This is a genomic window from Pseudomonas marginalis (assembly GCF_900105325.1).
GTDB lineage: Bacteria > Pseudomonadota > Gammaproteobacteria > Pseudomonadales > Pseudomonadaceae > Aquipseudomonas > Aquipseudomonas marginalis.
Window position 1 is genome coordinate 961,369 of record NZ_FNSU01000001.1, and the last position, 54,545, is coordinate 1,015,913.

Genomic DNA, 54,545 nt, shown 5'->3' on the forward strand with positions numbered 1-54,545 from the left:
CGGTGCCGGCATTGATGACCGCTTATGCCGACAGCTTTGCCGAAGTGCTGGTGTGGCGCTTTGTCGAGGGCATGCTGATCCCGGTGCTGTTCGCCACCAGTGTGGCCTACATCGGCGACCGCTGGAGCGGCGGCACGGTCACGGAGGTGACGAGTCTCTACGTCGCGGGCACCGTGTTGGGCGGGTTCGCCGGGCGCTTCGTCACCGGAGTCATGACCGAGTATGTGGGCTGGCGTGAGGCCTTTGAAGTGCTCGCGGTGCTGAGCTTGATGGTCGGCGGATTCATCCAGTTTCTGTTGCCGGCCAACCGCCCGCGGACCGTGCAGGTTAAAGCCTCCTCGTCAGGTGTATTTCGCAGGCCGCTGTTGGCGGCATACGCCGTAGGTTTCTGCGTGTTGTTTTCGCAAGTCGCGGCGTTTACCTACGCAGGTTTGTACTTGGGCCTGCCGCCGTTCAACCTTGGGCCTGCGGCGTTGGGGACGCTGTATATGGTGTTCCTGTTGGCGTTGATCGTGATTCCCATCGCCGGACGCCTCAGCAAAGCCCGGCCCCATGCCCAACTGCTGGGTGTCGCCGCCGTGCTGGGCGTCAGTGGTTCGGCGTTGACCCTGATGCCGTCCCTGTGGTGCATCGTCGTCGGCCTGGCGCTCAGTTCCACCGGTGTGTTCCTCGCCCAGGCGGCCGCCAATGGGTTTATCACGGCCACCGCGGGCGATAACAAGACGGGTGCTGTCGGGGTGTATCTCACCTGTTATTACCTGGGCGGCAGTGGCGGCGCCATTGTCCCGGCGCTGATCTGGGAGCGCTGGGGCTGGGTCGGGTGCGTGGTGCTGATCATCGGTTTCCAGCTGCTGACCTTGTTGATCGCCTTGACCGGCTGGAAGCCCCTTAAACCTGAGCTGATTCCTGCACCATGAACGACACCGTCGCTGTGCCTTCGCCCGAATCATCGACGCGCCGTCGCGCCTTGTTCGCCGGTTGCAGCGCCCATGCCGTGCATGATGGGCTCACTGATGTGATCTACGTTTTGCTGCCTGTCTGGCAGGCTCAGTTCGGCTTGTCCTACGCCCAGATCGGCCTTCTGCGGGGTGCCTATTCCGGGATGATGGCTGTGTTCCAATTGCTGGCCAGCCGCGCCGCCAGACGCTGGGGCCGCACACCGATGCTGGTGGGCTGCACGGCGTTGGCGGGTGTCGCCTACCTGTTGGTGGGCCAGGCGACAGGGCTGAGCGTGTTGCTGGTGGCGCTGCTGCTCGGCGGCCTGGGCGCCAGCACCCAGCACCCATTGGCCTCGTCGATGATCACCGACGCTTACGAGGACGGCGGTGGGATCAAGCAGGCGCTGTCCCAGTACAACTTCTCCGGCGATATCGGCAAAACCCTGATTCCTGGTCTGGTCGGGCTGCTGCTCACCGTCATCAGTTGGCGGGCCAGTGCCACGTTGCTGGGCCTGCTTGGCCTGGCGGCGGCGGGGCTGTTGTGGTGGCTGATTCCTGCTCAAGCATCCGAATCCACCGCCACAAAAAAAGCCGAGTTCCTCAGGGGTAGCGGCTCCGCCACGGGCCTGCGCGCGCTGATCCTCACCGGCACCCTCGACAGCGCCGTGCGCATGGGATTTCTTACTTTCCTGCCGTTCCTGCTGCAAGCCAAAGGCGCCGGTACTGCTGGCATCGGCCTCGCCCTGACCTTGCTGTTCATCGGTGGTGCCTTCGGCAAACTGTTCTGCGGCTACCTCGGCGCACGCATCGGCATGATGAAGACCGTGTGGATCACGGAAACCAGCACTGCAGTGCTGATCGTCGCGGCGGTGTACCTGCCGCTCAGCGGGTTGATGGTGATGCTGCCGCTGTTGGGGCTGGTACTGAATGGCACCTCCTCGGTGCTGTACGGCGCCGTGCCCGACCTTGCCGGCGCGGGCAAGCGCGAGCAGGCGTTTGCGCTGTTCTACACCGGCACGATTGGCGGTGGCGCGTTGGCGCCGGTGGTGTTTGGTGCAGTGGGGGATGTGCTGGGCGTGCCGGTGGCGGTGATGGTGTTGGCGGGGATGTTGGGTGTGACGTTGCCGTTGGCGTGGGTGGTGCAGAGGGGGGAGGAAAAGTGAGGTGTCAGAACGTAGAGTTGAACCTTGCGGCATTGCCTACACAACGATCAGACTCGTCCGAGTTGTGCGTCTTGGGCGACCTCTTTAAGGTTCGTCAGCCGCTGCCCATCAGCGGTCGGGTTTAGTAGCCCGATACGATCAACGGCGTACAGCTGCTCTTATGGTGGCTGCACGCAGGGCGTCTTCGGGCGCGCCGGTTTCGTTGATTCGCCGGTCTACTAACCTGCGTACAGCCGCCACCCATTGTTTAGTAGCTCTGGTATGCGGTCCCTAACGAGGATCAACAGATGTGTACTGACTCATGCAATCCATCCGTAAAACTGTTCAGCGTCCGTCCCGAAATCGACACTCAAGCGCTGCTCGCCAACGCCTACGAAACCATCGCCGGTGCCGGTGCCATGACCCACGAGTTCGTCGAAAGCCTGCCCTCTCAACAGCGCTACCTGGCCCTGGCCATTCAGCAAATGATTGAACTGGGCCTGCTGCTGGTCGAGGCTGTTCAGGACCGCGTGGACCGAGCCGCATAGGTCACCCGTACGGTGTAAACGGCTTGCCTTCCCAGGCCGCCCATACCACGGGGGAGGGGAGCCAGGATTTACAGTGTCGCCGCCAGCGAAAACGGAATGCGCAACGCACCGATAGGCCCTTCACGCGTACCGCACATTTCATCGTGAACGCAGTGTTGCACCAGTACGCAAGGAAACGGCGGAACCCGCTGCAACAGGTCGCGTAAATGCGTGGTGGACCCGATGCGCATCGGCCTGCCGTGATCGTCCAGTAACGTCGCCTCGACGTGCTCCAGCCTGACGCGAGCGATATAGAAACCGCCCTCCAGGGACAGCAACTCCAGCTCACGTATTTCGCCTTTCCCGGCCAGATCGGCCAGCATTTGCATATTCATGATTGACCCTCGCTTGGGGCTCATTGGCGACGAAAGAACAAGGTGACCTGACCCCACTCGACACCGAACTTGGACATGCTCGAGCGGTTGATCAAGGTGTCCTCGTCCATCAGGTACATCCAATCGTCAAAGCTGACTTCGTACACCGAGCCATCCACCGGCAGATTGAGCCGGTAGCGCGAACGCAGCGCATTACCCGCCACTTCGCCGATCGCCTCGCCCACCACATCCCCGGCTCGTCCGCGCCAGCGCCCTGGGCCGTCCGGCGTCAGTGTCCACACCCGATGCTGACGCGTGCCATCGCTGTACAAGAAACGCTCATCCAGAATCAACGCGTCGCCCTCGCGCCGGCTGGCGATATCGACCTCAAAGCGCTTGGCCACTTCCCCCGAACGCTTCTGGAAGATGCCCCAGGCTTTCACGGGTTTACTGAAGAAGCGCTCCAGGTCCAGTTTCGGTTGCTGGTCGGCGTAGTGGTCGACCTCAACGTTGCTGCAACTGGCCAAGCTCACGACCAGCAACAGTGAAAACAGTAGACGTGTCATGGCCTGGCTCTTCGAAGGTGCGGGGCGAAGTGCCGCCGCTCGAAGCATGATACTTGTACAAGAAGTAAAATTTGTACAGCTTTGTGCGCACTCTATTTTTGAATCTCAAATCCCACCCATAAAAAAACCGGCCACCAAGGACCGGTTTTTTATGCATCCCCCGCCAAAACCCTGCCGGCGTGGAATCTATGTCTGAGTGGAGCGGGTGAAGGGAATCGAACCCTCGTTATCAGCTTGGGAAGCTGGAGTAATGCCATTATACGACACCCGCTCAGAGCGGCTGACTTTGTACCAGATGTGCGCCGGGATTTGAAGTTTTTCTTCGGAATTTGTGCAGCTTGCCGTGGCGAGCAGGTCCGTTCGCCACGGCAAGCCTTCATTTCAGATGGCGAATGCATGCTGCGTCTGGCCCTGGTGATAACGCAATCGGCTGGCCTGCCGTTCCGGTTTCAAAAAGCCCACCACCGCGTCCCGGCTGTCCCGGCAGGCGGCCTTGTGCTCCATATCCAGGAAATGCCCCGTCGCCTGGATGGTGCTGAAGCTGCTCTTCGTCACGTACTGCCCGAACTGCCTGGCGTCTTCGGCGCTGGTGTATTCGTCCCATTCGCCGTTCAGAAACAGCACCGGCACATCGATCTGCCGCGCGGCCTTGAGGTAGCACAGGCGGTCGTTGTGCAGTACCTGGCTGATGTGAAAATGCATCTGCCCGTATTCGTGCTCGGCCAGGCTGCTCACATGCTTGTAGTTGAAACGCTTGAACAGCGACGGCAGGTGTTTGCCGATGGTGCTGTTGATCAAGTGCCCGACGCGGTCGCGGTCGAGGTTGCCGAGGTAGTCGACGCCACGCTCGAGGTAGTCGCGCATTGGGGCGTTGATCACTGGCGAGAACGAGCTGATCACCGCCTTTTCCACGCGCCGTGGCCGCTGGGCGAGGGCCACCAGGGTGGCGGCGCCGCCCCAGGAGAAGGACAGCACGTGCTCGGCGGCGAAGTGGTCGATCAGCTCCAGGAGGATCTGGCCTTCGACTTCCTTCGTCAGCATTTGCTCATGACGGTTATGGATTTTGGAGCGACCGGCGTAGGGCTGGTCGTACAAAACCACATTGAATTGCGGGTACAGGCTTTTCACGGTTTGGGCGAAGGAGGCCGTGGTGGCTAGCGAGCCGTTGACCAGGATGATGGTCTTTTCAGCAGCATCCGCGCGGTAGAACTCCGTGTAAACCCGATACTGACCCTGTATATCCAACACAGCGATTTCTGGCCTCATGTCGTAAGACTCCTGGCAAGCGGGTAGGGCGCGCAGATCACTCTGCACGAGCTTTGTGACAGGTAGGCATACGCCTGGAAGATGAGAGCCCATGTCGGTCCGATGACGGCTGGCCGACGGCTGTTGTTAGGGCGGGCTGTTTGCCTGGGAGGCCCGTGGATCAAGCGCGGGCGGGGCAAGGTGTTTCTTGGAGGTTATAGGCGACTCGTCAGTCATAATTTGGCTGACGGTTTGATTCAAGCAGTAGACCGGGGATGCCGCAAGTCACACAAATGGGTTTTTGCCATCACCGGCCGAACGGTCGTCAGACCTGTCGGATTTCTTCCTCGGACAGCGCCCGGTACTTGCCGGGCGCCAGGGCCGCATCCAAGCCCAATGGGCCCATTCGCTCACGGTGCAGGCCGATCACTTTGTTGTTGAAGTGCCCGAACATGCGCTTCACCTGGTGATAGCGGCCTTCGGTGATGCTCAGTCGTGCCAGGCGTGGCCCCAGCAGCTCCAGCTCGGCCGGTTGCGTGGTCAGGTCTTCAAAGGCGAAATAAAGGCCCGCTGCAAAGGTTGCCGCGTATTCGGGGCCGATGTCCTGCTCCGTCTCTACCCGATAGACCTTGGGCAACTTGGTCTGCGGTTGCGTCAGGCGCCGCGACCACTGGCCGTCGTTGGTGATCAGCATCAGGCCGGTGGTGTTGAAATCCAGGCGGCCGGCGATATGCAGCTCGCCTTTGTCCGGCTCATCCAGCAGGTCCAGGACAGTCGGGTGTTGTGGGTCCGAGGTCGCGCTGACGCAGCCCTTGGGTTTGTGCAGCATGAAATAGCGCGCCGCTTTACCCACCTGCAGCACGTCATCGTCCACGCACACGCGGCTGAATTCGCGCACTTCATGATGCGGGTCGTTGACTGCCACGCCATCCACCGTCACCCGCCGCTCCACCAGCAACACGCGCACTTGTTGGCGATTGAAACGCGGCAGGTTGCTGAGGAAACGGTCAACGCGCATTGCGAAGCTGCTCATCCGCCTGAGCACAGCGCGGGCACAGGCAGGCTGTGTTGCGCAATGCATCGGGCAGCGCTTCAAGCACCGCCGGGTCGATGGTGACGCTGTAGCACCAGCACGGCTGGTCGGCGGTGCGTGGGTCGGCCAGGGTGCAATCGTTGCGGGCACCGCAGGCGGGGCAAAGGGTTGGCGTGGTCATGGTCGCTGGGGCAGGGTCTCGGAAGTCCCTGCACGATACAGCGCCGGTCAGTCCCGTTCCAGCACCACGACCCGTTGGCCGGCGCCAATGCCGCTGCCCGGCTGCACCGGGATTTCCCGCACCACCCCGGCAAAGGGCGCCAGCACCGGGATCTCCATTTTCATCGACTCCAGAATCACCAGCACATCCCCGGCGGCAACCCGCGCACCCACGGCCACCGGCACCTGCCAGAGGTTGCCGGCGATAGGGCTGTCGATGCTGTATTCATTGGCCTTGAGCAGCGTGTCTTGCGCCGCTGGCGCCGCGAGCTCTTCGCTGTCGAAATGCGCCTGGCCGCTGGCGATCCAGCGTTCGCGCTCGGCATTGAAGGCCTGTTGCTGTTGTTCACGAAAAGCACTGATCCCCGAGGCTTCCCGCGCAAGAAATGCCTGGTAATCCGCCAGGTTCAGGGTGCTCTCCTCGATATCCAGCTCGAAGCGTCCCAGGGGGAAATCCCGACGAATCCGTACCAGCTCATCCGCGCTCACGGGATAGAACCGAATCTGATCGAAGAAGCGCAGCAGCCACGGCTTGCCGTCAAACGCCGCCACTTCGCGATAGCGGTTCCACATCTGCAAGGTGCGCCCGACAAACTGATAACCGCCGGGCCCTTCCATGCCGTACACGCACAAATACGCGCCGCCGATGCCCACCGAATTTTCGGCGGTCCAGGTGCGGGCCGGGTTGTATTTGGTGGTCACCAGCCGATGACGCGGGTCCAGCGGCGTGGCCACCGGCGCGCCGAGGTAGACGTCGCCCAGGCCCATTACCAGGTAGCTGGCGTCGAACACGGTGTGGCGCACCTCATCAAGGTTGGCCAGGTCGTTGATGCGACGGATGAACTCCAGGTTGCTCGGGCACCACGGGGCGTCCTTGCGCACGGTGGTCATGTATTTTTCGATGGCCAGCTGGCATGCCGGGTCGTCCCAGGACAGCGGCAGGTGCACGATGCGCGAGGGCACTTGCAGGTTTTGCCGGGTGCACACGGCGGTCCACTCGTGGCTGATCAGTGCCAGCAGGTCGGCCAGGGGCAGTTGTTCGGGCTGGTAGTGGATCTGCAGCGAGCGGATCCCGGGCGTCAGGTCGATCACGCCCTTCAATGCTCGGGTTTCCAGGGCCTGCATCAGGGCATGGGCGCGAAAGCGCAGCACCAGGTCCAGTTCCGGCGCGCCGATTTCCAGCAGCAGGTGGGTGTCGCCGGCGAGGCGCGCGACCAGGCGGGTGTCGGCGTGGCCGATGTCCAGGATGATGGGGGATGCCAATTGCTCGATGCCGGCGACGGACCGAGTTGGTCCCATCGCGAGCAAGCTCTGCTCCCACAGGGTTTCGGCATTCTTTTGATCCCAGTTCAGGGCAAGGTCGCGGGCGGTCTTGAGGTCCACCGGTTCAAAGCGAATCTTGTCACCGGCCTTGAGCTGGCCGAGTTGCCAAAGGTCTGCCTCGATCACCGTCACCGGGCACACGAAACCGCCCAGGCTTGGCCCATCCGGCCCGAGGATCACTGGCATGTCCCCGGTGAAATCCACCGCGCCGATGGCATAGGGGTTGTCATGGATGTTCGATGGATGCAACCCCGCTTCACCGCCATCGGTACGCGCCCACAATGGCTTCGGCCCGATCAGCCGAACACCGGTGCGGCTGGAGTTGAAATGCACTTCCCACTGCGTGGCGAAGAACGTGTCGATATACGCCGGCAGGAAGTATTCCGGCGCGCCGTGGGGGCCATAAATCACCCGCAGTGTGCGGACCTCCGGCAGCGGTTCAGCGACTGATTGTTGCCCGGCGTTCCGGTCTTCCAACGGCAACAGATGCAACACATCGCCCGCCCGCAAGGCGCGCCCGCCATGCCCGCCAAACTGGCCGAGGGTGAAGGTGCTTTTGCTGCCCAGGTAGTTCGGCACTTGCAGCCCGCCACGCAGGCACAGGTAACTGCGCGCCCCGGCGCCGGCGAGGGTGCCCAGGCTCAGGACCGACCCGGCCTCAATCAATAGCGCGGTGTTCATCGGCACGGCTCGATCATTCAACCGCAGCGGGATTTCAGCACCGGTCACGGCGACCACCGCCGCGCAATTGAAGCGTAGCAGCGGCCCGCTCAGGGTGATTTCCAGCGCCGCTGCTCCCTCGTCGTTGCCCAGCAGGCGATTGCCCAGGCGCAGCGAGCGGCTGTCCATCGGCCCCGACGGCGGCACACCCACGGCCCAGTAGCCGAGGCGGCCGGGATAGTCCTGCACACTGGTTTGCGTGCCCGCGCTGATCACTTCAAACGTGTCGGCCACGTAGACCAGGTCTTCCAGGCACCGCGTCCACGGCCGGCCATTGGCAAAGGGCGCGGCCAGCAGGATTTGGCGCAGGTAATCGCGGTTGGTTTCCACGCCGTACAACCGACTGTCACTCAACGCCCGGTGCAGATCCAGGCGCGCCTGTTCGCGGGTGGGCGCCCACGTGATGAGCTTGGCGATCATCGGGTCGAAGTACGGCGGGATCTCGCAACCGGCTTCCACCCAGGTGTCGATCCGCAGGCCTTCGGCCAGCGGGAAATCCACACAGGTCAGCAAGCCGGGACTCGGCTGGAAATCGCGGCCCGGGTCTTCGGCATACAAGCGCGCCTGGATCGCGTGGCCCCGGGGGGTTAACTCGAGTGTGTTCAGCGGCGGCATTTCCCCGGCCGCCAGTTGCACCATCCAGCGCACCAGGTCCACGCCCCATACCTGTTCGGTGACGCCGTGTTCCACCTGCAAGCGCGTGTTCACTTCGAGGAAGTAGAAGCGCCCGTCAGCACTGTCATAGATAAATTCCACGGTGCCGGCGCTGCGGTAGTTCACGGCCTTGGCCAAGGTGATGGCGGCGGCGCACAGGGCCTCGGCCATGCCTTCGGGCAGGTTCGGCGCCGGGGTTTCTTCGAGGACTTTCTGGTTGCGCCGTTGCACCGAGCAGTCGCGCACGCCGAGGGCGATCACTTCACCGGCGCCGTCGCCGAACACCTGCACTTCCAGATGGCGCGCGTGCTCGATGTACTTCTCGATAAACACGCCGGCATCGCTGAAATTGTTCTGCCCCAGGCGTTTGACGGCCTCGAAGGACTCGCTCAACTCCACGCTGCTGCGGCACACGCGCATGCCGATACCGCCGCCACCGGCGGTGCTTTTGAGCATCACCGGGTAGCCCACGACGTCGGCGGCCAGCAACGCGCAGGCGAGGCTGTCGAGCAGTTCGGTGCCTTCCAGCAGCGCAAGCCCGTGTTGCTTGGCCAGGGCGCGGGCGGTGTGCTTGAGGCCAAATACCCGCAGTTGTTGCGGCGTCGGCCCGACAAAGGCGATGCCCGCGTTTTCACAGGCTTCGGCAAACGCTGCGTTCTCCGACAGGAAACCGTAGCCGGGGTGGATCGCCTTGGCCCCACAGGCCTTGGCGGTGGCGAGGATTTTGTCCACCGCCAGGTACGTACCGGCCGCTGCGCCTTCACCGAGGCTGTAGGCCTCGTCGGCTTGCTGGATATGCAGGCTCGCCGCATCGGCCTCGGCGTACACGGCGATGCCCTTGACCTGCAGCTCGCGCAAGGTGCGCAGGATGCGGCAGGCGATGGCGCCACGGTTGGCGATCAACAGTTTTTCGAACATGGCAAAACCCTACGGGCCGTCCCGCAAAGTGGGGGAGCACTGCGGTCGTCCGCAGTGCGTGCAGTCAGTGTGGATCCCACATTGGCGCGCTATTGTTTGCGGATGCACTGCCCGGCTCGGGATTGGCACAGGGCAAACAGCCAACGGCGCAGGCGCTTGAGTTTCAGTTCCATACCAGCAGCTCCGCAGGGGTGGGGTTGTAGGCGTTGCATGGGTTGTTCAACTGCGGGCAGTTGGAGATCAGCACGATCACATCCATCTCCGCCCGCAGGTCGACGTACTTGCCGGGGGCGGAAATGCCGTCTTCGAAGGTCAGCCCGCCGTCGGCCGTCACCGGCACATTCATGAAGAAATTGATGTTCGGCCCGATGTCGCCTTTGCCCAGGCGGCCGTCGTGGGCACAGGCGCGCAGGTAGTTGTCGCGGCAGCTGTGCATGTAGCGTTTTTCCAGGGCGTAGCGCACGGTGTTGCTCTCTTGGGCGCAGGCGCCGCCGAGGGTATCGTGGCGCCCGCAGGTGTCATCGACGATGGTCAGCATCGGCTGGCCGAGGTTGGAATACAGCACGCTGCCGGTGCCCAGGTACACGCTGTTCTGCCGGCGCAACGTGCGCTGCACGTCGTAGCGTTCACGCGGGTTTTTCACGCTGTAGAACAACGTGTCGACGGCCTGGTTGCCCTCCAGGTCGAGGATGCGCAGGGTCTGCCCGGCCTTGACCTCCATCAGCCACGGTTCGCCGGCGGGGATGGTTGCGCGGTACACGGCCGCGTCCGGTTGTTTCAGTGCGATAGACATGGCAGCTCCTCAGGCGAACAGGCGGTCGGTGTTGATAAAGCCGCGCTCGTTTTCCGGGCGCGAGGTGCGGCAGTGTTCGGCGACGCTTTTGTCGGCGTTCATCCAGCTCAGTTTCAGCGGTTGCGGCGCGTAGTGCGGGTTCGGGTCCATGGGGTGTTGCAGCGCGGTGAGCACCACCAGGGTGTCCATCGGCGCGTAGAGCTCGATGTAGTCGCCAGCCTTGGAATGGCCCGCTACAAAGTGCAGGCCACCGTCGCCATCCACCGCGACTTTGCTGAACAGGTTGAGGGTCATCAGCAGGTCGGACAGGCCCAGCCCCCACTTGCCCAACTCCACAAGCAGGTTGTCGGTGCCGTTGCGGAAGAAGCCGTTGCGCAGTTCCTGATAGCGGCCCTGGCCGTACTTCTCGGCGACTTCGGCGGCGCACAGCACACCGCCGATGCTGTCGCTCCAGCCGCAGGTGTCGGCGGTGATCGCGGCCAGTACGCGGCCCATGTCCGAGTACAGGCAATGGCCGGTGGTGAGCTTGGCGGTGTGTTGGCATTTGAGGCTGTCGGGCAGGTTCAGGCGCTCGGTTTTTTCGTTGGCGTTGAGCAGGGTCAGGCTGACGTTGGCGCCGCCGCGCAGGTCGGTCAGGCGCAGCAGTTGGCCGCGCTTGAGCACGAACGAGCGGTGGCCGCCGCCGGGCAGCATTTCTTCGGCGAAGGGTGGGAACAGTTGGGTGGAATCGGTCATTTGGACGTGGCTCCAAGTTCGGCGGCGAGCGCCTTGCGGCGTTCGCTGTTCAAAGGGATGTCGTAGGTGATGCGCGCGCCATAGGCGCCGGGGGCGTGGGGATCGACGCGAACCTTGTCGAACACCAGCAGGCGCGTGCCGAGGCTGAAGCCTTCGCTCAGGTCATGGGTGACCATGAACACCGTCAGCCGGGTTTCGCGCCACAGTTCCAGCAGCAGCTGGTGCATGTCCTTGCGAATGCCCGGGTCGAGGGCGCCGAAGGGTTCGTCCAGCAGCAACACGCGGGGTTTCATGATCAGGGCCTGGGCGATGGCCAGGCGTTGTTGCATGCCGCCGGAGAGCTGCGCGGGGTACTTGTCCAGGGCGTGGCCGAGGCCGACCTTGTGCAGCAGCGCGGCAGCCTGTTCGCGGGCGTCCTTCCTGGCTTTACCGAACAGCCGGCCCAGCAGGCGAGAATGTGGCAGTTCCAGGCCGAGGGCGACGTTGTCGAGCACAGTCAGATGTGGGAACACCGAATAGCGCTGGAACACCACGCCACGGCTGGCATCCGGCTCGGCGGCGAGGGCCTGGCCGTCCAGCAGGATCTGGCCCTTGCTCGCGGTTTCCTGGCCCAGCAGCAGGCGCAGGAAGGTCGACTTGCCACACCCGGACGTACCCACCAGCGTGCAAAACTCACCCTCGGCGACGTGCAGGTTGAGGCCTTCGAGCACCACCTGATCGCCATAGCGCTGCCACACATTATTGACGCTGATAAAGCTCATGCCCGCGCTCCTTCGTACCAGGGGAACGCACGCCGGGTCAGGGCCTTGAGGCCCCAGTCCATCAGCCACGCCAGCAGCGTGATCCACACCACGTAAGGCAGGATCACGTCCATCGCCAGGTAGCGTCGTACCAGGAAGATCCGGTAGCCCAAACCGTCGGTGGAGGCGATGGCTTCGGCGGCGATCAAAAACAACCACGCCGAGCCGAGCATCAGCCGCAGCGAGATCAACAGGCGCGGCAGCAATTGCGGCAATACCACACGCAGCATCAGGGTCCAGGTGGAGGCGCCGAGGGTCTGCGCCTTCACCAGCAGCTCGACCGGAATTTCCCGCGCGCGCTGTTCCAGGTCGCGGGCCAGGCAGGGGGTGACGCCGATGACGATCAGCATCACCTTGGACAATTCCCCCAGCCCGAACACGATGAACAGAATCGGCAGGATCGCCAGCGGCGGCACCATCGACAGCACCGTCAGCAACGGTGACAACGGCGCGCCAAACAGCGGCAGCGTGCCGGCGGCGATCCCCAGGCACAGGCCGGCGAGGGCGCTGATCCCCAGACCGATGGCGAGGCGCCGCAGGCTGGCAGCGCTGTCCTGCCACAGCACGTATTCGCCGGTGCGGGTGTCGGCGTTGAAGGCCAGGCGCTTTACCGCGTCAAGCATTTGCCCGGCACCGGGCAGCAGCTTGTCGTTGGGGTTGTCCGCCAGGCGCTCGGCCGAGCCCACGAAGTAGGCGAACAGCAGCAGGGCGAACGGCAGCAGCACCAGCAACAGGCGGCTGGAACGGTCCGGGTGACGGTTGATCAGGCGCATGGCCGGGTCCTCTTACAGCTTGCCGTCGGCGGCCATCTGTACGTAGCTGGGGTCGAACTGCAGCTTGAGGTTGGCCTTGTCGCCGCTGGTCACACCGTTGGCGAAGCGCATGCCCACGGCGCTGCTGTCCTTGGCGCCTTCACCCAGCAGGCCGTGTTTAAACGAGAACTCGGCGACTTTGCCCATGGTGGCGGGCAACTGTGGGCTGGTGGCGAAGGCCAGGGCTTCCTGGGGCGTGGCGAACAACTGAGTGGTGTCCAGTTGCGACTGGAAGCCCGCAAGGTCAGTGCCCGAGGCCTTGGCCATATGTTCGAGGGCTGCGGTGCTGGCGGGGCCCTTGGCGTTCATCAGCGCGACCACTTCGAACCAGGCGCCGGTCAGCGCTTTGCCCAGCTTGGGGTTGTCTTTGAGGACCTGGGTGTTGACCACCATCATGTCCATGATTTCGCCGGGTACTTTGCTCGAGTCGAACACTTGGCTCACCCCAGGCTTGGCCTTGATCTCCGAGAGCATCGGGTTCCAGGTGGTGACGGCCTGGACCTGGTCGGTGTTGAAGGCCGCCGCGATGTCGGCATCGGAGGTGTTGACCACCTTCAGGTCTTTTTCCGTCAAGTCCGCCGACTCCAGCGCGCGGGCCAGCAGGTAGTGAGACACCGAGAGTTCCACCAGGTTGACGTTCATGCCCTTGAGGTCGGCCACGGTCTTGCCGGTGCCCTTGATTACCACGCCGTCGTTGCCGTTGGAGAAGTCGCTGACCACCAGCGCGGTGCTGTCCACGCCACCGGCGGCGGGGATGGTCAGGGCGTCCATGTTGGTCATGGTGCAGCCGTCGAACTGGCCGGCGGTGTACTGGTTGATGGATTCGACGTAGTCATTGAGCTGCACCATGTCGATGGTGATGCCGTACTTCTTCGCCCACTTGTCGAGGATGCCTTGGCTGCCGGCGTACTCCCATGGCATCCAGCCGGCGTAGATCGTCCAGCACACGCTGAAGTGGTTTTTCGTGGCGGCTTGGGCCTGGACGCTCAGCACGGCGGCAAAGACGGCGGCGAGCAGGGCGGGTAAACGGATTGAGGGCATGGGGCTTCTCCAGTTGATCAAGGGCGAGCAGGAGCAACGCGGCACCGTGAACGGTGGCTTGTCTCCCGGGCTTTTATCCCGCCGTGTAACCTCAACTGGAGGTCGCCAACTCTCGGACCAGCCACTCGCTTTCGGCGAGCCGGAACCCTAGTCGGCCATTGCAAATTGTGGTGCCGCGAACCTGTTATCAATCCTGCACGCAAGAGACAAAGCGAGAGTCGTGCCAAGTGGCTTCGATGCCCGGCGGTTCAGCCGGGCGAGCGGGAGAGGAGGGTGTAGACGAGGGCGGTGTGCGCCACGCAGGTGCGCCGGCGCACTGTGATGAGGCGCTTACAGCTGGAACTTGCTGACCAGCATAGTGAACGAGGTGGCCAGGCGCGACAGGTCCTGGCTGGAGGCGTTGGTCTGGTGGGCACCGGCGGCGGTCTGGGTCGACAGGTCCTGAATGTTGAGCAGGTTGCGATCCACTTCGCGGGCCACCTGGGCCTGTTCCTCGGACGCCGAGGCGATCACCAGGTTGCGCTCGTTGATACTGGCCACGCTGGCGGTGATGCGCTCCAGCGCCTGACCGGCGTTTTGCGCCAGGGTCTGGGTGTTGTTGGCCCAGTTCAGGCTCTTGTTCATGGCGGCCACGGCGCCATCGGCGCCTGCCTGCACTTCACCGATCATTTTCTCGATGTCGACCGTGGAGGTCTGGGTGCGATGGGCCAGCGCGCGCACCTCATCGGCCACCACCGCAAAACCGCGACCTTGCTCACCGGCACGGGCGGCTTCGATGGCGGCATTGAGGGCCAGCAGGTTGGTCTGGTCGGCAATGCCGCGGATCACATCAATCACCTTGCCGATTTCGCGCACCTGGTTGGCGAGGTCAGCGACCGATTGGGTCGAATCGTTGATCTCCACCACCATCGACGACATGCCCGACACTGCCTGCTCCACCTGCTGGCGGCCGTCCTCGGCTTCGGCGGTGGCCTGGCGCGACGCCTCGGAGGTCGACACGGCGTTGCTCGCCACTTCGTCGACCGCTGCGGTCATCTGGTTGACGGCGGTGGCCGCTTGCTGGATTTCGTCGTTCTGGCGGGTCAGGCCACGGGTGCTTTCATCGGTGACGGCACTCAGCTCTTCGGCTGCCGACGCGAGCTGGTCGGAGGCATTGGCGATTTCCATCAGCGTGCTTTTCAGGCCGCCCTGCATATCGGACAACGCCATCAGCAGTTGCCCGGCTTCGTCGGTGCGGTCGGTCGTGATGGCTTGGGTCAGGTCACCCTTGGCAATGCGCTGTGCGTTCTCAACCGCTTGTGCGATAGGACGGGTGATCAGGCGCGTGATCAGCACACCGATGATAATCGCAATGATGAAGGCCAGGACAATGCCGCTGATCATCCAGGTCAATGCGCTGCTGCGAAGGTCCTCGGCGGCGAGGGCGCCTTCCTTGATCTGGCGGTTATTGGACTCGATCATCACACGGATCAACTCGCGCGCCTGGCGGAACAGTTCATTGTTGGTGCTGTTGAGCTGGGCACGGGCCTGCTCGACCTGGCCACTGTCGAGCATCGACATGATGCGTTCGGAGCTGCTGGTGTAAGTTGGCCAGATCTGGTCGAGCTTGTCGCCTGCTGCCCGTTCGTCGTCTTCCAGGGGCGTGGCGCGGTAGGTGGCGTAGGCGCTCTGGCTGCGTTTGAGTTCGTTGGCGATGTCCTGCCGTACACGGTCGCGGTCTTGTTGGGATACGTCGCCGTTGCTCGCATCCATCAAACGGTACAAACCACGGTTGTGGGCGACCAGGCTGTTGAGGGTGGCGGCCGTGGTGCTGACGGACACCAGGTTATTGGAGAACGTCAGTTCCAATGCATTGGCGAGGCGGACCACGCTTTTGATACCCAGCAGGCCGACCCCGAGGGTGACCAGTGCACACAATAGAAATGAAAGCAGCAGTTTGGTTGAGATTTTCATGGCTCGGATCCGGCGAAAGTGGCGAAGGGCGCACGTTAGAGCCTCCCTGGCTTATGCGATGTCATAGTGACATCATCGCAATCGGGAAAGTTTCGAGCCAGAAAAATTTACTGAATCGATAAACCTGGGGGTTGTTAAGTGCTATACCGCAGTGCGTCTGACGGGATGTGGCTGCCCTTGGCATTGATGTATCAAGTTGTTACCAAAACGCACCAGATTCGGTTTTTGATGTCAGATGTTTCGTCATTCAGTGAAAGCTGAATGCCGCCCCCCAGCGTCGCTGGAGGTGCTCTTCCGCGGTCCAGGAGGCCGCCATGTATCGACGACTGCTGCTCAGCGCTTTACTCGGTCTGACCCTTTGCGCTTGTGTGCCCTACTACGATGGAGGCCAGAGCTACTACCGTTCCGAGGTCTACACCTCACCGGCGCCGGCTTATTACTATGGCGGCGGCACGGCGTATCAATATCGCCGTGATTACTACCCGTCGCCGCGTTACTACGCTCCGGCACCGCGTTACTACTCGGCACCGCGTTATTACCAGCCGGCGCCTCGCTATTACCCGTCAGGGCCAAGGGCCGGTTACCGGCCTTACCCGAACCAGGGCTGGGGGGATCGTTGGAACAATGGCGGGCATGGACGCGGTGGTGATCATGACCGTGGAGGTGGCCGTGGCGGTCACCGTTGACCGGCCTGTATGACAAGCGGCGCATGAAGCGCCGCTTTTTTATGGGCGCAAAACCTCAGTAATCGGACAAGTCCGCCAGCGGGTGCCGGCCTTCCCACGCCTTGGTGAAGTGCGCCTGCACCACGGCGTCCGGGACCGTATTGATGTCTGGCCAATGCCAATGGGGCTTCTGGTCCTTGTCGATCAACCGCGCGCGCACCCCCTCGCTGAATTCCGGATGGCGGCAGCAGTTCAGGCTCAGGGTGTATTCCATCTGGAACACCTCGGCCAGGGACAGGTGGCGGGCCCGCTGGATCTGTTCCCACACCAGGTGCGCGGTCAGCGGGCAGCCTTCGCTCAATGTCTTGCCGGCGCGATTGAACAGTGGGTCCGCGTGGTCACGCAGCGGGCTCAAGGCGCGCCAGGCGCTGCGCACATCGCCGACGTCCAGCCATTCGTCGATCTGTGCCCGGCGCGGCAGCCATTGCGCCTCGGGTTGCTGGGCCACGGCTTCCTGGGCCATGGCCTTGAGCAGGCTGTTGAGCTGTATCGCGGTCTGCTTCTGCCAGTTCAGTTGCAGCAGGCCATCGAGCAACTCGTCTTGTTGATCGTCACGCAGGAAACGGTCGGCCAGGCCCAGGTCCAGGGCGTCACGGCCGTTGATATGGGCGCCGGTGAGGCCAAGGAATAAGCCCAGCTTGCCGGGCAGGCGCGACAGGAACCAGCTGGCACCCACGTCCGGGTAAAGGCCGATGCTGATCTCGGGCATGGCCAGGCGGCTGCTCGGCGTGACAATCCGTATGGCCGCGCTTTGCAGCAGGCCCATGCCTCCGCCCAGCACGTAACCGTGGCCCCAGCAGATCAGCGGCTTAGGGTAAGTGTGCAAGCGGTAGTCGAGGCGGTATTCCGCGGCAAAAAACTGTGCGGCCAGGGCCGGCACTTCACCCGGCTGCTCGCGGCAGGCTTGGGCCAGGCTGCGCACTTCGCCCCCGGCGCAAAACGCCTTGGGCCCGTTGCCACGCAGCAGCACACAGACGATGTTCGGGTCTTTGGCCCAGGCCTCCAGGCGATCAGTCAGGGCCAGGATCATCGGCAAAGAGAGGGCGTTGAGGGACTTTTCAGCGTCGAGGCTGGCGATGCCGACGCGGGCGCCGCCACTGCCGGTCAGTTCTTCGAAGTGCAGATTCATCGTGACCTCAATCGAGAAGGTGAAGGATCAGTATGATCGCTTCGTGGGAAAGTGCCGGTGGTGTGTCAGATCAATTGACAAGCAGGGCCGGCTTTCCTAGGGTTCGCCTCATTCTTTTCTACAAGACATTTCAACTATGACCGAAGGCGACCGTATCAAACTCGAACCCAGCTGGAAACACGCCCTGCGTGATGAGTTCGATAAGCCCTACATGGGCCAGTTACGCGAGTTCCTGCGCCAGGAACATGCCGCCGGCAAAGAGATCTACCCGCCCGGCCCGCTGATCTTCAATGCGCTTAACTCAACGCCGCTGGACAAGGTCAAGGTGGTGATCCTCGGCCAGGACCCGTACCACGGCCCCGGGCAGGCCCACGGCCTGTGCTTCTCGGTACAACCGGGCGTGCCGGCGCCGCCGTCCCTGGTCAATATCTACAAAGAGCTCAAGCGCGACCTGAACATCGACATCCCCAACCACGGCTGCCTGCAGAGCTGGGCCGACCAGGGCGTATTGCTGCTCAACACCACCATGACCGTGGAACGCGCCAACGCCAATGCCCATGCGGGCAAGGGCTGGCAATTCTTTACCGATCGGATTATCGAAGTGGTCAGCGAACACCAGCCGCATTTGGTGTTCCTGTTGTGGGGCGCCCATGCCCAGGGCAAGCAGAAGCTGGTCGATGCCACCAAGCATTTGGTGCTGACGTCGGTGCATCCGTCGCCGTTGTCGGCGTATCGCGGGTTCCTGGGGTGCGGGCATTTCAGCCGCACCAACAAGTTTCTTGAGCAGAACGGCGAGACGCCGATTGAGTGGCGGTTGCCGCCGCTCTAAGGCCAGGCACATTCAAATGTGGGAGGGACAAGCCCCCCACAGGTTGAACTGTGCCGAAGGTTTAGATTTTTTCCGGCTGACGGTTCCAATGCCGAAACAACGGCTCCGCCAGAAACAGCACAAACAACAAGCGCATCACCTGCATCGCCGTCACCAACGGCACCGACAGTTGCAGGGTCTCGGCCGTAAGGCTCATCTCGGCAATCCCGCCGGGCATCATGCCCAGGGTCAGCGAGCGCAGGTCCAGGTGGGTGAGGGCGCTCAAGCCCACCGCCGCCAACGTTGCCAACGCCATGGTCAAGGCCGTGCCGATCAAGGTGCGGCCCATGAACGACGGTGCTCGACGAAAGAACTGCCGGTTGAAGTGGCAGCCCAACCCGCTGCCGATCAACCACTGGCCGATCTGGCTGCCGCCGTCGGGCAGGCCGATATGCAGGTCCCACACCACGCTGGCCGTCGCACTGACCAGCAAGGGGCCGAACAACCACGGGTTAGGCTGGCGCAAGCGCTGCCAGCCCCAGGCCACCAGTGCACCGAGTGGAAACAGCAGCGCCAGCCACGCCCAACTGACAGGCGCCGGATGAAACTGCGGCGCACCGCCGCCCAACAGATACTTGAAGATCGCCGGCACACACAGCACCACCACCAGCACGCGCAGACTTTGCCCAGCCGCGACACGGCTGAGTACCGCGCCATTGCGCGAGCCGAGGTTGACCATTTCCCCGGAACCGCCCGGCATGCTCGAGAAGAACGCGGTGGCGCGGTCTTCACCACTGCGGCGCATCAACCACACGCCCACCACGCTCGACAGGCTGGTGACCAGCGCCCCGAAGAAAATCAGGCCGAAGTGGCTCATCACCTGTTCGATCACCACCGGGGTGAAGTGCAGGCCGATGCCGATGCCCACCACCCATTGGCCGCATTTGCGCCCGCCGGGAATCTCCGCTAACTGCCAGGGCGTTAGGCAACGCACGAGGATGATCGCCAGTAAGGAGCCGACCATGTACGGCAAAGGCCAGCCAACCAGGCTGGCCAGGTAACCGCCGGCCAGGCCGACCAGCGGTGTTCCCCACCAATGTTTAAAGATGACCTCAGACATCGGCCACGGCACGACGCTGTTGGGCACGTTTACGCCAGATACGCAGCAACGGTACAAACAGCATGATGGCGGTCAGCACCCAGACGCCAAAGGTAATCGGGCTCGACCACAGGATTTCCAGCGCACCGTTGGAGATCGACAGCGCACGGCGCAGGTTTTGTTCCATCAGCCCACCGAGGATAAAGCCCAGCAGCACCGGCGACAGCGGGAAGTCCAGCTTGCGCAGGATGTAGCCGAAGATGCCGATACCGACCATCAGGAACAGGTCGAAGGTGGTGGCGTGCACCGCGTACACACCGATCGCGGTGATGATCGCGATCACCGGCACCAGCGCCCAGTTCGGCACGGCGAGGATGCGCGTGAAGATGCGGATCATCGGGATGTTGAGGATCACCAGCATGATGTTGGCGATAAACAACGAGGCGATCAGGCCCCAGACGATGTCCGGTTGCTGTTGGAACAGCAGCGGGCCGGGGGTGATGTTGTACAGCGACAGGGCGCCGATCATCACGGCGGTGGTGCCCGACCCGGGAACGCCGAGGGTCAGCATCGGTACCAGGGCACCGCAGGCGGACGCGCCGATGGCGGTTTCCGGTGCAGCCAGGCCGCGCATGTCGCCCTGGCCGAATTTGCCGCTGGCACCGGCCAGGCGTTTCTCGGTCATGTAGGCCACCGCCGAGGCCAGGGTCGCGCCCGCGCCGGGCAGCACGCCCATGATGAAACCGAGCAGGCCGCAACGAATGTTCACCACGAACACCGAACCTGCTTCTTTCAGGTTGAACATCATCCGCCCGGTGGCTTTTACCGCTTCCTGGCCACGGTGGGTTTTTTCCAGCAGCAACAGGATCTCGCTGATGGAGAACAAGCCCAGCACCAACACCACAAACTGGATGCCGTCGGTGAGGTGGATGTTATCGCCGGTGAACCGGTACACGCCGCTGTTGGCGTCGATGCCCACGGCGGAAAGGAACAGGCCGATCAGCGCCGCCACAAAGGTCTTCAACGGTTTGTCACCGGCCATGCCGCCCAGGCAGACAATCGCGAACACCATCAGCACGAAATATTCCGCCGGGCCGAAGGCAATCGCCCATTTGGCCAGCAGCGGCGCGAACAGCACCATGCCGCAGGTGGCGATAAACGCGCCGATGAACGAACTCCACGCGGACAACGACAGCGCCACACCGGCCAAGCCTTTGCGGGCCATCGGGTAGCCGTCGAGGGTGGTCATCACGGTGGAGGCTTCGCCCGGGATGTTCAGCAGGATCGAGCTGATACGCCCGCCGTATTCGCAGCCCAGGTACACGGCGGCCAGCAGGATCAGCGCCGATTCCGGCGGCAGGCCCAGGGCGAACGCGATGGGGATCAACAGCGCCACGCCGTTGATCGGGCCCAGGCCCGGCAACAGCCCGACCACGGTGCCGATCAAGGTGCCGCACAGGGCGGTCACCAGGTTGTAGGGGGACAGTGCAACGCCGAAGCCCTGGCCCAAATAGCCGAAAGTATCCATATCAGTTCTCCAGAACGTCGAGCAGGCCGAGGGGCAGCGGAACATCCATGACTTTATCGAACAGCAGATAAAGACCGATGGCCATCAGGCTGACGATCACCACACTGGGCACCCAGCGGCCGCCATACAGGCGCGCCATGGGGATGCCGATCAGCATGCTGCTGAGGATGAAACCCAGGGGCTCGAAGGTGCCGGCAAACACGATCAACAGCGCCACGCAGATGCTGATCTTGACCAGTGTCTGGCGGTCGAGCGCGGGTTCTTCTTCGGTGTGCTTGGTGGGTTGCGGGCGGAACAGCATGTAGATCAGCGCCAGGCTCATCAGCCCGAGCATCAGCAATGGGTAGGCCCGAGGCCCCACGGGCTCGTAGGAAAACGCCGCCTGATACGGCCAGGCCATCAGTGCCAGGCCGGCACAGGCCAGCAACAGCACAGCGGCAAAAATGCGTTGTAAGAGCATAGGAAACTCCAAGGCCCCTCTTGTAGGAGCGAGCTTGCTCGCGAAAAACGTCAACGATAACGCGTGCTGTCTGGATGCACGTGGATGTCCTTGGGTTCTTCGCGAGCAAGCTCGCTCCTACAGGGGCATTACACAAAAGAGGGGCGATTACTGGATCAGGCCGAACTCTTTGGCCAGCACTTTGTAGTCAGCCACCTGTTTCTTCACGTAGGTGTCCAGCTCCGGGCCAGTCATGGCGAACGGGAACAGCTCGCGCTGGTCACGCAGCTTGGCGAACTCGTCGGAGGCCAGCAGTTTATCGAAGGCCTCCTTCCACCAGGCGTAGTCGGCATCGCTGACTTTTGGCCCGAGGTAGAAGCCACGCACCACCGGCCAGACGATGTCGTAGCCTTGCTCTTTGGCGGTCGGAATATTCTTCATTTCCGGCTCGTCCAGGCGCGCCTCGGAGAACACCGCCAGCAGGCGCATGTCACCGCTGAGGATGTGCGGCATGGAGTCGGAGATGTCGGTACTGCCGACCTGGATATGCCCGCCGAGCAGGGCGGTGGCGATTTCACCGCCGCCTTCGAGCGCCACATAGCGCAGCTCGCGCGGGTTGATCCCGGCGGCCTTGGCGATCAGGGCGGTTTGCATCCAGTCCTGGCTGCCCACGGTGCCGCCGGAACCGATCACCACGCTGCCCGGATCTTTCTTCAGGGCTTTAACCAGGTCGTCGAGGGTCTTGTAGGGCGAATCGGCTTTAACGGCGATGGCACCGTAGCTGGTACCCACGGCGGCCAGCCAGCGTACGGCGCTCTCATCGAAGCGTCCGAACTTGCCCTGGGCCAGGTTCAGCAGCGAACCGCTGGACCAGGCCACCAACGTACCGCCGTCCGCAGGACGCTGGGCCACCACGGCGTTATAGGCCACCGCGCCCACGCCGCCCGGCATGTAGGTCACGCGCATTGGTTTGCTCAGCAGTTTCTCGTTGACCAGCGCGCTTTGCGCCAGTTTGCAGGTCAGGTCAAAACCACCGCCGGGGGAGGCCGGGGCGATGCATTCCGGGCGCTTGGGTTCGTCGGCGGCCAGCAGTTGGCCGGCGAACAGCATGCAGCCGGCGGCGAGGGCCAATTTACGCAATGAAGGGGTCATGGTGATCTCCGTCTTTGTTGTTATGAGTGGCTTACCAGAGCGCAACGCTGTAGCTGACCAGCAGGCGCATTTCATCCGCATCACGGGCTGAATAGTTGGAACGGTAGGTGGCATTGCGCAGACGCACGGCGACATCCTTGAATGTGCCGCTTTGCACCACGTACTTGATCTCGCTGTTGCGCTCCCATTCCTTGCCGGTGTCGCCGTTCCTGAGCTTGATATTGTCACCCGAGAGGTAACGGCTCATGAAACTCAGGCCGGGAATGCCCAGCTTGGCGAAGTCGTAGTCGTAGCGCGCCTGCCAGGAGCGCTCTTCGGCGCCGGCAAAGTCGTTGATCTGCACGAAGTTGACCAGGTACGGGTCGCTGCCATCCACATAGGGAAAGGCGCTGTCGCCGGACATATGCTGGTAGCCGGCGCTGAGCTTATGGCCATTGAGGGCATAGCTGAACAGGCCGTTGAGGGAGGTGTTGTCGATCTTGCCGCCACGGGCTGCGCCTGCGTCATCGCTGATCGCCAGGCGCAGGTCGGTGGCGAAGGTGCCGGGGCCCATCGGGCGCGCGGCGACCAGGCCGAGGAAGTGCTGGCGGTACACGTCGTCGAGCTGGGCGAAGTGGTAGCTGCCGGTGATCTTGTCGGCGAACTTGTAGTCGACCCCGCCGAAGTTGAAATGCTTGCCGGTGGCACCGCTGAGGAAGCGGCTGTTCTTGTTATTGAGGGCGATGTCTTCGTAGTTGCTGTCGTCGCGGTCCTTGGCTTTGTCGAGACGGCCGCCGGTGAAGACCAGGTTCTTGAATTCCTTGGAGGTGATCAGGCCACCGTTGAAGGTCTGCGGCAGGATACGACCGTCGTTGGGCTTGAGGATCGGCAGCTCGGGCATCAGCGAACCGATCTTCAGCTCGGTAGCGGAAATCTTCACTTTGCCGGTCAGGCCCAGCTTGGAGTACTCGTTGGCGGCGCGGCCATCGTCGTGGGTAGGCAGCAGGCCGGTGCCGGTGCGGTCGGGGCTGGAGTCGAGCTTGACCCCGAGCATGCCCAGCGCATCCACGCCAAAGCCGACGGTGCCGTCTGTGTAGCCCGATTGCAGGTTGAGCATGAAGCCCTGGGCCCACTCGTCGCGCTTGGACTGCTGGGCGCTGGTGCCGTCGCGAAAGTCGCGGTTGAAGTACATGTTGCGGGTTTCCAGGGTCGCGCTGCTGTCTTCGAAGAAGGCAGCCTGGCCAAGCGGCGAAAAGCCGGCAAGGGCAGCGGCACTGGCAAGGGCGGTGTGGGTCAGGCGGGAAATACGAACAGGCGGGCAAGCCTGGGGCTGTGTCGACAGCATCGTGGTGCACTCCGTTATTGTTCTTATTTTGGCGAAAACGCTTCAAGGCGTTTTTCGGGCGCGACCCATCAGGTCGCTCGGCAGGCATGACCTACCGTGGCTGGATGCTAAAGGGCGAAGCTTTCACTAACCTTTCAGCTGTCTTTCAATGTTTTCAGGCTTCACAGGGCAGTCGGCGCCTGTAAACTGCCCGGCAAAGCGTGGCGCCGACCACGTCCGAATAAGGTGGAAATCCATGCGTGTCCTTCTGGTTGAAGACCATCTGCAACTCGCCGAAAGCGTCGCCCAAGCGCTCAAGAGCACAGGTTTGACCGTCGACGTATTGCATGACGGCGTGGCCGCCGACCTGGCCTTGAGCAGCGAGGATTACGCGGTGGCCATCCTCGATGTGGGCCTGCCGCGCATGGACGGTTTCGAGGTACTGGCGCGCTTGCGGGCGCGTGGGAAAAACCTGCCGGTGCTGATGTTGACCGCGCGCAGCGATGTGAAGGACCGCGTGCATGGCCTGAACCTGGGCGCCGATGACTACCTGGCCAAACCGTTCGAACTGACCGAGCTGGAAGCCCGGGTCAAGGCGCTGCTGCGCCGCAGTGTGTTGGGCGGCGAGCGTCAGCAGGCGTGTGGTGTGCTGGTTTATGACCTCGACACCCGTCGTTTCACCGTGGGCGGCGAGTTGATGACGTTGACCTCCCGCGAGCAAGCCGTGCTTGAAGCGCTGATTGCCCGCCCAGGCCGGGTGATGAGCAAGGAGCAACTGGCTTCACAGGTGTTCGGCCTGGACGAAGAGGCCAGCCCCGACGCCATCGAAATCTACGTGCACCGCCTGCGCAAGAAGCTCGATGGCCAACCCATCGCCATCGTGACGTTCCGCGGTCTCGGCTACCTGCTGGAAGCCCGCGATGCATAAGCCCAGCAGCCTGCGCTGGCGCCTGCTGTGGAACCTGGCGCTGCTGCTGGTGCTGTTGATGCTCGCCAGTGGCATGAGCGCCTACTGGAACGGTCGCGAAGCGGCCGACACCGCCTATGACCGCACGTTGCTGGCCTCGGCGCGTACCATTGCCGCCGGCCTGACCCAGGTGGACGGCACCCTCAGCGCCAACGTGCCCTATGTCGCCCTCGACACCTTTGCCTACGACAGCGCCGGGCGCATCTATTACCAGGTCAATGACATTGATCAGAAGCTGATTTCCGGCTACGAAAACCTCCCCGGCCCGCCCCCCGGCACTCCGCGCACCGACGACTACCCGGCGCTGGCGCGCTTCTACAACGCCAAGTACCAGGGCCAGGAAGTGCGGGTGGTCAGCCTGCTCAAGGCGGTCTCCGAACCGAACATGAACGGCATGGCGGAAATCCGCGTGGCCGAAACCGATGAGGCACGGGTGAGCATGGCCCGCAGCCTGATGGCCGACACCTTGCTGCGCCTGGGCATGCTCGCCATCGGTGCCTTGTTGCTGGTGTGGTTTGCCGTCAGCGCCGCATTGCGCCCGCTGGAGCGCCTGCGCACCGCGGTGGAAGAGCGCCAGCCCGACGACTTGCGGCCGTTGCCGTTGGTGGAAGTGCAGCATGAGTTCGGCCCGCTGGTGCGTTCCCTCAACCACTTCACCGAACGCCTGCGCGGCCAGTTCGAGCGTCAGGCGCAGTTTATTGCCGATGCATCCCATGAACTGCGTACCCCGTTGGCGGCGCTCAAGGCACGCCTGGAGCTGGGCCTGCGTGCCGAAGACCCCGCGACCTGGCGCAGCACCCTGGAAACCGCCGCCCAAGGCACCGATCGGTTGACCCACCTGGCCAATCAGTTGCTGTCCCTGGCGCGCATCGAAAACGGTGCCCGGGCGATTGCCGAAGGCGGCGCGCAGTTGCTCGACCTCAGCCAATTGGCCCGTGAGCTGGGCATGGCCATGGCGCCGTTGGCCCATGCGCGTGGCGTGGCACTGGCGCTGGAGGCGGATGAACCGGTGTGGTTGCGTGGCGAGCCGACGCTGCTCAACGAACTGTTGAGCAACCTGGTGGACAACGCCCTGGCGCACACGCCACCGGGCGGCAACGTGATCCTGCGGGTCACGGCGCCGGCGGTACTGGAGGTGGAAGATGATGGCCCAGGTATTCCGCAGGAGGAGCGCGACCGGGTGTTCGAGCGCTTCTACCGCCGTAGCCAGCAAGGCATGGGCTCAGGCCTGGGGTTGGCGATCGTGGGCGAAATCTGTCGTGCGCATCTGGCCCAGATCAGCCTGCATGACGGCGAGCACGCGGGGTTGAAGGTGCGTGTGAGTTTTATCGCCGGTTGATCAATCGAACATGGCGCGCGCTTCATCCAGCTCTGCGCGCAGTTTTTCGCTGTAGGGATCAACCCGCAGTTTTTTCATCGCAGGCACGCTGGAGACGTCCACCTTGGCCAGGGGGTGATCGGTGCCGTGATGGCAATACAGCATGGCAATCTGCACCACGTCGATGTAGTCGAGGCAGGCTGAGTCCCGGTCCAGGTTCAGGTACTGGCCCGGCAGTTTCGCCAGCATTTCCGGGAAGTCCCAACCACTCAGCAACTTGTCGCCCAGCACCGGGTGGATGCTGTCGATCACGTGGTTGAGGCTGACCGGATCTGACAACAGCTCGTAGTGGTCTTCGGCGTAGGTCAGGATCGGCAGCACGCCGATCTGGTGCACCAGGCCGCCCAGCGCTGCCTGGTCCGGCTTGAGCTGGCTGTGGTTGCGGCACAGGGCGTAGCTGACGCCCGCCACTTCCAGGCTGCGGCGCCACACATCGCGCATTTTCTGTTCGACCACTTCGGAACGGGCGTGGAAGATCTGTTCCATCACCAGGCCGATGGCCAGGTTGCTGCTGTAGTTGGTGCCCAGCCGGGTGATGGCGGTGTGCAGGTCGGTGACTTCCTGGGTGGCGCGCAACAGCGGGCTGTTGACCACTTTGATCAGGCGCGCCGACAACGCAGTGTCGCGGCCGATCACTTTACTCAAGTGGCTGATGCTGATTTCCGGGTCTTCAGCGGCCTGACGGATGTTCAGGGCCACTTCCGGCAATGTCGGCAGAACCAGGTCATCGTTGTCGATGGCCTTAACCAACGCCTGTTGGACTTTTTCCGCCAGTTTGTTCATTCATGCTCTCTAGGGTGTTGCAGGAAAATACGGCGACTAACGCTGGATCTCACGATCGCGGTCAAGGGTGTAAGGCAGGTCAAGCAGTTGCAAACCGGGGCCTTCCAGCGTGCCTAGGTGCACATCGCCACTATCGGCAGCTTCGGCTTGCAATACCGCCAGAAGTTCAATCACCTGGTCAGCTTTTGCTGCAATCACCACTTCGCCGATCGAGCTGTTGTGGCTGGGGGAAAACAACGGGGTGCCTGGCTCGGGCATTTCAGCCGCGTTCAGGCTCAAGCGGTACAGGCGACGCTTGAGTTTGCCCAGGTACTGCATGCGCGCGACGATTTCCTGGCCGGTGTAGCAGCCTTTCTTGAAGCTGACGCCGCCCACGGCCTGCAGGTTGAGCATCTGCGGGATGAACAGTTCGCGGGTCTGGGGCATGACCTGGCCGATACCGGCGCGGATCTGGCCCAGTAGCCAGTGATTCAAGTCGGTTTGTGTCAACTGTGCGGCCAATTGGCCGCGCACGCCGTCGGCTTGCTCGGCAGGTACCCAGAGTTCGGCGCGGGCGGGAGACACGCGGACGGCGATCAGGTGTTCGGTACGGGCAACGCTGTCCGTTTCGGTGGGCAGCTCAAGGCCAAGGCCGGTCAGCGCCTGATCGCCATCGATCACACCGAAACGCACCCAGGCGGCGCTTTCGTCGGTGAGCTTGGACTTGGAGAACACTGCATATTTCTTCAGGTCCGCCAGTTGCGGTTCGAGCAGCTCGGTGGCCATGGCCAGGAGTACGCCGTCGCCCTGCAACAGGATGCGGAAGCTCGACTGCATGCGGCCTTTTTGTGTGCAGCGCGCACCGAGGCTGGCCTGGGTGTCGCTCAGGTAATTGAGGTTGCAGGTGAGTTGTCCCTGCAGGAACTTGGCAGCGTCGGAGCCGCGGACGGCGAGAACGCCTTCGTGGGACAGGGGGCAGAAGAAAGCAGAGTCAGCCATGGGTCATCGCAGGTCAAAAAGTCATGGGTGCATCATAGAGGGGCGCCCGGCAAATGGATAGTTTCCGTAGGGGCGACCAAAGCCGACTGTTCCGGTGCCGTCGGGCCTGTATACTTGCGCTCTATTTGAGGAGCGCTCCATGGTCGAAGATGTAGAAATCAATCGTCTCTACTGGCACAGCCGTCGTGGCATGCTTGAGCTTGATGTGTTGCTGGTGCCTTTTACCAAAGAGGTATATGCGACGCTCAATAAGGAAGATCGCGATCTCTACGTCAGGCTGCTGACTTGCGAAGATCAGGACATGTTCGGCTGGTTCATGGAGCGGGCCGAATCCGAAGATCCTGAACTGCAGCGCATGGTCCGGATGATCCTGGATCGTGTCCAGCCCAAGTAATCGTTTCGAATGCCGCTGGCAGGCCTCACGGCTGCTGCTGGCGGCGTATCTCCTTGCCCAGCTGTTCGCGCTGGGTGCGCTGATGGTCCTCGACTCTCCCTTTGCTGTCCTCGGCGTGCTGGCGTGCCTGGCCCATGCTGCCTGGGTATTGCCGCGTTATGTCCTGCTGACTCACCGTTCGTCGATTCGTGGCCTGCGACGGGATGAAGAGGGCTGGCAATTATTCAGCAGTGAGCGCGGCTGGCATCGCGTGCAGCTGCGGCCCGACAGCCTGGCGTTGCCGCTGATTGTGGTGTTGCGCTATCGCGTACCGGGGGAATGGCGGGTGCGCTCGGTCTGCGTGCCGACGGATTCGCAGGCCGCCGATGTGCACCGGCGCCTGCGGGTTCGCTTGAAGTTCAGCCGCCGTAGGTGGTTGGCACCAGAATAGTGTCGCGGGCCTCGGGCAACATCTGCGGGTAGTCGAGGGTGTAGTGCAGGCCCCGGCTTTCCTTGCGTTCCATGGCTGAACGGATCATCAACTCCGCGACTTGGGCAAGGTTGCGCAGTTCGATCAGGTCACGGCTGACCTTATAGTTGCTGTAGAACTCATCAATCTCATCCAGCAGCAGTCGCACCCGGTGTTGCGCCCGTTGCAGGCGCTTGTTGGTGCGCACGATCCCCACGTAATCCCACATGAAGCGCCGCAGCTCGTCCCAGTTGTGGGCGATGATCACGTCTTCGTCCGAATCGGTAACCTGGCTGGCATCCCAGCGGGGCAGGGCGGCCGGCACCGGGATGCGCGGCAGTTGTTCGAGAATGTCGGCTGCGGCCGAGCGGGCGTAGACGAAGCATTCGAGCAGTGAGTTGCTGGCCATGCGGTTGGCGCCGTGCAGGCCGGTGAAGCTGGTTTCGCCAATCGCGTACAGGCCGGGTACATCGGTACGCCCATATTGGTCGACCATCACACCGCCGCAGGTGTAGTGCGCCGCCGGCACCACCGGGATCGGGCCTTTGGTGATGTCGATGTTGAACGCCAGGCAGCGCTCGTAGACGGTCGGGAAGTGGGTCTTGATGAACGCTTCGGGCTTGTGGCTGATGTCCAGGTAGACGCAGTCGATGCCCAGGCGCTTCATTTCATGGTCGATGGCGCGGGCGACAATATCCCGTGGAGCCAGCTCGGCGCGCGGGTCGAAACGCTGCATGAAGCGCTCACCGTTCGGCAGCTTGAGGTGTGCACCTTCGCCGCGCAGGGCTTCGGTGATCAGGAAGCTCTTGGCCTGTGGGTGATACAGGCAGGTGGGGTGGAACTGGTTGAATTCCAGGTTGGCCACCCGGCAGCCCGAGCGCCATGCCATGGCAATGCCGTCGCCGCAGGCGCCGTCGGGGTTGCTGGTATAGAGGTAGACCTTGGCGGCGCCGCCTGAGGCGAGGATGGTGAAGCGCGCACCATAAGTATCCACCTCGCCGCTGGCGCGGTTGAGCACATAGGCGCCGAGGCAGCGTTCGCCCGGCAGGCCCAGGCGCTTTTCGGTGATCAGGTCGACAGCGACGCGTTGTTCCAGCAGTTCGATGTTGGGGCGTTGGCGGGCCTGGTCGAGCAAGGTCCTGAAGATCGCGGCACCGGTGGCATCGGCGGCGTGGATGATACGCCGATGGCTGTGGCCGCCTTCGCGGGTCAGATGGAACTCGAAGCCGCCGTCATCGCTGCCTGCGTGTTCGTCGCGGGTGAAGGGCACGCCCTGGTCGATCAGCCATTGGATTGCCTCGCGGCTATGCTCGACGGTGAAGCGCACCGCGTCTTCGTTGCACAGGCCACCGCCGGCGTTGAGGGTGTCTTCAACGTGGGATTGCACCGTATCGGTGTCGTCCAGCACCGCGGCGACACCGCCCTGGGCCCAGAATGTCGAACCGTTGGCCAGGTCGCCTTTGCTCAGGACGGCAATGCGCAGGTGGCTGGGAAGGGTCAGCGCAAGGCTCAAGCCGGCCGCGCCGCTACCGATCACCAGGACATCGTGTTGAAACTGTTGGCTCATTTGAAGGATTCCGCAAAAAGCGATCCACAGGGCTGGCGCAAACAGGACGCCTGGATCGGCGAATCAAAGGGTCACACGGGCCACTAGTATATAGAGGGGGGGAGCGGCACAATAGCCGGGCATTCGTGGCAATGTGAGATTACGGTGCACGGCTCGGGTAAAATCGGCAGGTTATTGAGGTGGGAACTTTTTGCATAAGCCTCGACTCAATAGCAGGTTGCCCGAAAGCTGGGAAACGTTGAGTTTATTGGCCCGTCGGGAGCATTGGACGCGTCAGAAAACCGACGACAAGATTATTCGCGCAGCCGGCGTTGCCCGCGCTGCGTTTTTCGTGTGTGCCAAATCAGTGCGTGCCGGAAACTTGCTTGAAGGGGGAGAACTTTTGCGAAAAGTCCGAGTCTATGTTTGCAAGCCTGATCGTTTAGTTATGCAAGCCTCCTTCAAGTACAACGAGGAGTGTTCATGCTAACCCAGGAAGAGGATCAGCAGCTGGTCGAGCGCGTTCAACGCGGTGACAAGCGAGCATTTGATCTGCTAGTGCTGAAATACCAGCACAAAATTCTCGGGTTGATCGTGCGGTTTGTGCACGACACCCATGAAGCGCAGGACGTTGCACAGGAAGCCTTTATCAAGGCGTACCGTGCACTGGGCAATTTCCGCGGTGATAGTGCGTTTTACACGTGGCTCTACCGCATCGCCATCAACACGGCGAAGAACTATCTGGTGTCTCGCGGACGCCGCCCACCGGATAGTGATGTAAGTTCAGAAGATGCAGAATTTTACGATGGTGATCACGGCCTCAAAGATCTCGAGTCGCCGGAGCGTGCATTGCTGCGCGACGAGATCGAAGGCACCGTTCATCGCACAATTCAGCAACTGCCAGAAGATTTGCGTACAGCGTTAACTTTACGTGAATTCGATGGTCTGAGTTACGAAGACATTGCGAGCGTCATGCAGTGTCCGGTGGGGACTGTAAGGTCACGGATTTTCCGGGCCCGGGAAGCCATCGATAAAGCCTTGCAACCGTTGTTGCAGGAAAACTAAAGACAGCGGCGACAGCCAAGAGAGGAACCGCCATGAGTCGTGATGCCCTGCAGGAATCGCTGTCCGCAGTGATGGATAACGAAGCGGATGAACTGGAACTTCGTCGAGTGCTCAACGCATTTGATGATGCCGAAACCCGTGATACCTGGTCTCGTTACCAAGTCGCTCGGGCGGTGATGCACAAGGATCTTCTAATCCCTCGTCTGGATATTGCTGCGGCCGTTTCTGCCGCGCTGGCTGATGAAGCCGTTCCGGCAAAAGCTGCTCGTGGCCCTTGGCGCAGCCTGGGTCGCCTGGCAGTGGCTGCCTCGGTGACTGTTGCAGTGCTGGCCGGTGTTCGCCTGTACAACCAGGACGAAATCGCCGGTGCCGAACTGGCCCAGCAGACTCAGCAACCGGTCATGGCCGGTCCGCAAGTCAAAGGCCCAGCGGTACTGGCCGGCTACAAGGAAAGCTCCGACACCACCGGCCCTATGGCCAACGGTGTGCTGCAAGGGCAATCCGGCTGGCAGGACCAGCGTCTTCCAGGCTACCTGCGCCAACACGCACAGGAATCCGCCTTGAAAGGCACTGAAAGCGCTCTGCCATACGCTCGCGCTGCAAGCCTGGAAAACCGCTGATCCGTTAAGGAGCCCTATGCGCGCCATACCGCTCCTTACGTTATTGCTCAGTGGTTGGTTTGCACTCCCCGCCCATGCCGACGAAGCCCAAGACTGGCTGACTCGACTTGGGCGTGCAGAGCAGCAGCAAAGTTTCCAAGGTACGTTTGTCTACGAACGTAATGGCAGTTTTTCTACCCACGACATCTGGCATCGCGCCCAGAATGGCCAGGTCCGTGAGCGGCTCTTGCAGCTTGATGGTTCTGCCCAGGAAGTCGTTCGCGTAGATGGCCGCACTCAGTGCGTCAGCGGCACTCTTGTCGCCGGCCTGGGCAATTCGCGTGATGCGCCCTCGCGCGCCCTCGATCCGCAAAGACTCAATCAATTCTACGAACTGGCCGTTATCGGAAAGTCTCGCGTGGCCGGTCGTAATGCAGTGATTGTGTCGATTACACCCCGTGATCAATACCGCTACGGTTTTGAGCTGCACCTTGATCGTGAAACTGCGCTGCCGCTCAAGTCCTTGTTGCTGAATGATCAAGGGCAGTTGCTGGAGCGCTTTCAGTTCACTCGATTGGACACCTCCACCACGCCTAATGATCGCGACTTGCAGCCTAGCGGCGAATGCACCTCCATCGCCGTCGGCGATACCAAGGCAGCGGCCGTAGAGGCCACCGAGGCGTGGCACTTGGAGTGGTTGCCGCCAGGCTTTCAGCTGACCAATAGCAGTGCCCGCAAGGATCCCCATACCAAGGCCACGGTCGACAGCCTGATGTATGAAGATGGACTGGCGCGCTTCTCGGTGTTTCTCGAACCGATCAGCGATGTGAGCGTGACCGAGACTCGCACCCAATTAGGCCCTACGGTTGCTGTATCTCGTCGCTTGAATACGGTGGATGGCGAAATGATGGTGACTGTGGTCGGCGAAATACCTATTGGCACCGCCGAACGCATCGCACTGTCGGTGCGCGGTGAAAAAAAGGCCACCCCCAAGCCGTGAGTCGTTAATCCTATGTTCATCCAGATCTTTCACAGTACGTCCATGCCAGGTTGGCTGCCGAGAGCATGAAATGTCTGGATCAGCATTTTCACTTGCAAAAATCTCCCATGTTTTTTATAGGTCAGGGCTTGTTGGCCCTGGCCTTGTTTAGTTCGCGGAACAAAGATGTCGTTCGCAGTTTTCGGCGTTTCTTGAACCCTGTCGCTCAACCCTGCTCGTCGTAACGGGAGCTGTATGTCGATACCACGTTTGAAGTCTTACCTATCCATAGTCGCCACGGTATTGGTGCTGGGTCAGGCCGTGCCCGCGCAAGCGGTCGAGTTGCCTGACTTCACCCAATTGGTTGAGCAAGCCTCGCCTGCCGTGGTGAACATCAGTACCACCCAGAAGCTGCCGGATCGCAAAGTCTCCAACCAGCAGATGCCTGACCTGGAAGGCCTGCCGCCGATGCTGCGCGAGTTCTTCGAGCGTGGCATGCCACAACCGCGTGCGCCCCGTGGTGGCGGTGGTGGCCAGCGTGAAGCGCAGTCCCTGGGTTCGGGCTTCATCATCTCGCCAGATGGCTACATCCTCACCAATAACCATGTGATTGCCGACGCCGACGAGATCCTTGTGCGCCTGGCTGATCGCAGTGAGCTGAAAGCCAAATTGGTCGGCACCGATCCGCGTTCCGACGTGGCCTTGCTGAAGATCGAGGGCAAGGACCTGCCGGTGCTGAAGCTGGGCAAGTCCCAGGACCTGAAGGCGGGGCAGTGGGTGGTAGCCATAGGCTCGCCGTTTGGTTTTGACCATACCGTTACCCAGGGTATCGTCAGTGCCATTGGTCGCAGCCTGCCGAACGAGAACTATGTGCCGTTTATCCAGACCGACGTGCCGATCAACCCGGGCAACTCCGGTGGCCCGTTGTTCAACCTGGCGGGCGAAGTGGTGGGGATCAATTCGCAGATCTACACCCGTTCCGGTGGCTTCATGGGGGTCTCGTTCGCCATTCCTATCGACGTGGCCATGGATGTTTCCAATCAGCTGAAAAGTGGTGGCAAGGTCAGCCGTGGCTGGTTGGGCGTGGTCATCCAGGAAGTGAACAAGGACCTGGCTGAATCCTTCGGCCTCGACAAGCCGGCGGGCGCCCTGGTCGCGCAAATCCAGGATGACGGCCCGGCTGCCAAAGGCGGTCTGCAAGTGGGCGACGTGATCCTGAGCATGAACGGTCAACCGATCGTTATGTCGGCCGACCTGCCGCATCTGGTTGGCGCACTCAAGGCCGGCAGCAAGGCCAAGCTGGAAGTGATTCGTGATGGCAAGCGCCAGAATGTCGAGCTGACCGTGGGTGCGATCCCTGAAGAGGGCGCGACCCTGGATGCCCTGGGTAACACCAAGCCGGGCGCCGAGCGCAGCAGCAATCGCCTGGGCATTGCGGTGGCCGAGCTGACTGACGAGCAGAAGAAAGCCTTCGATCTCAAGAGCGGCGTGGTGATCAAGGAAGTGCAGGACGGCCCGGCAGCGTTGATCGGCCTGCAGCCTGGCGACGTGATCACTCACCTGAACAATCAGGCGATTGAGACTACCAAGCAGTTCACCGACATCGCCAAGGCGTTGCCGAAGAACCGCTCGGTATCGATGCGCGTGCTTCGCCAGGGGCGTGCCAGCTTCATTACCTTCAAGCTGGCCGAGTAACCCACCCGGCCAATAAAAAGCCCCGCCTTCGTTTTACGAGGGCGGGGCTTTTTTGTGGGCGATGGGTTTAGCCCATCATGCCTTTAACCAGGCGCTCCTGTTCGATCAACTCACGCTGACGTGCATCGATACGTGACGACAACGGGAAATTGCTGCCGGCGCGACGTTTGGCAAAGTCCAACTGCTGAATCGCCTGCTGGAAGTCGCCCACCAAAGCAAAGTATTCGGCGCGAGCCTGATGCAGGCCGATGATATTGCCCGACAAGCCACGAGTCTCGGCGACCTGGTACCACACATCCGGATCGTCCGGGCGAGACTTGAGCAAGCCATCCAGGGCCTTTTCCGCATCGGCGGTGCGATTCTGTTTAAGCAGCAGATCTACCCGAATCTGATTCAGCGGGTAGTTGCCGGGGTATTGGGTCAGCATCCGATCCGTGCGTTGCTGGGCATCGGGCAGGTGGTTGTTGTCGATGTCCAACTGGATTTGCGCCAGGTTGTAGGTGATGTCGTTGGGCGCCTTGGCCAGCAAGGGTTGCAGGCTTTCCCGTGCCTGCTTGAACTGGGAGGCTTTGATCTGGGCGATGGCCAGGCCATAGCGCGCCACGTCGTTTTTAGGATTTTCGTCCAGTTGCGCCTGGAAGCGCTTGGCGGCGAGTCCGGAGGTGTCTTCGTATTGCAGCTGTACCCGCGCGCGAATCAATTGGTAGCGCAGGCTGTCTTCCTTGCCGCCGGCCTTGGCTTGTTCCGCGCGGTTGCGGGTGTCGGCGATACGCGATTCGGTCACCGGGTGAGTCAGCAGGAATTCCGGCGGCTTGGCGTCGAAGCGATACTGACGCATCAGGCGTTCGAACATGGTTGGCATGGAGCGCGGGTCGTAGCCGGCTTTCTCCAGGTTGACGATGCCGATACGGTCCGCCTCCTGTTCATTCTGGCGAGAGAATCGTCGTTGTTCCTGGATGGCCGCGGCCTGTGTGCCGGCGATTGCGGCGATCCCGGCATCCCCGGCACCGGCGGCGGCCGCAATGATGCCGCCGAGGAGGGCGGCCATCATCGGGATCTGCATGCGCTGCTGCGCCTCGACACCACGGGCGAAGTGACGCTGGGACAAGTGAGCCAGTTCGTGGGCCAGCACCGACGCGTATTCCCCTTCGGTCTGGGCATTGAGAAACAGGCCGCCGTTCACGCCGACGATACCGCCGGGTGCGGCGAAGGCGTTCAGTTGCGGGCTGTTGATCAGGATGAATTCCAGGCGCCGGTCATTCACCTGGCTGGTTTCCACCAGCTTGTACACGCTGGTTTCGACGTAATCCTTGAGCTGCGGGTCGTTCAACTGCGAGACCTGGCCCCGTAGGTAGGCCAGCCAGGCGCGGCCCAGCTGATATTCCTGTTGCGGCGAGACAATGGCAGAACTGGCGTCGCCAAGTGACGGCAGGTCGTCAGCGAAGCCTGGGGAGGCCAGCAGGCAAGCCAGCGTCAGCAGGGTAGGGCGCAAAAAAGTCATGCACAGAGCCTTTCGACAAAGAGCTTACTGTAGCCGGACACTGAGCTTCGGACCAGATATTCTAAGCACCCCGAATGCGTGCCCGGAGTAAAACCATGACCGACGCTGTAGCCTTTGATGCCGAACTCGATGCCAGCGGCCTCAATTGCCCGTTGCCTCTGCTCAAGGCCAAGCTGGAACTCAATCGATTGGCCAGTGGCGCTGTGCTCAAGGTGATCGCCACCGACGCAGGTTCCCAGCGTGATTTTCGTACCTTCGCCAAGCTGGCCGGCCATACCCTGCTGCATGAAGAAGACGCCGCCGGTGTGTACCGTTACTGGTTGCGCAAGGCCTGAACCGTTTGCCCCTACCACCCGAGGTTGATTGATGTTCAAAGTGTTACGAGACTGGATCCAGCGCTACTTCTCCGATGAAGAAGCCGTGGTGCTGGCGGTCCTGCTGTTTCTGGCCTTTACGGCCGTACTCACCTTGGGAGGCATGCTGGCGCCGGTACTGGCGGGGATGGTGCTGGCTTACCTGATGCAGGGCCTGGTCACCACCCTGGAGCGTTTACGCTTGCCGGGCGGCGCAGCTGTGGGCCTGGTATTTGCCTTGTTCATGGGGCTGCTGGTGGTGTTTATTGTCGTGGTGTTACCGCTGCTGTGGCACCAACTGATCACGTTGTTCAACGAGTTGCCGGGCATGCTCGCCAAGTGGCAGTCGCTGTTGCTGCTGCTGCCGGAGCGCTACCCGCATCTGGTGTCGGACGAGCAAGTGCTGCAGGCGATAGAAGTGGCACGGGGCGAAATCGGAAAGTTCGGGCAATGGGCGCTGACCTTTTCCCTGTCCAGCCTGCCGCTGCTGGTCAACATCATGATCTACCTGGTGCTCGTACCGATCCTGGTGTTCTTCTTCCTCAAGGACCGCGCCATGATCGGGCGTTGGGTGAGCGGCTATCTGCCGCGCGAACGAGCGCTGATCACCCGGGTGGCCGAAGAAATGAACCGACAGATCGCCAACTACATTCGTGGCAAGGTCATCGAGATCATTATCTGCGGGGGCGTTACCTACATTGCGTTTATCGCACTGGACCTCAACTACGCCGCCTTGCTGGCACTGCTGGTGGGGATTTCGGTGGTGGTGCCGTATGTCGGTGCCGTGGTGGTGACGGTGCCGGTGACCTTGATCGCCTTGTTCCAGTGGGGCTGGAGCGACCAGTTCATCTACTTGATGGCGGTCTACGGCATCATCCAGACCCTGGATGGCAACGTGCTGGTGCCGCTGCTGTTCTCGGAGGCGGTCAACCTGCACCCGGTGGCGATCATCTGTGCAGTGCTGTTGTTTGGTGGACTGTGGGGATTCTGGGGGGTGTTCTTTGCGATTCCCCTGGCGACGCTGTTCAAGGCCGTGCTGGATGCGTGGCCGCGGCAGGAGCCGGTGGTGGCACCTTTGTTGTAAGGGTAGGCGCGAATCACTGCTTCATCGCTGCAGTGATCCGCGCTACAGATCAGGCCTTGTTCAATGCCTGGGCTGCGGCCAGAACGGCGTCCACATGGCCCGGCACTTTCACGCCGCGCCATTCCTGGCGCAGCACACCGTCCTTGTCGATCAGGAAGGTGCTGCGATCCACACCCAGGTATTCCTTGCCGTACAGCTTCTTCAGCTTGATGACGTCGAACAGTTGGCAGACCGCCTCATCCTTGTCGCTGATCAGCTCGAACGGGAATTCCTGCTTGCCCTTGAAGTTCTCATGGGACTTCACGCTGTCGCGCGACACGCCAAACACTTCGGTGTTGGCGGCCTTGAATGCTGCGTACTGGTCACGGAAACCCTGGCCTTCGGTGGTGCAGCCCGGGGTGCTGTCCTTCGGGTAGAAGTAGATCACCACTTGCTTGCCCTTGAGGGCGGCAAGGCTGAAGGTCTGGCCGCTGGTGGCCTGGGCTTCGAAATCGGCGACCGGTTTATCGATGACTACCGCCATGATGACTTCCTTACATTGGGTTCTGTGGGCGCCACGGCTCGATCAGCGCGTCGAGGTTCAGGGCATCGGCGAAATCCAGGAACTGGTCGCGCAGCCAACTGATCTGCACGCCGGCCGGCAGGGTCACGGTGAAGGTGGCGTTGAGCATGGTGCCGCCGGTTTGCGGGGCCTGGTAGGCTTCGCAGGTCAGGTTCTCCAGTTCGACGTTATGGTCGATGAAGAACTGGCACAGCTCATTGACGATGTCCGAGCGGTAGGCCGAGCTGACATACGCCACATAAGGAAGCGCCTGCGGGCGATTTTCCAGGGCGGCGCTGCGCACCACGTTGACGGTGAAGTCGTGCTTCTTGGCCAGGCCCGGCAGGCCGGTCTCCAGGCGCGCCAGGGCATCCCAGGTGCCGGAAATCTGCAGGACCAGCGCACTGCACTCGCCATGGCGGGTCAGGCGGGAGGTCACCACGGCACAGCGGTTTTCATGGCTGGCGCGGCACAGGACGTTGGTCAGCTCCATGGGGTTGGCGCCGAGGGCACTGATAACAAGGAATTGTTCGCGAACTGTGGGGGTGGACATGCAGCCTTCCTAAAACGATGAGCGGTCGATACTGTGAGGGCTGTATCGATCAAAGCATGAAGGGTAGCGAAAAGCGTCGCCAAGGGATAGGAGGTGGCGTTTTCATTGCGTGATCCGCCTGATTTTGCCCAGCCTCAACCCGTGCTTTGGCCCAATGATGGCATTGCCCGTCGTTTAGTTGCGCCAGAACGCATCCTCAGGCGGTACTTCGCTTGTACAAGCATCTTGGCGCCAGTACCATTACGGCTCTCTTTTTCCGGCAGGAGCGGTTGCATGATTGCGGGCAGTATGGTGGCACTGGTCACACCCATGGATGCACAAGGTCATCTCGACTGGGACAGCCTGGGCAAACTGGTGGACTTCCACCTGCAAGAAGGCACCAACGCCATCGTGGCGGTCGGCACCACAGGTGAATCGGCCACCCTCGATGTGGAAGAACACATCCAAGTGATCGAATTCGTGGTCAAGCGTGTCGCGGGGCGTATTGCCGTGATCGCCGGCACGGGCGCCAACTCGACGCGCGAAGCCATCGAGCTGACCCGAAATGCCAAGAAAGCCGGCGCCGACGCTTGCCTGCTGGTGACCCCGTACTACAACAAGCCGACCCAGGAAGGCCTGTACCAGCACTTCCGCACCATTGCCGAAGCCGTCGACATCCCGCAGATCCTCTATAACGTGCCGGGTCGTACCGCGTGCGACATGAAGGCCGAGACCGTGATCCGCCTCTCTACCGTGCCGAACATCATCGGTATCAAGGAAGCCACCGGCGACCTGCAGCGCGCCAAGGACATCCTGGCCGGGGTGAGCAGCGACTTCCTGCTGTATTCCGGTGACGACGCCACGGCTGTCGAGCTGATCCTGCTGGGCGGCAAGGGCAATATCTCCGTGACCGCCAACGTGGCCCCGCGCGCCATGAGCGACCTGTGTGCCGCCGCCATCGCTGGCGACGCCGTGACCGCCCGTGCGATCCACGAGAAGCTGATGCCGCTCAACAAGACACTGTTTATCGAATCCAACCCTATTCCCGTGAAGTGGGCGCTGTTCGAGATGGGCCTGATGCCGGACGGTATCCGTCTGCCGCTCACCCGCCTCAGCGAAGCCTGTCACGAACCGCTGCGACAGGCCCTGCGCCAGTCCGGCGTCCTGGTTTAATTGAGGAAGCACTACGCATGAAGCGATTGGCCGGACTTTCCGCACTTGCCTTGATTATCTCCAGCACCAGTGGCTGCGGTTGGATCTGGGGCCCGGAAGGCTACTTCCGTGACCGCGGCAGCGATTACCTGGAAGCACAAGCAACCAAACCGATGCAACTGCCGCCGGACGTCAACGTCGCCAAGCGCCTTGACCCGTTGCTGCCGATTCCACGCAACGTTGCCGACGACACCACCAAGGGTGAATACGTCGTGCCACGTCCACAGCCGATCTCGGCCGTGGCGGATGCCAGCGACTACAGCCTGCAGAAGAGCGGTGATTCGCGTTGGATCGTGGCGCAGCGTCCACCTGCCGAAGTCTGGCCGGTAGCGGTGCAGTTCTTCCAGGACAACGGTTTCCGCATCGACGAGCAGCGCCCGCAGACCGGTGAATTCACCACGGCATGGCAGCAAGGCAGCGAGCTGTCCGCCACTATGGCCAAGCGCCTGCAGGCCGGCGGTGTCGCCGCCGACAGCGAAGCCCGTGTGCGTGTGCGCATCGAGCCGGGCGTGCAGCGCAACACCAGTGAAGTCTACGTGGTCAGCGCCGAGCGTCCTGCCGGCAGCACCGCCAACGTCGACTTCACCAACCGCTCGGTCAACACCGGTGTCGACTCGGCATTGGTCGACGAGATGCTGGCCAGCATGAGCCGTATCTCCGAGAAGGGCGGTTCCGTTTCCCTGCTCGCCGCCCGTGATTACGACACCCCGAGCCGCGTCAGCCTCACCGAGGACGGCAGCGGCAACGTGGTGCTGAACCTGGGTGAAGACCTGGATCGCGCCTGGGCCAGCGTCGGCCGCGCGTTGGAGCAAGGCCCTTGGCGTGTTGAAGACATCAACCGCAGCCTGGGCCTGTACTACATCAACGTGGCTGAAAAGGCCGAGCGCAAAGACGAAGAGCCTGGTTTCTTCGGCAAACTGTTCGGCAGCAAGCCGACCAAGGAAGAAATCGAAACCCGCGCCGAGCGTTATCAGGTGCGTTTGAGCAAGGTTGGCGAGACTGTGCAGGTCACCGTCGAGAAGAACATCAACACCGTCGCGCCGGCTGAAACGGCGCGCAAAGTGTTGGGCGTGATTCAGGACAACCTGGGCTGATCCGATGCGTTTTGCCGTTCTCGGCAGCGGTAGCCAAGGGAACGGCACGCTGGTCGCCCATGACGACACGTACGTGCTGGTGGATTGTGGTTTCTCGTTAAAGGAAACCGAGCGGCGCCTGCTGCGCCTGGGGGTTCACCCCTCGCAGCTGAGCGCGATTCTGGTGACCCACGAACATGCCGACCACGTGCATGGCGTGGGTTTGCTGTCTCGGCGCTACAATCTTCCGGTGTACCTCAGTCGCGGCACACTGCGCGGGATGCGCAAACCTATAGAACCCGCAGGTTTCCTGGCCGGTGGCGAGCAGCTGCAAATCGGTGCCCTGAGCATCGATGTGATTGCCGTGGCGCACGACGCCCAGGAACCGACGCAGTATGTATTCAGTGACGGAGAGCGGCGTTTCGGCGTGCTCACCGACCTGGGCTCCTACTGCGCCAAGGTACTGGACGGATACCGGAACCTCGATGCCTTGATGATCGAGTCCAACCACTGCCGGGACCTGTTGGCTCGCGGTCACTATCCGTACTTTCTCAAGCAACGGGTCGGCGGCGAACTGGGACATTTGAACAACCATCAGGCGGCGTACCTGGTGTATGAGTTGGGCTGGCAAGACCTGCAACACCTGGTCCTGGCCCACTTGAGCAGCAAGAACAACCTGCCGACGCTTGCCCGGCAATGTTTTGTCGACACCCTCGGGTGCGACCCGGACTGGCTGCAACTGGCCGATCAAGATTCAGGGCTCGACTGGCGACATATCGCCTAGCCCACCTCACTCAAAGCGGAGCCCATCATGGAAAAACGTGAAGAACTCTACCGCGGCAAAGCCAAGTCGGTTTACAAGACCGACGACGCCAACCGCCTGATCCTGCTGTTTCGCAACGACACCTCGGCGTTCGACGGCAAGCGCATCGAACAACTTGATCGCAAGGGCATGGTGAACAACAAGTTCAACGCCTTCATCATGCAGAAACTAGAAGCGGCCGGTATTCCGACCCAATTCGACCAACTGCTGGGCGACAACGAGTGCCTGGTGAAGAAGCTGGACATGATCCCGGTGGAATGCGTCGTGCGTAACTACGCCGCCGGCAGCCTGGTCAAGCGCCTGGGCGTGGAAGAGGGCCTCAAGCTCAATCCTTACACGTTCGAACTGTTCCTGAAGGACGACGCCAAGGGCGACCCGTTCATCAACGAATCCCACGTGGTGGCATTCGGCTGGGGCACCGCCGAGCAACTGGCACGCATGAAGGAGTTGTCCCTCAAGGTCAACGACGTGCTGAGCAAGCTGTTCGACGACGCAGGCCTGCTGTTGGTGGACTTCAAGCTGGAATTCGGCGTGTTCCACGATGGCTCCATCGTCCTGGGCGACGAATTCAGCCCGGACGGTTGCCGCCTGTGGGACAAGGACACCAAGAAGAAGATGGACAAGGACCGCTTCCGCCAAGGCCTCGGTGATGTGATCGAAGCCTACGAAGAAGTCGCCAAACGTCTCGGCGTACCGCTTTAATCGACGCAAGCATCTGATAGCACGGAAAAAAATCGCTTCTGCGCTTTGCTTCCACGAAACAGGCTGTTATGATGCGCGCCGTTGGAGAGATGCCAGAGTGGCCGAATGGGACGGATTCGAAATCCGTTGTACCTTCACCGGTACCTAGGGTTCGAATCCCTATCTCTCCGCCATTACATAGAAAAAGCCCCGTAGCTTATTCAGCTACGGGGCTTTTTCGTTTCTGAGATTTGGGGGCAAGCTACTCGTTCCTAGCAGCAAAAAGGGCCGCAGTGGTTGTTTCCAGCAGGCACAACCAACCGTATTCCGTCTTCAAGCATGCCTTACTGGCTTGATCAGGCTTTCTGCTGGAATTCCAAACATCTCATGCAGCTTCCAAATCATTGGCAAGGTCAGCGCTCGTTTTCCATTCAGCACTTCATAAACACGATTCTGGCGACCAATGGCGGGAATAAGATCAGCCGCTGACAGGCCAGACTGTTCCATTCTGAAGCGAATGGCATCGATTGGGAAAGTGTTTGGCTTCATAGGCCTCGATCAGCGTGATCATTACGTCAAAGTAATCACCTTCCGGGGCGCCGGGTTCTGGTTCGTTGTCGAACAGCGCGGAGACAGACTTGAGCGCGTCCTTGTAATCCTGTTCGGTGTGGATAGGTCGGATGTTCATGGGTTACTCCGTTTCGTCATCTTTGATGTGTTCCCAGTATTCTCGTGGGCATCATGCTCGGCGACGCTGCAAATAACTCACTGATATTTATAACTTCCCATTTCCTGGGTGTACGTCCCTCAAGTCTTTATCCAAACGGCCGAAACACTCTCGTACGACATCGTATCCCCAATAAGAGAGTCCCCCCTAATGTCCCTTCGCAGCCTGTCCATCGCCCGCCGTGCGGGTCTGGGTTTTGCCCTGATTGCTTTGCTCGTGGCCCTGCTGGGTTTTTTTGCACTGTCGAACATGGCAAGCATCCGCGCCAGCGCGGTGCAGGTGGAAAGCGGGCTGGTGCCGAAGATGCGACTGGTGGCGGACATTCGCGAAATCATGCTGCGCATTCGTACGATCTCTTTGCGCATGGCCCTGGACCCGAACCCGGCGAGCATCCCGCAATACCGTAGCCAGATGGACACCCGCAGCCAGGACCTGAGCAAACGGCTGGCCGACCTCGATGCAGTGATCGACACCCCCGAAGTACGCACGCTCTATGATCAGTTCCAGGTCTCGCTGCGCCAATACCAGCAAGGGCTGGCGCAGTCGTTCATCCTCGCCGACAAGCAGCAGGGCGCTGAACTCAACAAGCTGTTGCTGGTGGATATGAAAACCGTGGTCGATGGCTCCGGGGCCCAACTCAATGCCCTGGCCGACTACTACAACGCCCAGATCAACCAGCAAGGCCAGGCGGCCGAGTCGCAGTACGGCCGTTCGCGCACCATGGTGTTCGGCTTTGTGATCGTGGCCGGGTTGAGCACCGTGCTGCTGGCCTGGTTGCTCACGCGTAGCATTGTCGGCCCACTCAGTCATGCCGTGCGGGCTGCCGAGAACGTTGCCCAAGGTGACCTGACCCAAACGGTGGACGTGAGCGGCGACGACGAAGTGACGCGCCTGCTCGTGGCACTCAAGACCATGCAGGCCAACCTGCGCGGGACCTTGCAACTGATTCGCCAGTCGGCCGGGCAGATGGCGTCATCGGCCACCGACCTCAACGGCATCACCGACCAGAGCAGCCGCAGCCTGCAACAGCAGACCGCTGAAATCGAGCAGGCCGCCACCGCCGTCAACGAGATGACCTCGGCGGCGGATGAGGTGGCGCGCAATGCGGTGTCCACCTCCGAGTCCACTCGCCTTTCCAATGAAACCGCACGCGAAGGCCAGCACCGTGTGGGTGAAACCGTCAGCGCCATTCAAGCCCTGAGCACCAACATCGGCGAAACCTCGACCCTGGTGCAGAACCTCGCCGAGCAATCGCGGGATATCGGCAAGGTGCTCGATGTGATCCGCTCCATCGCCGAGCAGACCAACTTGCTGGCACTCAACGCCGCGATCGAGGCGGCGCGGGCCGGTGAGTCCGGGCGCGGCTTTGCGGTGGTGGCTGACGAAGTCCGTGCACTGGCCCACCGTACCCAGCAATCGACCCTGGAAATCGACCAGATGGTGACCGCGATGCGCACGGGGTCCAACGAGGCGTTGAGCTCGATGCAATCGAGCACCCAGCGAGCCACCGACACCCTGGCCCTGGCTGAGGGAGCGGGGGGCGCATTGAGCCAGATCACCGACTCCATCGACCAGATCCACCAGCGCAACCTGGTCATCGCCAGCGCCGCCGAGGAGCAGGCCCAGGTGGCCAAGGAAGTCGATCGCAATATCGTCAATATTCGCGACCTGTCTGCACAATCCTCTTCCGGCGCCGGGCAGATCAATGGATCAAGCCGCGAACTGGCGCAATTGGCGGTCTCGCTGAACGAGGCGGTTGCGCGGTTTCAGCTGTAGTGCAGCGCGCTTATTCCTGCGCGATAACGGGCTGGGGCGGGGTCAGCTCCAGCACGCGATCACGCCCACCTTCGGCCAGCAGATAAGTCCCATGCCCGGTCGGCACAATCGACTGTGGCGCCTTCAAGAACGACAAAATCGTCTCCTGGCGCCCCTGTTTATCGATCAGCAACAACCGCGCGCGGTGGGTGGCGTCTTCGTTGATCCATAACCCGCGCTCATCGCACATCAAAAAGGTCGGCTGGTTCAGCTTGGCCAGTACCACCGGGTCGCTGCCGTCTTCGGTCAGCTCACGGACCATGCCTTCTTTCTTCTTCGTGTAGAGCATGCGGCCATCGGTGCAGCGGATGATCGATTCGCCCTCGTCGAGGCCTTTGCGAACGACGCTTAAGGTCTGGTCGCTCCAGCGATAACGCAGGATGCGCCCCTCGTCGCGACGGTCCTCCATGGCATAGAGGTAGTCACCGTCGTCCCACAGGCCTTGCACGTTTTCGCCCCTGAACAATTCGGTGACGGTACCGTCCTTGAGGAAGCTGACGGGGGAGTCGAGTGCTTCTTGGCTGAACACCCAGCCGCCACGGGTGGCGAACATACCGTCGGGTTTGGACAGGTTGCCCACCACCACTTCGCGTGTTTCGTCCGGATGAATGCGCACGATGCTGCCCTTGGCGTCGTCGAGCTCCAGGCTGACCATCAGCGCGCCGTCCGGCAACGGCATCAGCGAGGCGGCTTTTGGCACGTCGCGGTGTACGACCTGAACGCTCCAGCCGGCAGCGGCGCTCACCGGGTAGAAGCTTTGCCAGGTGAAGAAACCCAGCGCGGCGAGGCAAGGCAGGCCCACCAGGCAGGCCGCCCATTTCAGCGCGCGGTGAAGCGTTTTTCTGTCAGATGCCTTGCTCATTGAACTCTCAGTCGAAAAGGGGCGGCTAGCAGGCACTTGTTTTTTCAAGGCTGGTTGGCCTGCCATTGTTTATAGAGTTTGCGGGCGACTTCCATTCGCGCGATCAGGATCACCAGGTAAATCATCCATGCCATCGACACGAGCACCAGCGAGAACAGCAGCCCGCGTTGTTGGCCCAGGCCTTCTCGTACGTATTTGTTGTAGGTCTTGTCGAGGAAGAATGAGCAAATGATGTCGAGTTTATCTTCCGGTAATCCTGGGCGCAGGAACGCCTGGAGCGACTCGGACGAGCGACAGTGCTCGACCTTGAGGACGGTGTCAGACCAGATACCGAACTTCACGTTATCTTCCGATAAATAGAACGAGGGGGCATCCGGGGCGTTTTTGAGGGACACCATCAGATACTTGGATTCAATCAGCGGAACCGCAATGGCTACGCCCGCCAGAAGCGCGATGGCAAGAAAGAAAAAGCAGTTGATACGCCACTGTGCGAACCGCTTGGTGATGAAGCTCAGTGCTGTAAAGTCGCTCCACTCGATGTAGCGCTTCACGCGACCGAAGTCGCGTGGGGTGAAGTCATTGCTGTACATCCAATCCTCAGCCAAGTCGGCCTCGCGCAGCGTATTGGCGGGGATGTTGAATTCATAGCGATAATATTCCAGCTCGCGCAAGTCCTTGCGCATGCGTTCAAAACGGTCTGTTTCGAAGCGCGTTTTGCCACCAAAAAACCGCCATATCCAATCCCGTAGAAACAGCAGCGATCCAGAGCGCCGGTAGATAAATATCAACAGCCCCGCGATAGCGAGAAAGGTGAAAGCCCCGCTGAAGACGGCGAAATGCTCCACATACCAGGTCAGCGGTGTGCTTTTTACGATCGGTTCGGCCATGCCTGGGTCCTTAGTCATAGAGTCGAACGCGGGATTCTAGGGAACCCGAGCAACCGTGTCTTTACGTCAGGAAAAACAAGAAGCAACTGACTGGCCTCTCGGAAACAGGCTAAGCCCCAGCGGCAGTTTTTCTGGCAGTGCTACTCCATAGCTTCCCACTGGCGCTTGTACGATATTGCTCTACATCCCGCGATTCACGATGGGCACCAGCAACGTCGCGTCCACGCGCATGGGCAACGTCACCATTGCGATGGGGGCTTGAATGAACAAGCGCCGCGGGCGGACTTTGCCGCCGGCGGCGCTGGAATTGGAGTGGTGGGTGCGGGAGACGCTGTTTAGATCAGCGTGCCACCGAGTCCAGGCCGGTGGATTGCACCACCGGTTGTGCCTGGGGCGACGCGAGGAATTGCAACAACGCCTTGGCCTGTGCAGGGTGTTCGGCATTGACCGGAATGCCCGCCGCAAAGCGCGTCACCGATTGCACGTCTTCCGGGATCTTGCCGACGTACGTCACACCCGCCACCGGCAATAACTCCGCCACCTGCTGCAAGCCCACTTCGTAATCGCCCTTGGCGACCTGTTCGGCCACCGGCAGGCGTTCGATCATGGTGCCTTTGGCGGGCATGCCGAGCTTCTTGAACAGCTCTTTCTCGACATACACACCGCTGGCGCTGTCCGAATACGCCACGGACTTGGCCTTGCTCAGTACGGCCTTGAGTTCGGCATCGGTGCCGATCGCGGGTTTGGTCGCACCTGCCTTCACCACCAGGCCGATGCGCGAATCCGCCAGTTCCACGCGGGACGCCGGGTCGACCTTGCCTTGTTTGATCAAGTCATCCAGGGCATAGCCGACCATGATCACCACGTCGGCATGTTCGCCACGGGCCAGACGGTTGGGAATCGCTTCCGGCGCCTTGCCCATGGAGGGGCCGAGGACGGTATCGAGGGTGTCGCCGCTGTACTGCGCGTATTGCGGGCCCAGCAGTTTATAGGCGGCGGTGAAGCCACCGGAGGTCATCACCTTGAGTTCCTCGGCCTGGGCCGTCAGCGCCAGTGCGCCGAGGGCCAGGGCCGTCAGGGTCTTGAACAAAGGCCCCATCACGCCGCCCCCTGCATCACCTGCCCGCGTGCGTTGGCGCGACGATACAGCGCCAGGGTCGAACACAGCGCGCACAACGCAGCGAACATCATCCAGTAGGCCGGCGAGGCCTTGTCTTCGGTGATGTGGATGAACCAGGTGGAGATCGCCGGGGTAAACCCACCGAAGATCGCGGTCGCCAGGCTGTAGGCCAGGGAGAAGCCCGCCACGCGCACTTCCACCGGCATGATTTCCGTGAGGGCGGGGATCATCGCGCCGTTGTACATGCCGTACAGGAACGAGAACCACAGCAGCGTCTCCAGCATATGGGCGAAGCTCGGTGCATTCACCACGTAGGACAGTGCCGGATAAGCCGTGAGCACCGTCAACGCGGTCATGGCGATCAGCACCGGCTTGCGGCCGAAGCGGTCGCTCAGGGTGCCGCCGATCGGCAGCCAGACAAAGTTCGACACCGCCACCAGCAAGGTCACCAGCAGCGCGTCGGAGGTGCTCAGTTGCAGCACGGTCTTGCCGAAGGTCGGCGCGTACACGGTGATCAGGTAGAACGCGGTGGTGGTCATGGCCACCATCAGCATGCCGCCGATGACCACGGTCCAGTTTTTCACCAGTGTGGCCAGCACCTCGCGCATGGTCGGGCGATGCTTGCGGTTGGCGAATTCTTCGGTTTCCTGCAGGTTACGGCGCAGCACAAAGATGAACGGGATGATCACGCAACCAATGGCGAACGGAATGCGCCAGCCCCAGTCGGCAACCACCGCTGGTTCCATCCACACGTTCAAGCCATAGCCCAGGGCGGCGGCGACCACGATGGAGATCTGTTGGCTGCCGGATTGCCAGCTGGTGTAGAACCCCTTGCGGCCTGGGGTGGCCATTTCAGACAGGTATACCGACACACCGCCCAGCTCCGCGCCGGCCGAGAAACCTTGCAACAGGCGACCCAGCAGCACCAGCAGCGGCGCCCACAGGCCAATGGTGTGATAACCCGGCACCAGCACGATCAACAGTGTGCCGCTGGCCATGATCGACAGGGTCACGATCAACCCTTTGCGGCGACCGACGTCATCGATATAAGCGCCGAGGATGATGGCGCCCAGTGGGCGCATCAGGAAGCCCGCGCCGAACACGGCGAAGGTCATCATTAATGAGGCAAATTCATTGGCGGCAGGGAAGAACGCGGCAGCAATGTAGGTGGCGTAGAAGCCGAACAGAAAGAAGTCGAACTGTTCAAGGAAGTTGCCCGAAGTAACGCGGAATACCGCACCTACTTTCGAACGGGCAGAATCGGGCCGGGAAGGGCTAGTCATGGTTTTGTGTCTCCAGCGTTCTTTTAAGTGCTTGTTTCGCGTAAGACCGAGGATAGTGGCTGACACATTTAGAAATGAAAAGTGAAAAATATGGATTGATTAATGTCTGTTGGTTATGAATTTGCGCGCCTTTCAAAGATCCCGCTCTGTTCTATGCTGGAAGGTATGACCCATTCTTACGGAAGGGAGATGGCTATGGGCAATGAACCGAAGCGCCAAGATGAGCCGGAGCATGAGCAACCCCGGCGACATGAAGAGGAAAAACCCCAGACCTGGAAGCACCCGGACGACGGCACTGAGCTGTCCGAGCGGGATCAGGAGCGTCCGCTCAAGCCCTGATCAATGTTCGGCCGGGGCTAAAAAGCACCCTTGACGGGCCATGAACTGCCTCCACGAAGGGCTCTCCGTGGGGGCGGGTGTTACCTGGGTCGGGGTTTCGAATTCCGCCAGCGCGGCGCCGGTATCGGCATTGATCACCTTAACGCGACACCACCCACTGTCGGCGTCGGCAATCCCGCCTTTGAGCAAGTAGCGCTCTTGGGCGGCGAACTGGGTGTTGAACTCAATCACACAGCGCCGGCCGGCGCTTGCCAGGCCCGACACGATCAAGTGCAGCGGTTGGTCGGCGGCGATGTCCACGTAACCGTCGGGGCGCGAAGTACTGCTGTGCACCGCAAACAGTGCGGTTTCCTTACTCGGCGTTCCCACCCTGCCTTGCAGGCATTCATGATCCGTCGAAACGCTGACAGACAGCCATTCGTTGTAGCTGGCGTGGGTGCTCAACTCACTTTTGAGCTGTGCTCGCGGGCCTTCGAGCGGTGCCTTGTAGGGCGTCATGGCGGTACATCCGGCCAGTAACAGCGGTAGTGCGATGTTGCGGATGTTTATCAAGGCAATAGCATCCAGTTCAAAGAGGGGGCTATGAAACCAGCAACGAAACAGGAAAACCCGAAGCCAGCATCAGGTACGCCACCACTGCCGCCAGGCACAGGCCGACAAACACCCGCAATAAGGTGCGGACGGTGGGGCGGGTGACAAAGCGGATAAGCCAGAGGCAGAACCCGGCCACCAGAATGGGCAGGCCAAAAATGACCAGCACGGTAGTGTTCCTGCGACGTTCGAGCGCTGTTTATAGTCCCAAAGCCGCGTGATGAACAGTGTGCACATAGACGCGGCCGGCCCGGCTTTCTAAACTGCGGCTTGTCTTGGGCTAGGGGCAGGCGCCGATGAATCGCAATGAATTACGCAAGGCCGACATCAACCTGATGGTGGTCTTCGAAGCACTGATGCTCGAGCGCAATGTGACGCGAGTGGCCGAGAAGCTGTTTCTCGGCCAGCCGACCATCAGTTCGGCCCTCAACCGTCTGCGTACCTTGTTCAACGACCCGCTGTTCATTCGCGTCGGCCATCGCATGGAACCTACCGCGCGCGCCGAGGAAATCATCCAGCACCTGTCGCCCGCCCTGGACTCACTGTCGTCGGCCTTGAGCCTGACCCACGATTTCGACCCGTCCGTCAGCACCATGACCTTTCGCATCGGACTGTCCGACGACGTCGAGTTCGGCCTGTTGCCACCGTTGCTGCGCGCCTTGCGCCAGGAAGCGCCGCAGGTGGTGTTCGTGGTGCAGCACGTGGACTATTGGCGGATTCCCGATCTGCTGGCGTCCGGCGATATTACCGTCGGCATCACCCAGACCCGTGGCCTGCCGGCGAATGCCAAGCGCAAGTTGCTGCGCCACATTCGTCCGCGACTGCTGCGCGCCGATGCCTCGGACACCCCGCTGACCCTCGATGAATATTGCTCGCGCCCCCATGTGCTGGTGTCCCACACCGCCAACGTGTCCGGGTTTGCCGATGAGTGGCTGGCGGAAATCGGCCGCAAGCGCCATGTGGTGTTGTCGGTGCCGCAATACAGCGCATTGCCCGCGCTGCTGGCCGGGACCGACTTGATTGCCAGCCTGCCGGACTACACGGCCGAGGCCATGGCGGTGTCGGGCAACCTGTTCTGCGAGCCGTTTCCGTTCGAGACGCCGACCCTGGATTTGTCCATGGTCTGGCTCAGTCATGTGGACACCGACCCGGCCGAACGCTGGGTGCGTTCGCGGCTGGAAGCGTTCATGAGCGATCGAGGTCAGGCGAACAAGGCCTGAGGCTTTTATCCGTGCTATATCTACAGACTTTCCTACGAATGACTCGGAGTCATCCATGCCACACCTGCACTTGGAATACACCGCCAACCTGACAAGCCTGGCCGTCGAGAAAACCCTGTTGCGGCTCAACAATGTGCTGATGGCGTCCGGGCAGTTCGGTTCCGAGTTCGATATCAAAAGCCGCGCTGTGAAGCTCGAGAGTTTTCAGGTGGGCACCTCCCTCAACCCACGCGGTTTCATCGCGGTGAAGCTGTCACTGCTCAGCGGGCGGTCGCCGCAGGTCAAGCAACAATTGTCGCAAAGCCTGCTGGCAGCGTTGCAGGATCTGGGCGACTGGCCGGCGGATCTACAGGTTCAGCTCAGCGTCCAGCTGGTCGACATGGATCGCGACTCCTACAGCAAAGTCGCCATCGGCTAATCCTCGCCACAGAAGTTAGAGTAATCCCTGATCCGCACACACCTTCACCACCTGTTCACGAAACCAGGTATTGGCACTGTCCTGTTCACTGCTTTCACTCCACTGCATATCCAGGGTGAACCCCGGCAATCCGTTGGGGGCCTCGCAGTGGCCGAACACCGTCGCCGGTGCCAGCAGTTTCTGCACGCGGCGCGGCAGGGTGACGATGAAGTCGGTGCCGGTGATCATCTTCAGCGCCGCGCTGTAGCTGTTGGCGCGGGCGATCACCTGGCGCTTGTGGGCCTGGCGCGCCAGCCAGCCGTCGATCATGTTGGTGTCGGAGGTCCATGGCGTGGGGAACACGTGGCGCCGCTCGACGAACGATTGCAGGCTGAATGCCGGCTCGCGCGGTGCCGAGCGTTTATCGAAGACGCACACCAGATCGTCCTCCAGCAGCATCTGGGTCTTGAAGTCTTTATGGGCGCGGTGAAAGTGCGGTCCGAAGCAGATCACCAGATCCAGACGGCCCTCGCGCAGGTCGTCGGCGGGGATGTCGGCTTCCAGTTTCTGCACATTGACGATCACCGGCAGGTCGGCGCGGTCGAAATGCTTCAACAGGCGCGGCAGGATCAGTTGTTCGAAGTACTCCGGCGCGCAGACATTGAAGGTCACGGCCTTCTGGGTCGGGTCGAAGGCCTGGCCACCGGCGTGGCACAGGTTGATGCTTTCGAGGATCTTCTGCACATGGGCGTACATGGTAGTGGCCTTGTAAGTAGGCCGCATGCCCGCCCGCGTGTTGATAAACAGCTCGTCTTCAAAACTGGTCCGCAGTTTCTTCAGGCTGTAGCTCACGGTGGACTGGCTGACGAACAGCGTTTCTGACACGTCGGTAACGCTGCTCTGGTCATAGACGGCGATAAACACCATCAAGTCCTGCATATCGAGTTTTCTGAGCAAGTTACTGTTTAACATCGGTTTCGTCCGTAAACCCCATGTACCGAAGTCAGTACAAGACAGCGCGAAAGCTTAACGGAACGGCCGTGCCAATAGAAAGCTCTGTAGGGCGTTTCAATGTTTTGCGTGGGACAAATACTGTTTGCAACACGACGTCAGCGAATATGTTGTGCGTAATGCCTTGGGTTGAAGCGCGTGACGATCAGCAGCATCACCACGACCACCGCCGTCAACGACCACCAGGCCCATTCGAAGCTGCCCAGCTGGTCACGGATCATCCCGGCGATCAGCGGCGACAGGCCGGCAATCAGGTAGCCGATGCCCTGCACGAATGCGGTAAGGCTCCCCGCGCGACGCGGGTTGTCGAGGTGGTCGAGGGACAGGATCAGGCTCATCGGGAACAACCCGCCGATACCCAGCCCCAGCAGGCACGGCCACAGCAAACTGAGGTGTTGCGGGCTGAGGATCAGGCCGCAGAACCCGAGGATGATCAGCCCCAGCAACACCGCCACCACCCCGCGTTTATCCCGGCGGCGGTTGGCGATGGCCGGCGCGACCAGGCCGGACACCACCTCCATCGCGGTCAGGAAACCCAGCAACAAACCGGCATTCTGTTCGCTCCAGCCTTGCTCCACGTAGTACGGCGCCAGCCACGCCAGCACGCAGGTGTAGGACGCCGTACCGAGGCCGAAAAAGATCGCCAGCAACCAGGCGCGGCCGTTGCCGAAAAACGATTCCTGAGGGCCGGCGGCGGCTTGGGGCAACGGTGGCAACACCGAGCGCTGGGCGTACCAGAACACCAGGGCCAGTAACGCCAGAAACGCCCAGATCGCCAGGCCGATGCGCCAGCTGCCGGTCTGCACCTGCACGAAGGGGGAGAACGCTGCCGCCAGCGCCGCGCCGCCCATGATAGCGGTGACGTAGAGGCCCATGAACAACGACACGTTGTCGCTGAACCGCGACTTGATCAGCGCCGGCATCAACGCCTGGATCATGGCGATGCCCACACCGGCGGCAATCGCGCTGACGATCAATTCCAGAGCCGAATCCAGGAACAGCCGCGACAACGTCGCCACGCCAATCACCAGCAGTGACAGCACAATGCTGCGGTGCTCGCCAACGCGCTTGGCCAGGCCCATGCCAAAGAACATCGCCAGGCCCATGGCCATGACCGGCAACATGGTCAGCAACGCCGCGCTGCTGAAACTCAACGGCACGTCGCCGCGAATCGACGACAACAACGGCCCCACGGCGGCCATCGACGGCCGCAGGTTAAGGGCGACCAGCACGACGCTGATCATCAGCCACACGGCGGTGGTGGGTTTTGCCTGAACGTTTTCCATGGGCCTGCCTTGAATGAACAAGGGCGAATCAGGCCACGCATGGGGGAGGGGGGCAAATGAGAAAGTCGCAGGGGCTATCTAAAAATTGCGGTTAACTGAAACACCGCAAGTCAAAGTGTGAGAGCGGGCAAGCCCGCTCACCACAGTTACAGTGTTCCTCCTTAACTGACTGGCATTAGGTGCAAGCTCCCTCCCATATTTGTTCTGCGTCGTCAGATAGACCGGATCACATGTTTGATCTCCTGAAACGCCGCCAGGCCCCACGGCCCCAGCTCACGGCCGATACTGCTCTGCTTGTAACCACCCCACGCCGTCTGCGGGAAGATCACCTGCGGGGCGTTGATCCACACCAACCCGGCCTGCAAGGCATTCGCCACGCGTTCGGTGGTCTCGACGCTA

At 61.6% G+C, this 54,545-nt stretch carries 56 protein-coding genes, 2 tRNA genes, 2 pseudogenes and 1 riboswitch (2 of these 61 only partly in view); of the genes and pseudogenes, 25 read left to right on the forward strand and 35 right to left on the reverse strand.

Going from position 1 to position 54,545, the window contains the following annotated elements:
- The 3 genes from BLW22_RS04670 to BLW22_RS04680 all read left to right on the forward strand — a co-directional run.
- Nucleotides 1–917: the 3' portion of an MFS transporter gene (locus tag BLW22_RS04670; RefSeq protein WP_074844395.1), read on the forward strand. Its footprint begins 247 nt before the window's first position; 917 of the gene's 1,164 nt are visible here — the last part of the coding sequence; its start codon lies off the left edge, out of view; it ends in the stop codon at nt 915–917.
- Nucleotides 914–2,101 (forward strand): MFS transporter, encoded by a 1,188-nt coding sequence (locus BLW22_RS04675; protein ID WP_074844398.1) that lies wholly within the window; start codon nt 914–916, stop codon nt 2,099–2,101. The genes BLW22_RS04670 and BLW22_RS04675 overlap by 4 nt, the downstream gene beginning before the upstream one ends.
- A 287-nt stretch (nt 2,102–2,388) precedes the next feature.
- A complete protein-coding gene (locus BLW22_RS04680) occupies nt 2,389–2,628 on the forward strand; it encodes a DUF6124 family protein (protein ID WP_027604347.1) in 240 nt (79 codons plus the stop codon).
- A 68-nt stretch (nt 2,629–2,696) separates the two neighbouring features.
- On the opposite strand, the gene BLW22_RS04685 is transcribed toward BLW22_RS04680, so the two are convergent.
- The 13 genes from BLW22_RS04685 to BLW22_RS04745 form a co-directional block, all read right to left on the reverse strand.
- A complete protein-coding gene (locus BLW22_RS04685) occupies nt 2,697–3,002 on the reverse strand; it encodes a DUF6482 family protein (protein WP_074844401.1) in 306 nt (101 codons plus the stop codon).
- A 20-nt stretch (nt 3,003–3,022) separates the two neighbouring features.
- Nucleotides 3,023–3,547 carry a DUF3833 domain-containing protein gene (locus tag BLW22_RS04690; RefSeq protein WP_074844405.1) on the reverse strand — a complete coding sequence of 175 codons (525 nt, stop codon included), beginning with the start codon at nt 3,545–3,547 and terminating at the stop codon, nt 3,023–3,025.
- A 197-nt stretch (nt 3,548–3,744) separates the two neighbouring features.
- A tRNA-Gly gene (locus BLW22_RS04695) sits at nt 3,745–3,818 on the reverse strand.
- A 110-nt stretch (nt 3,819–3,928) separates the two neighbouring features.
- On the reverse strand, nt 3,929–4,813 hold the full coding sequence (locus BLW22_RS04700) for an alpha/beta fold hydrolase (protein WP_027604342.1): 885 nt from the start codon (nt 4,811–4,813) through the stop codon (nt 3,929–3,931).
- Nucleotides 4,814–5,117: 304 nt separating this feature from the next.
- Nucleotides 5,118–5,810, reverse strand: a complete 693-nt coding sequence (locus BLW22_RS04705; protein WP_074844408.1) for a pseudouridine synthase — start codon at nt 5,808–5,810, stop codon at nt 5,118–5,120.
- Complete coding sequence (locus tag BLW22_RS04710; protein WP_065928229.1) at nt 5,800–6,006, reverse strand: cysteine-rich CWC family protein; 207 nt, start codon at nt 6,004–6,006, stop codon at nt 5,800–5,802. Before BLW22_RS04710 ends, BLW22_RS04705 begins: the two co-directional genes overlap by 11 nt.
- A 47-nt stretch (nt 6,007–6,053) precedes the next feature.
- A complete protein-coding gene (gene uca / locus BLW22_RS04715) occupies nt 6,054–9,659 on the reverse strand; it encodes an urea carboxylase (RefSeq protein ID WP_074844412.1) in 3,606 nt (1,201 codons plus the stop codon).
- A gap of 163 nt (nt 9,660–9,822) precedes the next feature.
- Entirely contained in the window at nt 9,823–10,452 is a 630-nt protein-coding gene (locus tag BLW22_RS04720; RefSeq protein ID WP_074844417.1) for an urea amidolyase associated protein UAAP2, read from the reverse strand.
- A gap of 9 nt (nt 10,453–10,461) precedes the next feature.
- Nucleotides 10,462–11,187, reverse strand: coding sequence for an urea amidolyase associated protein UAAP1 (locus tag BLW22_RS04725; protein ID WP_065928226.1), 726 nt, complete (start codon nt 11,185–11,187; stop codon nt 10,462–10,464).
- Nucleotides 11,184–11,948, reverse strand: a complete 765-nt coding sequence (locus BLW22_RS04730; protein WP_065928225.1) for an ABC transporter ATP-binding protein — start codon at nt 11,946–11,948, stop codon at nt 11,184–11,186. The genes BLW22_RS04725 and BLW22_RS04730 overlap by 4 nt, the downstream gene beginning before the upstream one ends.
- Nucleotides 11,945–12,760 (reverse strand): ABC transporter permease, encoded by an 816-nt coding sequence (locus tag BLW22_RS04735; protein WP_027604335.1) that lies wholly within the window; start codon nt 12,758–12,760, stop codon nt 11,945–11,947. The genes BLW22_RS04730 and BLW22_RS04735 overlap by 4 nt, the downstream gene beginning before the upstream one ends.
- Before the next feature lie 12 nt (nt 12,761–12,772).
- Entirely contained in the window at nt 12,773–13,840 is a 1,068-nt protein-coding gene (locus BLW22_RS04740) for a putative urea ABC transporter substrate-binding protein (protein WP_065928223.1), read from the reverse strand.
- A gap of 60 nt (nt 13,841–13,900) precedes the next feature.
- Nucleotides 13,901–14,002: riboswitch (guanidine-I (ykkC/yxkD leader) on the reverse strand.
- A 168-nt stretch (nt 14,003–14,170) separates the two neighbouring features.
- Nucleotides 14,171–15,793, reverse strand: a complete 1,623-nt coding sequence (locus BLW22_RS04745) for a methyl-accepting chemotaxis protein (protein WP_074844420.1) — start codon at nt 15,791–15,793, stop codon at nt 14,171–14,173.
- Nucleotides 15,794–16,107: 314 nt separating this feature from the next.
- Here BLW22_RS04745 and BLW22_RS04750 point away from each other — a divergent pair, with 314 nt between their 5' ends.
- Nucleotides 16,108–16,479, forward strand: a complete 372-nt coding sequence (locus BLW22_RS04750; RefSeq protein ID WP_074844425.1) for a hypothetical protein — start codon at nt 16,108–16,110, stop codon at nt 16,477–16,479.
- A 55-nt stretch (nt 16,480–16,534) separates the two neighbouring features.
- Here the strand turns inward: BLW22_RS04750 and BLW22_RS04755 are convergent, their stop codons facing one another.
- Complete coding sequence (locus tag BLW22_RS04755) at nt 16,535–17,647, reverse strand: enoyl-CoA hydratase/isomerase family protein (RefSeq protein WP_074844428.1); 1,113 nt, start codon at nt 17,645–17,647, stop codon at nt 16,535–16,537.
- A 136-nt stretch (nt 17,648–17,783) separates the two neighbouring features.
- Between BLW22_RS04755 and ung the strand changes: the two genes are divergently transcribed.
- Nucleotides 17,784–18,476 (forward strand): uracil-DNA glycosylase, encoded by a 693-nt coding sequence (gene ung / locus BLW22_RS04760; protein WP_027604331.1) that lies wholly within the window; start codon nt 17,784–17,786, stop codon nt 18,474–18,476.
- Nucleotides 18,477–18,537: 61 nt separating this feature from the next.
- On the opposite strand, the gene BLW22_RS04765 is transcribed toward ung, so the two are convergent.
- From BLW22_RS04765 to BLW22_RS04785, 5 genes are all read right to left on the reverse strand, one after another.
- Complete coding sequence (locus tag BLW22_RS04765; protein WP_074845154.1) at nt 18,538–19,575, reverse strand: AbrB family transcriptional regulator; 1,038 nt, start codon at nt 19,573–19,575, stop codon at nt 18,538–18,540.
- On the reverse strand, nt 19,568–21,082 hold the full coding sequence (locus BLW22_RS04770) for a tripartite tricarboxylate transporter permease (RefSeq protein WP_032888527.1): 1,515 nt from the start codon (nt 21,080–21,082) through the stop codon (nt 19,568–19,570). Before BLW22_RS04770 ends, BLW22_RS04765 begins: the two co-directional genes overlap by 8 nt.
- 1 nt (nt 21,083) lies before the next feature.
- Nucleotides 21,084–21,542 carry a tripartite tricarboxylate transporter TctB family protein gene (locus BLW22_RS04775; RefSeq protein ID WP_074844431.1) on the reverse strand — a complete coding sequence of 153 codons (459 nt, stop codon included), beginning with the start codon at nt 21,540–21,542 and terminating at the stop codon, nt 21,084–21,086.
- Between the two features lie 147 nt (nt 21,543–21,689).
- Nucleotides 21,690–22,673 (reverse strand): Bug family tripartite tricarboxylate transporter substrate binding protein, encoded by a 984-nt coding sequence (locus tag BLW22_RS04780; protein ID WP_074844436.1) that lies wholly within the window; start codon nt 22,671–22,673, stop codon nt 21,690–21,692.
- Nucleotides 22,674–22,704: 31 nt separating this feature from the next.
- Entirely contained in the window at nt 22,705–23,997 is a 1,293-nt protein-coding gene (locus BLW22_RS04785; RefSeq protein ID WP_065947359.1) for an OprD family porin, read from the reverse strand.
- Between the two features lie 235 nt (nt 23,998–24,232).
- Between BLW22_RS04785 and BLW22_RS04790 the strand changes: the two genes are divergently transcribed.
- On the forward strand, nt 24,233–24,904 hold the full coding sequence (locus BLW22_RS04790; RefSeq protein WP_027604325.1) for a response regulator: 672 nt from the start codon (nt 24,233–24,235) through the stop codon (nt 24,902–24,904).
- A complete protein-coding gene (locus BLW22_RS04795; RefSeq protein WP_065928218.1) occupies nt 24,897–26,282 on the forward strand; it encodes a sensor histidine kinase in 1,386 nt (461 codons plus the stop codon). Before BLW22_RS04790 ends, BLW22_RS04795 begins: the two co-directional genes overlap by 8 nt.
- Here BLW22_RS04795 and BLW22_RS04800 read toward each other — a convergent pair whose 3' ends face one another.
- Together BLW22_RS04800 and ygfZ are read right to left on the reverse strand one after the other, a co-directional pair.
- Nucleotides 26,283–27,104, reverse strand: coding sequence for an HDOD domain-containing protein (locus BLW22_RS04800; RefSeq protein ID WP_065928217.1), 822 nt, complete (start codon nt 27,102–27,104; stop codon nt 26,283–26,285).
- Nucleotides 27,105–27,140: 36 nt separating this feature from the next.
- Nucleotides 27,141–28,082: a CAF17-like 4Fe-4S cluster assembly/insertion protein YgfZ gene (gene ygfZ / locus BLW22_RS04805; RefSeq protein WP_065928216.1), complete on the reverse strand. Its 942-nt coding sequence runs from the start codon at nt 28,080–28,082 to the stop codon at nt 27,141–27,143.
- A gap of 139 nt (nt 28,083–28,221) precedes the next feature.
- Here ygfZ and BLW22_RS04810 point away from each other — a divergent pair, with 139 nt between their 5' ends.
- Complete coding sequence (locus tag BLW22_RS04810; RefSeq protein ID WP_027604321.1) at nt 28,222–28,476, forward strand: FAD assembly factor SdhE; 255 nt, start codon at nt 28,222–28,224, stop codon at nt 28,474–28,476.
- The gene (locus BLW22_RS04815) at nt 28,460–28,906 is read left to right on the forward strand and encodes a protein YgfX (RefSeq protein ID WP_065928215.1); all 447 of its coding nucleotides are present in this window, start codon (nt 28,460–28,462) and stop codon (nt 28,904–28,906) included. The genes BLW22_RS04810 and BLW22_RS04815 overlap by 17 nt, the downstream gene beginning before the upstream one ends.
- Here BLW22_RS04815 and nadB read toward each other — a convergent pair.
- Entirely contained in the window at nt 28,875–30,491 is a 1,617-nt protein-coding gene (gene nadB / locus BLW22_RS04820; RefSeq protein ID WP_074844440.1) for an L-aspartate oxidase, read from the reverse strand. The genes BLW22_RS04815 and nadB overlap by 32 nt on opposite strands.
- A 462-nt stretch (nt 30,492–30,953) precedes the next feature.
- Between nadB and rpoE the strand changes: the two genes are divergently transcribed.
- The 4 genes from rpoE to BLW22_RS04840 all read left to right on the forward strand — a co-directional run bounded on the left by rpoE (nt 30,954) and on the right by BLW22_RS04840 (nt 34,808).
- Entirely contained in the window at nt 30,954–31,535 is a 582-nt protein-coding gene (gene rpoE, locus BLW22_RS04825; protein ID WP_003172477.1) for an RNA polymerase sigma factor RpoE/AlgU, read from the forward strand.
- A gap of 32 nt (nt 31,536–31,567) precedes the next feature.
- The gene (locus BLW22_RS04830) at nt 31,568–32,155 is read left to right on the forward strand and encodes a sigma-E factor negative regulatory protein (protein WP_003172479.1); all 588 of its coding nucleotides are present in this window, start codon (nt 31,568–31,570) and stop codon (nt 32,153–32,155) included.
- Nucleotides 32,156–32,171: 16 nt separating this feature from the next.
- The gene (locus tag BLW22_RS04835) at nt 32,172–33,134 is read left to right on the forward strand and encodes a MucB/RseB C-terminal domain-containing protein (RefSeq protein WP_065928213.1); all 963 of its coding nucleotides are present in this window, start codon (nt 32,172–32,174) and stop codon (nt 33,132–33,134) included.
- Nucleotides 33,135–33,368: 234 nt separating this feature from the next.
- Nucleotides 33,369–34,808 carry a DegQ family serine endoprotease gene (locus BLW22_RS04840; protein WP_027604316.1) on the forward strand — a complete coding sequence of 480 codons (1,440 nt, stop codon included), beginning with the start codon at nt 33,369–33,371 and terminating at the stop codon, nt 34,806–34,808.
- A gap of 67 nt (nt 34,809–34,875) precedes the next feature.
- Here the strand turns inward: BLW22_RS04840 and BLW22_RS04845 are convergent, their stop codons facing one another.
- Nucleotides 34,876–36,309, reverse strand: a complete 1,434-nt coding sequence (locus BLW22_RS04845) for a M48 family metalloprotease (protein ID WP_027604315.1) — start codon at nt 36,307–36,309, stop codon at nt 34,876–34,878.
- Between the two features lie 95 nt (nt 36,310–36,404).
- Between BLW22_RS04845 and BLW22_RS04850 the strand changes: the two genes are divergently transcribed.
- Both BLW22_RS04850 and BLW22_RS04855 read left to right on the forward strand, forming a co-directional pair.
- The gene (locus tag BLW22_RS04850) at nt 36,405–36,644 is read left to right on the forward strand and encodes a sulfurtransferase TusA family protein (protein WP_010212198.1); all 240 of its coding nucleotides are present in this window, start codon (nt 36,405–36,407) and stop codon (nt 36,642–36,644) included.
- 31 nt (nt 36,645–36,675) lie between these two features.
- On the forward strand, nt 36,676–37,746 hold the full coding sequence (locus BLW22_RS04855; RefSeq protein ID WP_032888556.1) for an AI-2E family transporter: 1,071 nt from the start codon (nt 36,676–36,678) through the stop codon (nt 37,744–37,746).
- Between the two features lie 49 nt (nt 37,747–37,795).
- On the opposite strand, the gene BLW22_RS04860 is transcribed toward BLW22_RS04855, so the two are convergent.
- Nucleotides 37,796–38,269: a peroxiredoxin gene (locus BLW22_RS04860; RefSeq protein ID WP_065928211.1), complete on the reverse strand. Its 474-nt coding sequence runs from the start codon at nt 38,267–38,269 to the stop codon at nt 37,796–37,798.
- Between the two features lie 10 nt (nt 38,270–38,279).
- Nucleotides 38,280–38,840, reverse strand: coding sequence for a glycine cleavage system transcriptional repressor (locus BLW22_RS04865; RefSeq protein WP_074844444.1), 561 nt, complete (start codon nt 38,838–38,840; stop codon nt 38,280–38,282).
- Between the two features lie 273 nt (nt 38,841–39,113).
- Here BLW22_RS04865 and dapA point away from each other — a divergent pair, with 273 nt between their 5' ends.
- From dapA to BLW22_RS04890, 5 genes are all read left to right on the forward strand, one after another.
- Nucleotides 39,114–39,992, forward strand: a complete 879-nt coding sequence (gene dapA, locus BLW22_RS04870; RefSeq protein WP_065928210.1) for a 4-hydroxy-tetrahydrodipicolinate synthase — start codon at nt 39,114–39,116, stop codon at nt 39,990–39,992.
- 17 nt (nt 39,993–40,009) lie between these two features.
- Complete coding sequence (gene bamC / locus BLW22_RS04875; protein ID WP_027604311.1) at nt 40,010–41,125, forward strand: outer membrane protein assembly factor BamC; 1,116 nt, start codon at nt 40,010–40,012, stop codon at nt 41,123–41,125.
- 4 nt (nt 41,126–41,129) lie between these two features.
- Nucleotides 41,130–41,888 carry an MBL fold metallo-hydrolase gene (locus BLW22_RS04880; protein WP_027604310.1) on the forward strand — a complete coding sequence of 253 codons (759 nt, stop codon included), beginning with the start codon at nt 41,130–41,132 and terminating at the stop codon, nt 41,886–41,888.
- Nucleotides 41,889–41,915: 27 nt separating this feature from the next.
- Nucleotides 41,916–42,629, forward strand: a complete 714-nt coding sequence (gene purC / locus BLW22_RS04885) for a phosphoribosylaminoimidazolesuccinocarboxamide synthase (RefSeq protein ID WP_065928209.1) — start codon at nt 41,916–41,918, stop codon at nt 42,627–42,629.
- Between the two features lie 83 nt (nt 42,630–42,712).
- Nucleotides 42,713–42,802: transfer RNA gene (locus BLW22_RS04890), tRNA-Ser, on the forward strand.
- Between the two features lie 139 nt (nt 42,803–42,941).
- Here the strand turns inward: BLW22_RS04890 and BLW22_RS04895 are convergent.
- A pseudogene (locus BLW22_RS04895) lies at nt 42,942–43,296 on the reverse strand (helix-turn-helix domain-containing protein).
- Nucleotides 43,297–43,485: 189 nt separating this feature from the next.
- Here BLW22_RS04895 and BLW22_RS35800 point away from each other — a divergent pair.
- A pseudogene (locus BLW22_RS35800) lies at nt 43,486–44,253 on the forward strand (MCP four helix bundle domain-containing protein); the annotation flags it as partial.
- A 48-nt stretch (nt 44,254–44,301) separates the two neighbouring features.
- Nucleotides 44,302–45,111 (forward strand): methyl-accepting chemotaxis protein, encoded by an 810-nt coding sequence (locus BLW22_RS35805; protein WP_413038057.1) that lies wholly within the window; start codon nt 44,302–44,304, stop codon nt 45,109–45,111.
- 10 nt (nt 45,112–45,121) lie between these two features.
- Here the strand turns inward: BLW22_RS35805 and BLW22_RS04905 are convergent, their stop codons facing one another.
- The 4 genes from BLW22_RS04905 to tcuC form a co-directional block, all read right to left on the reverse strand.
- A complete protein-coding gene (locus tag BLW22_RS04905; protein ID WP_235865555.1) occupies nt 45,122–46,012 on the reverse strand; it encodes a hypothetical protein in 891 nt (296 codons plus the stop codon).
- A gap of 44 nt (nt 46,013–46,056) precedes the next feature.
- Nucleotides 46,057–46,899, reverse strand: a complete 843-nt coding sequence (locus tag BLW22_RS04910) for a DUF6216 family protein (RefSeq protein ID WP_065928206.1) — start codon at nt 46,897–46,899, stop codon at nt 46,057–46,059.
- Between the two features lie 340 nt (nt 46,900–47,239).
- On the reverse strand, nt 47,240–47,998 hold the full coding sequence (locus BLW22_RS04915; RefSeq protein WP_074844453.1) for a substrate-binding domain-containing protein: 759 nt from the start codon (nt 47,996–47,998) through the stop codon (nt 47,240–47,242).
- Nucleotides 47,998–49,302 (reverse strand): MFS transporter, encoded by a 1,305-nt coding sequence (gene tcuC, locus BLW22_RS04920; RefSeq protein WP_065928204.1) that lies wholly within the window; start codon nt 49,300–49,302, stop codon nt 47,998–48,000. Before tcuC ends, BLW22_RS04915 begins: the two co-directional genes overlap by 1 nt.
- Before the next feature lie 195 nt (nt 49,303–49,497).
- Here tcuC and BLW22_RS34945 point away from each other — a divergent pair, with 195 nt between their 5' ends.
- Complete coding sequence (locus BLW22_RS34945; protein ID WP_162844254.1) at nt 49,498–49,641, forward strand: hypothetical protein; 144 nt, start codon at nt 49,498–49,500, stop codon at nt 49,639–49,641.
- On the opposite strand, the gene BLW22_RS04930 is transcribed toward BLW22_RS34945, so the two are convergent.
- A complete protein-coding gene (locus BLW22_RS04930) occupies nt 49,642–50,139 on the reverse strand; it encodes a hypothetical protein (protein ID WP_065928202.1) in 498 nt (165 codons plus the stop codon).
- Nucleotides 50,140–50,221: 82 nt separating this feature from the next.
- Nucleotides 50,222–50,401, reverse strand: coding sequence for a hypothetical protein (locus tag BLW22_RS04935; protein WP_065928201.1), 180 nt, complete (start codon nt 50,399–50,401; stop codon nt 50,222–50,224).
- A gap of 127 nt (nt 50,402–50,528) precedes the next feature.
- On the opposite strand from BLW22_RS04935, the gene BLW22_RS04940 reads away from it, so the two are divergent.
- Nucleotides 50,529–51,452: a LysR substrate-binding domain-containing protein gene (locus tag BLW22_RS04940; RefSeq protein ID WP_065928200.1), complete on the forward strand. Its 924-nt coding sequence runs from the start codon at nt 50,529–50,531 to the stop codon at nt 51,450–51,452.
- A gap of 55 nt (nt 51,453–51,507) precedes the next feature.
- A complete protein-coding gene (locus tag BLW22_RS04945; RefSeq protein WP_065928199.1) occupies nt 51,508–51,870 on the forward strand; it encodes a 5-carboxymethyl-2-hydroxymuconate Delta-isomerase in 363 nt (120 codons plus the stop codon).
- Between the two features lie 15 nt (nt 51,871–51,885).
- Here the strand turns inward: BLW22_RS04945 and BLW22_RS04950 are convergent, their stop codons facing one another.
- The 3 genes from BLW22_RS04950 to BLW22_RS04960 form a co-directional block, all read right to left on the reverse strand.
- Nucleotides 51,886–52,821 (reverse strand): LysR family transcriptional regulator, encoded by a 936-nt coding sequence (locus BLW22_RS04950; protein WP_074844456.1) that lies wholly within the window; start codon nt 52,819–52,821, stop codon nt 51,886–51,888.
- Nucleotides 52,822–52,958: 137 nt separating this feature from the next.
- Nucleotides 52,959–54,146 (reverse strand): cyanate transporter, encoded by a 1,188-nt coding sequence (locus BLW22_RS04955; RefSeq protein WP_074844459.1) that lies wholly within the window; start codon nt 54,144–54,146, stop codon nt 52,959–52,961.
- A 212-nt stretch (nt 54,147–54,358) separates the two neighbouring features.
- Nucleotides 54,359–54,545, reverse strand: the 3' end of a protein-coding gene (locus BLW22_RS04960) for an aldehyde dehydrogenase family protein (protein WP_065928196.1). The gene runs 1,256 nt beyond the window's last position; the window shows 187 of its 1,443 coding nt (coding positions 1,257–1,443); its start codon lies beyond the right edge, outside the window; it ends in the stop codon at nt 54,359–54,361.

Excerpts from the sequence above, each read along its gene's own strand:
- BLW22_RS04785 (WP_065947359.1), bottom strand. The coding sequence starts at position 23,997 with ATGCTGTCGACACAGCCCCAGGCTTGCCCGCCTGTTCGTATTTCCCGC.
- BLW22_RS04725 (WP_065928226.1), bottom strand. The coding sequence starts at position 11,187 with ATGACCGATTCCACCCAACTGTTCCCACCCTTCGCCGAAGAAATGCTG.
- BLW22_RS04780 (WP_074844436.1), bottom strand. The coding sequence starts at position 22,673 with ATGACCCCTTCATTGCGTAAATTGGCCCTCGCCGCCGGCTGCATGCTG.
- BLW22_RS04950 (WP_074844456.1), bottom strand. The coding sequence starts at position 52,821 with ATGTTAAACAGTAACTTGCTCAGAAAACTCGATATGCAGGACTTGATG.
- BLW22_RS04865 (WP_074844444.1), bottom strand. The coding sequence starts at position 38,840 with ATGTCCACCCCCACAGTTCGCGAACAATTCCTTGTTATCAGTGCCCTC.
- BLW22_RS04720 (WP_074844417.1), bottom strand. The coding sequence starts at position 10,452 with ATGTCTATCGCACTGAAACAACCGGACGCGGCCGTGTACCGCGCAACC.
- rpoE (WP_003172477.1), top strand. The coding sequence starts at position 30,954 with ATGCTAACCCAGGAAGAGGATCAGCAGCTGGTCGAGCGCGTTCAACGC.
- BLW22_RS04775 (WP_074844431.1), bottom strand. The coding sequence starts at position 21,542 with ATGCTCTTACAACGCATTTTTGCCGCTGTGCTGTTGCTGGCCTGTGCC.
- BLW22_RS04850 (WP_010212198.1), top strand. The coding sequence starts at position 36,405 with ATGACCGACGCTGTAGCCTTTGATGCCGAACTCGATGCCAGCGGCCTC.
- ygfZ (WP_065928216.1), bottom strand. The coding sequence starts at position 28,082 with ATGGCTGACTCTGCTTTCTTCTGCCCCCTGTCCCACGAAGGCGTTCTC.
- dapA (WP_065928210.1), top strand. The coding sequence starts at position 39,114 with ATGATTGCGGGCAGTATGGTGGCACTGGTCACACCCATGGATGCACAA.
- BLW22_RS35805 (WP_413038057.1), top strand. The coding sequence starts at position 44,302 with ATGGCGTCATCGGCCACCGACCTCAACGGCATCACCGACCAGAGCAGC.
- BLW22_RS04745 (WP_074844420.1), bottom strand. The coding sequence starts at position 15,793 with ATGAAAATCTCAACCAAACTGCTGCTTTCATTTCTATTGTGTGCACTG.
- bamC (WP_027604311.1), top strand. The coding sequence starts at position 40,010 with ATGAAGCGATTGGCCGGACTTTCCGCACTTGCCTTGATTATCTCCAGC.
- BLW22_RS04845 (WP_027604315.1), bottom strand. The coding sequence starts at position 36,309 with ATGACTTTTTTGCGCCCTACCCTGCTGACGCTGGCTTGCCTGCTGGCC.
- BLW22_RS04740 (WP_065928223.1), bottom strand. The coding sequence starts at position 13,840 with ATGCCCTCAATCCGTTTACCCGCCCTGCTCGCCGCCGTCTTTGCCGCC.
- BLW22_RS04730 (WP_065928225.1), bottom strand. The coding sequence starts at position 11,948 with ATGAGCTTTATCAGCGTCAATAATGTGTGGCAGCGCTATGGCGATCAG.
- BLW22_RS04770 (WP_032888527.1), bottom strand. The coding sequence starts at position 21,082 with ATGGATACTTTCGGCTATTTGGGCCAGGGCTTCGGCGTTGCACTGTCC.
- BLW22_RS04855 (WP_032888556.1), top strand. The coding sequence starts at position 36,676 with ATGTTCAAAGTGTTACGAGACTGGATCCAGCGCTACTTCTCCGATGAA.
- BLW22_RS04735 (WP_027604335.1), bottom strand. The coding sequence starts at position 12,760 with ATGCGCCTGATCAACCGTCACCCGGACCGTTCCAGCCGCCTGTTGCTG.
- BLW22_RS04680 (WP_027604347.1), top strand. The coding sequence starts at position 2,389 with ATGTGTACTGACTCATGCAATCCATCCGTAAAACTGTTCAGCGTCCGT.
- BLW22_RS04705 (WP_074844408.1), bottom strand. The coding sequence starts at position 5,810 with ATGCGCGTTGACCGTTTCCTCAGCAACCTGCCGCGTTTCAATCGCCAA.
- BLW22_RS04675 (WP_074844398.1), top strand. The coding sequence starts at position 914 with ATGAACGACACCGTCGCTGTGCCTTCGCCCGAATCATCGACGCGCCGT.
- BLW22_RS04835 (WP_065928213.1), top strand. The coding sequence starts at position 32,172 with ATGCGCGCCATACCGCTCCTTACGTTATTGCTCAGTGGTTGGTTTGCA.
- BLW22_RS04800 (WP_065928217.1), bottom strand. The coding sequence starts at position 27,104 with ATGAACAAACTGGCGGAAAAAGTCCAACAGGCGTTGGTTAAGGCCATC.
- BLW22_RS04945 (WP_065928199.1), top strand. The coding sequence starts at position 51,508 with ATGCCACACCTGCACTTGGAATACACCGCCAACCTGACAAGCCTGGCC.
- tcuC (WP_065928204.1), bottom strand. The coding sequence starts at position 49,302 with ATGACTAGCCCTTCCCGGCCCGATTCTGCCCGTTCGAAAGTAGGTGCG.
- BLW22_RS04790 (WP_027604325.1), top strand. The coding sequence starts at position 24,233 with ATGCGTGTCCTTCTGGTTGAAGACCATCTGCAACTCGCCGAAAGCGTC.
- BLW22_RS04905 (WP_235865555.1), bottom strand. The coding sequence starts at position 46,012 with ATGAGCAAGGCATCTGACAGAAAAACGCTTCACCGCGCGCTGAAATGG.
- BLW22_RS04700 (WP_027604342.1), bottom strand. The coding sequence starts at position 4,813 with ATGAGGCCAGAAATCGCTGTGTTGGATATACAGGGTCAGTATCGGGTT.
- BLW22_RS04910 (WP_065928206.1), bottom strand. The coding sequence starts at position 46,899 with ATGGCCGAACCGATCGTAAAAAGCACACCGCTGACCTGGTATGTGGAG.
- BLW22_RS04860 (WP_065928211.1), bottom strand. The coding sequence starts at position 38,269 with ATGGCGGTAGTCATCGATAAACCGGTCGCCGATTTCGAAGCCCAGGCC.
- uca (WP_074844412.1), bottom strand. The coding sequence starts at position 9,659 with ATGTTCGAAAAACTGTTGATCGCCAACCGTGGCGCCATCGCCTGCCGC.
- BLW22_RS04840 (WP_027604316.1), top strand. The coding sequence starts at position 33,369 with ATGTCGATACCACGTTTGAAGTCTTACCTATCCATAGTCGCCACGGTA.
- BLW22_RS04830 (WP_003172479.1), top strand. The coding sequence starts at position 31,568 with ATGAGTCGTGATGCCCTGCAGGAATCGCTGTCCGCAGTGATGGATAAC.
- ung (WP_027604331.1), top strand. The coding sequence starts at position 17,784 with ATGACCGAAGGCGACCGTATCAAACTCGAACCCAGCTGGAAACACGCC.
- BLW22_RS04940 (WP_065928200.1), top strand. The coding sequence starts at position 50,529 with ATGAATCGCAATGAATTACGCAAGGCCGACATCAACCTGATGGTGGTC.
- BLW22_RS04930 (WP_065928202.1), bottom strand. The coding sequence starts at position 50,139 with ATGACGCCCTACAAGGCACCGCTCGAAGGCCCGCGAGCACAGCTCAAA.
- BLW22_RS04880 (WP_027604310.1), top strand. The coding sequence starts at position 41,130 with ATGCGTTTTGCCGTTCTCGGCAGCGGTAGCCAAGGGAACGGCACGCTG.
- BLW22_RS04765 (WP_074845154.1), bottom strand. The coding sequence starts at position 19,575 with ATGTCTGAGGTCATCTTTAAACATTGGTGGGGAACACCGCTGGTCGGC.
- BLW22_RS34945 (WP_162844254.1), top strand. The coding sequence starts at position 49,498 with ATGGGCAATGAACCGAAGCGCCAAGATGAGCCGGAGCATGAGCAACCC.
- BLW22_RS04750 (WP_074844425.1), top strand. The coding sequence starts at position 16,108 with ATGTATCGACGACTGCTGCTCAGCGCTTTACTCGGTCTGACCCTTTGC.
- BLW22_RS04810 (WP_027604321.1), top strand. The coding sequence starts at position 28,222 with ATGGTCGAAGATGTAGAAATCAATCGTCTCTACTGGCACAGCCGTCGT.
- BLW22_RS04685 (WP_074844401.1), bottom strand. The coding sequence starts at position 3,002 with ATGAATATGCAAATGCTGGCCGATCTGGCCGGGAAAGGCGAAATACGT.
- BLW22_RS04955 (WP_074844459.1), bottom strand. The coding sequence starts at position 54,146 with ATGGAAAACGTTCAGGCAAAACCCACCACCGCCGTGTGGCTGATGATC.
- nadB (WP_074844440.1), bottom strand. The coding sequence starts at position 30,491 with ATGAGCCAACAGTTTCAACACGATGTCCTGGTGATCGGTAGCGGCGCG.
- BLW22_RS04915 (WP_074844453.1), bottom strand. The coding sequence starts at position 47,998 with ATGGGGCCTTTGTTCAAGACCCTGACGGCCCTGGCCCTCGGCGCACTG.
- BLW22_RS04795 (WP_065928218.1), top strand. The coding sequence starts at position 24,897 with ATGCATAAGCCCAGCAGCCTGCGCTGGCGCCTGCTGTGGAACCTGGCG.
- BLW22_RS04690 (WP_074844405.1), bottom strand. The coding sequence starts at position 3,547 with ATGACACGTCTACTGTTTTCACTGTTGCTGGTCGTGAGCTTGGCCAGT.
- BLW22_RS04755 (WP_074844428.1), bottom strand. The coding sequence starts at position 17,647 with ATGAATCTGCACTTCGAAGAACTGACCGGCAGTGGCGGCGCCCGCGTC.
- purC (WP_065928209.1), top strand. The coding sequence starts at position 41,916 with ATGGAAAAACGTGAAGAACTCTACCGCGGCAAAGCCAAGTCGGTTTAC.
- BLW22_RS04710 (WP_065928229.1), bottom strand. The coding sequence starts at position 6,006 with ATGACCACGCCAACCCTTTGCCCCGCCTGCGGTGCCCGCAACGATTGC.